The sequence below is a fragment of the Amycolatopsis ultiminotia genome, assembly GCF_039536925.1.
GTDB classification, from domain to species: Bacteria; Actinomycetota; Actinomycetes; order Mycobacteriales; family Pseudonocardiaceae; genus Amycolatopsis; species Amycolatopsis ultiminotia.
This window is the reverse complement of sequence record NZ_BAAAZN010000006.1, coordinates 115,344-172,821: the sequence shown is the minus strand read 5'-3', so window position 1 is coordinate 172,821 and position 57,478 is coordinate 115,344. Positions and strand designations below refer to the sequence as shown.

Below are 57,478 nucleotides of genomic sequence, written 5' to 3'. Positions count from 1 at the left end.
GCTGGCGGCGAGGCGATCGCGTACGCGACTTCGAAGGCCGCCGTGCACTCGATGACCCGCTCGCTGGCCCTCGAGTACGCGCCGCACGGCGTGCGGGTCAACTGCGTGGCGCCCGGCATGGTGGACACCCCCATGGGCGTGGACACCGTCGCCCGCGCGACCGGCACCGGCCGGGACGAGGTGGCCGCGCAACGGGCCGCGATGATCCCGATGGGACGGCAGGGCACCGCCTGGGACGTCGCGAACGCCGCACTGTTCCTGGCCTCCGACGACGCCGCGTTCGTCACCGGCGTCGTACTGCCCGTCGACGGTGGCAGCACCCTCCGGAATGGACTGTCGTGAAAGGATCAGCCGATGACCGATGATCGGGAAAACGGCCTCCGCCTGGTCCGGGAAATGATCCCGGCAGCCGCGGCCGACGTGGAGAACGGCCTGCCGGACACTGCGTTCGGCGCAGCACTGGGCGAGCTCAGCCTGACGAACGTCTTCGGCAGACTGTGGACGCGAGAAGGCCTGGACCGACGATCCCGCAGCCTGGTCACGCTCGGCATCCTGATCGCACTGGGTGCCACCGAGGAGCTGAAGATCCACTTCGCCATCGCACGGCAGAACGGCCTCTCCCGAGAAGAACTGGAAGAAGTGATCTACCACGCGAGCGGCTACGCCGGCTTTCCCGCAGCCAACAAGGCCCGAATGACCGGCAGCGAAGTACTGGACAGCTGACCGGCTTCCCCTCGGCAGGAAAGCACCAGGCAGCAACAGCTTTACCTCCGGCGCGGGTGCGCGCGGCCATGCGAACCGGCCGCCCGGCCTGGTGTTCTGAGGCATGGCTGGGCAGAATCACCGCGCCTTGACGGAACGGGACGGGTGCGTCACTTTCGGGTGAATCCTGTCCGGTTCGGACTCGACTGAAGCGGTCGTCGCTACCACCTCTACTCGTTTCTCGGCGTACCAGAGGCACTGCCGAGGGTGACGATGGAGCGATGGGGTGGTCGGGTGTGGGTAGTCTTCGCACATGAGCCGCGCCCGGCAGACCGTCACGCTCACCGCCGATCTGGTCATCCTGACCATTCGGGACGGTGTGCTGAGCGTGCTGCTCGTGGAACGGGAGAACGAGCCGTTTCGAGGCCGGATGGCATTGCCCGGCGGATTCCTGCGCGGGGACGAGTCGCTGGAGCAGGCCGCGGCGCGGGAGCTGGCCGAGGAGACCGGTCTCGACGCCGGGGCGCTGCGGCTGCGGCAGGTGGGTGTCTACTCCGCACCGAACAGGGATCCCCGGCGTCCTCGAGTCGTGACGTGCGCCTACCTCGCGATCGCACCCGACCTGCCGGTGCCGGTCGCCGGGTCCGACGCGCGTGCCGCCAGGTGGGTGCCGGTCGCCGAGGTCGCCGATCCGGGGCTGGCCTTCGACCACGACTGCATCCTCGCCGATGCCGTCGACCTGGCGCGCACGCTGCTGCAGTTCAGCACGATCGCCACCGCCTTCTGCGGCCCCGAGTTCACCATCGGCGACCTGCGTGCGGTCTACGAGGCGGTGTGGGGGGTCGGTCTGGACAAGCCGAACTTCCACCGCAAGGTCACCGACGCCGACGGTTTCGTCGTGTCCACCGGTGGCAAGCGACCTTCGGCGACCGGCAGGCCCGCCGCTCTCTACCGTGCCGGATCCGCGACGGAGCTGGTCCCGCCGATGATGCGGTCACGCTTCGGCGCCTGAGATAGTTCTTGTCAAACTGACCATTGGCTTTGTGTTGCCACTTGTCTTGATTCACCGTTCATGTCATCATGACAATAAGCGTGGTCCTGCCAAGTTCACCGGCACGCCATGCCTGCTCTCGTCGCACGCCTCGTGGGCGTCCGTTCCCGAGGTCCCACAACCAAGGTGGAGTGAGAACCGGTGAATGTGATCATGACTGCGATTGATCTGGAGTACAACGCGGTGCTGGAGCATCTGGTCGATGTGCGAGCGCATCGGCATCCGTCCGGCACCGTGTTCGAAGTCGGCACGGTGGCGGGCCACCCAGGCCACCGTGTCGCGCTGGTGTCGACCGGCACGGGCACCACCGCGGCCGCGACGCTCACCGAGCGTGCGAACACCGAGTTCAACCCTGCTGCCATGGTGTTCGTCGGAATCGCGGGCGGGCTGCGGGAGTGGCTGAGGATCGGCGACGTCGTGGTGGCCACCAAGATCTATTCGTACCAGGGTGGCAAAAGCGAGGATGACGAGTTCCTGGTCCGCCCGTCCGCCTGGTCCGTCTCGCATCGTCTCGACCAGGAAGCCAGGAGGTTGCCGCGGGGCGACGCTTGGCGCTCGTTCCTGCCTGAACTGGCCGACGGCGACGCACCGGTCGTCCACTTCGAGGCTGTCGCGGTGGGCGACGTCGTGATCGACTCCCGCAGTTCCGAGCTGGTACGCAGACTGCGTGCCAACTACAACGATGCGGTGGCCGTCGAGATGGAGGGCTCCGGGTTTGCGCACGCCGCCCATCTTGGAGATCAGGTTCGCGCGGTGTCGGTGCGCGGCATCAGCGACAAGTCGGACGGCACCAAAGCCGCTTCGGACAGCGAAGGTGGGCAGCGGCTTGCGGCCCGCAATGCCGCGGCATTCGCCGTCGCCCTGATCACCGCGCTCGAACCCGACGACGGGCCCCCTGGTGACGAACAGCCGCAGGCGCCTTCGGCCGCGGTCGTCCAGAACAAGAACACTGCAAAGGACAACGCCCGCGTCGGTCAGCAGATCGGGGTCAATTTCGGCTCTGGGCGGCGGTTTCGGTGACCGAGGATGCGGCTGGCACGCACGTCGGCAACCAGAACGTCGCCTCCGACAACGCCCACGTCGACCAGCAGATCGGTGTGCAGTACGGGGACACCGTCTTCCATGAAGCGACCGTCTACACCGTGAGCGAGGACGACACTGCCGAACGCAAGCACGATGTCGCACTCTCCTATCTCACCGGTGGTGTCCCGCGGCGTGCCGAAAACCTGTTCGGCGCGCTTGTCTTCAACGGCAACCCGTCGACGGAACGTGCCTACTACTACGTGCTCTCGGTGCTCAGCGAGCGTGGCTTCGGAGACCTCGCTGCGGCACAGGCAACCGGCATCCGCGATGCCGGCAAGGTTTCCGAGTCGTTGCCGGAAGACGAGTGGACGCGGGCGCACGACGTCGTCCGGAGACTTCTCGACCAGGTCCGGTCGAACAGTGGTGACGTCTCGTTCACGGCGGTGGCCGCCTTCGGCGATCTGCCCGCAGAACGGCAGGACGAGATCAGCAGGCATCTTTCGCTGCTCGTGAGTGGGGTGGTCGAGCAGCAGTTGGATGCGGAGCGCAAGAACAAGGTTGGAGCGGAGCGCTTCTCCGCGGACCGCGTGGGACGAGCATGGAAGTTCTTCGAGCCCGAACCGGCAGCGCCTGCCAGGTACCGGCCGCAGACCTTCCTTCCCGACCTCGCCGAACGCAGGCCAGCGGTCGTCGGCGGGATTGTCGCTGTGCTGGCGTTCGCGGGGTTGTTCTTCGGTTCGCTGACATTCTCCTTCTGGGGCGGGCTGTTGCTGCTGGTGGCGGGTTGCTCCGTGCTGGTCCGGCACGGCGTCGAGCATGCCGCGCAGCTGCTGCACGCGGCGCTCCGAAGCAACGCCCCGGTACCGGAAGACGGGCAGCGCAGGCCGACGGCGATCGACAATCTCGTCGAGCGCTGTTTCCGCGAGGCTCGTCCCGAGGAGGCCGAGAACTGGCCGCAGTTCACCGCGGGGTACTGCGCGGGTCTCAAGCGGCGGTTCAACGCCCAGTTCGGGTACAGCACGCAGCCTGTCCGGCAGATCAAGTGGCTGGTCGATTGGCATGCACGCCGGGTCGCCCGGCAATGGCAGAGCGCCTACTTCCAGGGTCAATCGGCGCTTGCCGCCCCACGGGGCACCCGTCGCTGGCAGGCCCTCGGTTTTCTGGTGACCGTGGCCGGTCTGGCGCTCCTGCTCGTTGCGCTGCGCTGGCAGGTCGTGCCGCTCGTGGTGGGCGGCTGGTTCGCGTTGCCCACGGTGGTGGAGGTCTTCGGGATTCGCCGCGCCGCCCGATTCCAGCTGGCCGAGGCGGAAGCACTGTTGATCGAGGAGACGGCGGAGTACCACCGGTGGCGGGCGGAACTCGCCGACCGTCCGATGGACGGCGAGATGGCCCGCTGGCTGGCCCTGGACAAGGCACACCTCAAGGCCGAAGCGCTGCGCGCAGGCAATATCGCCGAACAAGACCTCGTGTCCCATGTGGTCATCAACCAGCTGGCGCCGTTCTCCCGGCGCGGGGTGGTTCTGCACGGGCCCCCGCGCTACACGGCGTACCTGGTCACGGTCATCCTGCTCACCCGGCACGGCGTCCGGTCCTCGAGGGTGTACCTGGACTTCACCACCGGCGAGGTGAAGAACGAGAACTGGCAGGTCTTCGGATACGACCGGATCGCGTCGGCGTCGTTCAGCGTGGCCGAGAAGACGTCCAAGAAGCGGGCTGACCGGCCGGTGCGCAACCGCCATTTCCGGCTCCGGCTGCTGGACGGCGCGGAGATCCTCAGCATCAGCGAACGCCTGGACTCGGTGAACGACGCGGAAGTCGACGATGCTGAACTGGAAGGTCTCGTCGCGGAGACCTCCGGGATGGACGCAGCTCTTCCCGTACTGGAAGCGGTGGCGCACCAGGGTCGAGACTGGATCGAGTTCGAAACCGGACGCCGGAAGCTGTGGTCAAGTGTCTGGTCGGACTGACCTGTGCTCCGTCCGGGTGCCGGCCGGACGCGGTAACCCCGCCGGCACCCGGCAGGCGTTCCCCTCGGCCACCCGGCATCGATCCGGGAGAAACGACGACCGGCCGCCGAGGGAGGCGCACGCCGGCGGGACTGCGCCGGGAGAACCGGCCAGGGATATCCGATTGGCGGAACACGATGCCCTCAAGAACGAGCAGACGTCGCGGATCACGCGGCGGGGCCGGCGGATGTACGCGGTACTCGCGGCACTCGCCACGACGGTGGCGCTGGTGCTCCGGCCCGGCGGGGGAACCGACTTGCTCTTGCTGTTGCCGTCGGCTTGCTGTTCGGCCCGTTCCTCGTCCTGCTCGTGGTGGTCTTCGTCGTCCCCACCGCGTACTCCCTCTACCTGAGCTTCTTTTCCCAGTCGCATTCCGTGCTGGGGTTCGGCAACGGTGTGACGTCGTTCGCCGGACTGCGCAACTACGCGGTGGTGCTGTCCGATCCCAGCTTCCTCAGCGGCACCGGGATCACCCTGCTGTACGCGGTCCTGTTCATCGCGGCGGTGATCGTGGGAGCGCTGGTCCTGGCGCTGCTGTTCGATTCCGGAGCCGTCCGGATGCGCCGGTTCATGCAGACGGTGCTGTTCGTGCCGCACGCCGTTCCCGGCATCATCGGCGGCGTCATCTGGCTCTACCTTTACACACCCGGCATTTCGCCGGTGGTCAAGGCGCTGGACAAGGCGTCGATCACGGTGAACTTCCGCGGACTCGACCTGGTGATGCCGTCGCTGGTCAACATCGCGCTGTGGTAGGGACTCGGTTACACCACGGTCATCTTCTTCGCCGCACTGCGGGCGGTGCCAAGGGAAACGATCGAGGCCGCGGCCGTCGACAGTGCCGGACCGATGCGCACGGCAGTCACGATCAAGGTCCCGCTGATCCGCCGGACGGTCGTCACGGTGGTCCTGTTCACCATGATCGGCGCGTTGCAGCTGTTTACCGAACCCATGCTGCTGAGTCAGGTCACGCCGCTGATCCGGCCCCGTTTCACACCCAACATGTACATCTTCGATGCCGCGTTCGTCCGCAACAACCACAGCCTGGCCTCGGCCGCCTCGGTGCTGCTGCTGATCGTGTGCTGTGCCTTGTCGTTCCTCGTGACCCGAGGTGCCGCACGTGGCTCCCGACCGGAAGGGGACGCAGCATGACACAGATCGTCACCCGCGGTCCGCGGCACTCCCGCTCGTCCGCTGCACCGTCGCAGGCGCCCCGTGCCCGGATCCGCCGTCGCTGGGCGGCGCCGGTGTTCGCGAATGTTGTGACCGGGATCAGTGTGCTTTATGCGCTGCTGCCGCTGTTGTGGCTGCTGCTGGCGTCCGGAGTGGACGCCGAAGCCCTGTTCTCCTCGGACTTCTTCAGCCTCAAGCACTTCGCGTTCTTCGACAACATCGGTGCCCTGCTCAGCGCGGACGACGGTGGCTGCCTGAAGCGGTACGGCAACAGCCCGCTGTACGCGGTCGCCGGTGCGACAGTGGGCGCGCTGCTGAGCACTGCGGCGGGCTACGTCTTCGAGAAGTACGAGTTCACCGGCAAGGGCGCACTGTTCACGCTGGTGCTGGTCTCGGTGATGGTGCCGGCGACCGTGCTGGCCCTGCCGTTGTACCTGCTGGCCGCCGGGCTCGGCGTGGCCAACACGGTGTGGTCGGTGCTCGTGCCGTCGCTGTTCAACCCGTTCGGCGTGTACCTCGCCCGGGTGTTCGCGGCGGGCTACGTCCCGGACGAGGTCCTGGAGGCGGCGCGGGTGGACGGTGCCACCGAACTGCGCGGGTTCTTCGCGGTCGGATTGCGGATGCTGACCCCGGCGTACGTCACCATTTTCCTGTTCCAGCTCACGACGATCTGGAACAACTTCTTCCTGCCGCTGGTGATGCTGTCCGACGATTCGCTGTATCCGCTGAGTCTCGGCCTCTACAGCTGGAACGCGCTCGCGCCCATCGATCCGGACTACTACCCGTTGGTGGTGCTCGGGTCGCTGCTCGCCCTGCTGCCGCTGGTGCTCGCGTTCCTGCTGCTGCAGCGGTACTGGCGATCCGGCCTGACCGCGGGGAGCGTCACATAGCCTGCCGGACACCGGGCCGGGGCGGAACTCCGGAACTCCGGCACAACGGCAGCCCGTGCGCGCGAAAATGCGCGATCCCGGCGTTGCGCTCGCCCGGATCGCGGGGGTTGGTTATCGTGTCGGGCACGCCGGGTGGGACCGACGCAGACCTGGGCCAGGAGGCCGGTCCCACCCGTGCCGACGGCGCGCGGCGCCGGAGTACGCCCGGGGCGCGGATCAGGAGTGTGCAGCTCTATCCGCGCTCCGGGTCGAGGTCATGACGCTGACGCGTACCGTCGGACTCCGTGCCTCGGCCGGCGTTCCGCACACACAGCGGGCGGCCTCGGCAGGAGAATCAGTTGCCCTGGGCGCTACCGCCGTCCACCACGCCACCAGAGGCGCAGTTGTACGGAGACTCGCCGGACGCCTCGTTCTCACCCGGGGACAGGATCGGCACGCCGATGCCGTTCAGCGCGTTGCGGACCGGGACCTGCACACCGAGCACGTTGATGTCGTTGCCGCACGCGCCGACCGTGGCGTTGACGTTGTGCAGCACGTCGATGTTGTTCAGGTTCACCAGTCCGACCTGGCCCTTGCCCCCGTCACCGTGGTGGCCGTGGTGGCCGTCCTGCGTGTCGGCTGCGGCAATGCCGCCGAACAGGAACGCGCCTGCCGCCATGGTGGCGGTGACGATACCGATCTTCTTCAACATGCTGACTCCTCTGGGACTTCGGCGATCGCCCTTGACGATCATCGACTCTGACGATTGCGTACGCGGTTTCGGCAATGCAGGTGTGTACTCCGAACCGTGTGAGGAAAAACGTACCGACGCTCCGGTGTTATTTCCACCTGATGCCACTATTGTGTCCGCATGTGATCCGCTGACCGGCCGGATGGGCCACTTTCGGGGTAACCGATGAGGTCGTGCGCTTGTTTTCTCCACGGTGGCCGGGAATGTGTTTTCCGGCGTTGCGGGAAAGGGGAAGTTTCCGGGCGCGCGAAATAACCCTGCGTCGCCAATGTGGCGATGCAGAGTTTTTCCGGGGATCCGACGGTCAGTCCGGCCAGGCCTCCGCTTCCGCTGCGAGAGCCGTGGCTACGTCCAGCGTGCTCGAGCGCACCTGCGAGGCCAGCGATCCCAGCTGTGGCCGGAGCAGCAGCCAGCCGGTGACGTCCCGATCGGTGTACCGCGGTTCCTCGTCATCGCCGATGCCCAGTGCGGCAAAGTATTGGCGCGCGGCCCAGGTTTCGGGCGCCCACGCCCGCGCCCACCGCACCACGATCCGCGCGAGGTCGTTCTGCGCGTCGGACGGATGGATGAGCCGGTCGCCGGTGATGGCCACCAGGCTCGCGGTGTAGGTGACGCCAGGGGCGCCGATCATGAGATGACTGTCCATTCCTCCCCCGAGCCCACCGAGTCCACCGGGGTGGACGAGAAGTGTCTACGCCAACGCGAAGAAGCGGAGGCCTGATGAGGAAGGACAGCCGACGGCGGGCGCACCGCGAGGGCACGTCCTTCCACGGCTGCTGGCTGAACCGGCACCCATGATACGGATTCCCCGGAAGCAGCGGTATCCGGTCTGGTGCACCGGGAATCTGCGGGCGAAGCGGGCGGGTGGCGCGGCCGGGCCGTTTCCGGCCCGGAGGACCGGGCGATACCCCCGGTATCGATTGAAGGCGCAACCGCGAAATGCGAAAACAGCTGACGCGGGCAGCGAACGGTGGTGAATCCGGTGAAGAGCACCGGATGCGGACAGTAAACCGAAACCACACAGTCTCCCTCATGGAGAACGCCCCGGCGACGTTTCTCACCGCCTGGGCGCCCTCCACCACTGCGAATGCGATCTTCCCGGCACCTTCGTTGTCAGGTCCCCGGCACCGGGAGCGATCCGGCGGCGAACCCGGATCCGAGGTCACTTCCCAGTGCCCGCAACAATAGCGACCGACCGGATACGCAGGCAGCAGCTACCCGGAAAAACCTTCCGACGAGTGTCTTTTTCACCGGAGGAAAACTGCGCTGATTACCCAGCATCACGAAGCAGAAACCCCACGATCGAGTGGTTTCTTGTCACCCGACGTACCCGCCGAAGCTCCACGGTGAGTGCGATGTGTCGGGAGTGGCACCGCCTTGGACCAGGCTTGACCTGCACCGATGGACGACTCCGGATGCGCAGAGTGACCAATGGGTGGATCCGGCTGGATCCCCGTTCACGCGAATGCCAGATTGCCGGGAATAATGGAGTAATACCGTATGCAGCGGGATACCCGTGTCCGGCCCAGGTCGGCCGGCGGTTTTTGCCCGAGCCGTCGCAGGGTGATTCAACCGGACTTCGTGAAAGGGAAATTCGCAATTACCAACCGGCCCACAGCTGCGCGACGACGACCACAACAGCGACGGTGACCGCGACCGCGACAGTCACGGCCGCCGCGACACGCTCCGCGCAGAAGAGGATCAGTCACAGCACCGGCTGAACTCGCCGCCCGGCACCAAACACCGCCCACGCCGGAGTCCGAGGTCGCTGGGGCGCCGGTCGTGGCTGGCTGCGGGGGCCGTGCCGGGATGGCCAGCTCGTCTGCCGCTCGCCGTGCAGCATGCGCGCGCCGCCGATTCCGGCGAATGCGGCCGAGTCCTCCTGGCCGGTGCGGATTGCCGCCGGAGGAAACCGATCGGCCGCCGTCCAGCGGTACGCGGGAAAGGTAATGCCATCTGGAAGATCCGTTGGTGTGGTTGGCAAAACCGTTGCCACGCCAGGGTGACGGCGAGGTGCCTGCAGTTCGCCGGATCGGGCCGGGCAAGGGGTGCGCGGCGCCACGTCGCCGGACGGGGCCTACCTCCGGTACTTCGCCGCGCACAGGCGGACGCTGCCCGCCGAACTGTCCGGCGGCAAGGTCGACGGCCGACGTGGTCGACGGGTACGGCTACCTCCACGGGGGCAACACCAGGTCCCGGCTGCCGATCAGCTGCCCCGGCTCGGCTGATCCTCACTGCCGGGCGCGGGATTCGGTGACCCGGCTGATCAGCTGCAGGGCGAGATCGTAGACCTTGACGTTGGTGTGCTGCGAGAGCCGCTTCAGCAGCTCGAACGCATCGTCGGGTGACACCTTGTGCTGAGCCATCACGATGCCCTTCGCCTGCTCCAGCACCGTCCGCCGGTCGAGGGCTTCGCGTAGCTGCTCGTTCTCGGCGCGCAGGTACCGGACGAGTTCCGCCGGATTCGCGTCCTTGCCCGGCTGCGCTGCCGCGGACGGCTTCCAGTGCGCGACGTGCGGGGGCCGTTCCTCGGCGCGGGCGGTGCCGGTGTGCGTTCGTGCCTCGTCGAGGGTGTCGTAAAGCGTTACCAGCGAGTCGATTCCGGCGATCTGCAGGGAGCGCCGAGCCGGACCGGACGCGGCGATCACCAGCGTGAGCCTGCGCTCGCGTACCTCCCGCAACACGTCCAGCAGCACGGTGATCCCCGCCGAGCCGAAGAAGGTGACGCCGGTGAAATCCGCGAGCACCACCGGCGCGGTGACCTCCGCGTGCCACAGCCGTTGCCACCCCGCACGCCACACCAGGGTCGTCGCCTGATCCACTTCACCCACCGCGGCCACCGTGGTGACCGACGCCCCCAGCTCGACACGAACCGACAGCGCGCCGCCTGCTCCAGGTCTTGACACTTTCAACGGAACCCTCCCAGCGCGTACGACGACATGGCTGCGGCGCGCTGCTTGGCCGTTAGGAAGACCAACTTACCGTGTCCTGATCACAAAATGCACACCGCACGTGCACCCGCAAAAGCAAACGCACGAGCTGTTCCCGGTCCCTGTGCCGGGGAAGCCGGCCAGCTGCGAAAACGATCAACGCCGCGGCCGGTCCGGGTGCGCAGCGAGGAGAGCGCCGATTACCCGCCGTCTCGTGGTGGAAAAGTGCGATCGTCGCCCCGGCCGATCACCGCACACACCAAAGCGGCCGCCGCGTGCAGTGTGCACTCGTCGGCCGTAATTGCGCGATTCCCCGAACCGTGGCGGCGGGCAGCTCCGTCCCGGCCGAAGCGCAACGCTGTTCGACGGGGGAAGCGAATTCCGTAGCAGCGAAAAGGAAATTGTCCTGTCCTGCAGGACTTCGGTCGCGGTGCCGGGCACCCCGGATGGGGCCGGCGGCGGCTTCAGGCAGCCGCCACCGGCCCCATCCGTGCCGACGTCGCCCGCCGTCGGCGCAGGCTCGGCCCGGAACCGGTATGTCGGGGCCCGGTTCCGGTACCGACACCTGCACGACACGGGTGCGAACCGTCGGGCTTCGCGCCTCGGCCGGCGTCCGCCCCACCGCGGGCGGCCGGACGCGAAGACTCAGTTGTGCTGGATGCTGCCGCCGTCGACGACGGTGCCGGAGGCGCAGTTCTCCGGGGAATTGCCTGCCGCCGTGTGGTCACCCGGCGAGAGCACCGGCACGCCGATTCCGTCCAGCGAGTGGCGGATCGGTACCTGTACGCCGAGCACATTCACGTCGTTGCCGCAGAATCCGAGCGTGCCGTTGACGTTGTGCAGTGCGTCGACGTTGTTCAGGTTGACGAGACCGACCTGCCCGGCCGAGCCGCCGTGCTCGCCATGGGTGTCGGCGAAGGCAGCCCCACCGGACAGCAGCGCGCCTGCCACCACCGCGGCAGCCGTGAGACCGATCTTCTTGAGCATACGGGTTCTCCTTGGGGGATTGACGATTGCGCGGCCGCGGGGACGTTCCGCCAGGCCGGGTACGCCCGAGAAACGTACTGGCGGATGCCGGCGTTTTTCCAGATCGTTCCACCATCGTGTGCTGGCGCGAATCTCTGACCGGATTTTCGTAGCTCGATCGGTTCGATACGCATTCGGTCCGGCTGCCGCGACGGCAAGCGCGACGGCAATTCGGCTGCCGCGGACTCCGGTACGTTGTGCGCATGGACTCCGATCCGCCTTCGGAGCAGACACGGTGGACGATCCACGGCGAGCGCTCAGTCGACGACACGCGCCGGCTTCGCCTCAGCATTGCTTCAGTCGAGCTGCCGGACGGCGTGAAGTTCGAGCAGTACGTCATGCGGTCGCCGAAGGCCGCGATGATGGTCGTACTCGACGACGCTCTGGAGAACGTCCTGATGATGTGGCGGCACCGATGGATCTTCGATCGGTGGGTCTGGGAGCTGCCCGGTGGCTACGTCGATCCCGGCGAGGACCCGGTCCACACGGCGGCGCGCGAGGTCGAGGAGGAGACGGGTTGGCGGCCGCGCAGCGCCGAGCCGTTGGTCTCCCTGCAGCCGAACGTGGGCGTGGCGGACGCAGAGAACCTGCTGTTCCTCTCCCGCGCCGCGGAATACATCGGCGACGAAGTGGACGTCAACGAGGCGGAGCGGATCGCCTGGATTTCGCTGGGCTCGGTGCGTGCGCGCATCGCGAAGGGTGCGATCCTGGGTGCATCGTCGCAGGTTGGCCTGCTGCATGTGCTTGCGTTTCCGCCCGCGTAAGTCGGATTCCCGGCGTGGCGGGCCCGATCTGGTCGAGCTGGTGGTGCAGGGTGCGAACCCCGGCCGTGGGAACGGAGTCCGCCGCCGGGCAGCATCGGTCACGGCGGCGGTGGCGCGGACCGAGCGCGCTTGTGGTCATCCGCACGGCCGCTTTGGCGGTCGTGCCCGTCCCACGGAACGGGGTGGGCGAACTCGGCGGCCGGGCAGGGAGCGTCCACGCAGCTCAGCAGATTCGGCGCGTCCGGCCAGCTGTGTTTCGCAGATCGCGAGGAACAGCTCTTCCTTCCGGCGAAGCTGGAGTAGAAGGCGCCACGGGTGAAGCCGGCGCGGTCGCAGAGCACCTCGACCGGGGTGTCGCGGATGCGCGGCCAACGGCGGCTCACCCTCCTGCGGTGGCGACCTCCGCAAGGCCACCGTCCGAGCCAACGCGTCAAGAGCGGTGTGCACCAGGCCGGTACCGGCACCGAGAAGATCGACGACGGTCGCTGACGGTGTTCGGCGCACTGGCCCTGCGGGCACTGGCGCCGGCCACCTCCCTCGTCACCCGCGCGGTGCCGGACGCCGTGCGCAGGATGGTGGTACCGGTCCTGGTGCAGCGGGTCAGCCGGCGCTGTGCGCTCCGGTCATCAGTGCGGCGAGGTCGTCGGGTTCGAGGAACGACGGGGGCGGGGGCGGTCCCCACGAGTAGAGCCCGGCGAGGCCGTGCAGCACTTCCGGGCTCCACAGCTCGTCCTCGGGGATGGTGTCCATATCGGCGTAGTACTCGGAGAAATTGCCCGCGGGATCCTTGAGGTACCAGAAGAAGTTGGATCCTGCGTGGTGGCGGCCCAGTCCCCACATGTGCCGTTCCGGGTTGCCTTCGAGCATGTCGCGTGCGCCGCGGCCGACGTCGTCGACGTCGTCGACCTGCCAGCTGGTGTGGTGCAGGAAGCTCACCGGCGCGGCCATGACCAGTACGTTGTGGTGCTCGACCGAACAGCGCAGGAACGCGGCCCGGTCGCCCATGTAATCGCTGACCTTGAAACCCAGTCCCTCGGTGAAGAAACCCATCGTGGCCTGGAGGTTGGTGGTGCCGAGCACGGCGTGGCCGAGTTTGCGCGGCTGCACCGCTTCGCGGGCGAGGAACGGTGCCCGGCCGCTGCGTTCGATGCGGCCGGGTCCGTTGTAGCGCGTCGCGGGTGGCGCCGGGTCGACCGTGATCCGCGGCCGGACCACGGCTTTCACGGTCGTTCCGGTGATCGGTTCGACCGCGCGCAGCACGGACGCCTCGTGCTCGACCGGCACGCCGAGCTTGCCGAGCCTGCTCGCGATCGCGGCGATGTCGTCGGCGTCGTCGGCGGCCACGGCCAGCTCGACCAGCCGCCGCCGAGGCGCGTGCACGATCTCCAGCTGCTCGCCGCCGTCCCGGGTGGCGAACACCCCGCTGCCGCGAGGCTGCAGGCCGAAATCGGTGTAGTAGGCGATGGTTTCCTCGACGTTGGGCACGCCGATGGTGACCTTGCCCAGCCCGTGCAGTGCCATGACAGGCTCCTTTCCTGGATCACGTCGTTGTGACAAAGGTTTGGTGCAGCTCGCCGATCCCCTCGATCCAGCTGTCGAGCCGCTCGCCGGCGCGCAGGAAGCGCTGGGGGTCACGGCCGGCGCCGACCCCGGCCGGTGTGCCGGTGAAGATCACGTCGCCCGGATAAAGCGTCACGTTCCGCGACAGCGCGGCGACCAGCTTGCCGACCGGGAAGATCAGATCGCTCGTCCGTCCCTTTTGCACCTCCTCGCCGTCGATCGTGCAGCCCAGCTCGAGGTTGTCCGGGTCCGCCAGCTCGTCCGGGGTGACCAGCCACGGACCTTGCGGGGAGAAGCCGGCGAAGGACTTTCCCAGCCCGAACTGCGGTGCCGGCCCGGCGAGCTGGGAGACGCGTTCCGAGATGTCCTGGCCCGCGGTGAGGCCCGCGATGTGGTCCCACGCGTCCGCCGCGTCGACTGCGCTCGCCTCGCGGCCGATGACGGCGACCAGCTCGACCTCCCAGTCCACGTTGCCGCCGGGAGGCAGCACGACCTCGCTGTCCGGCCCGGAGAAACTGGAGACGTACTTGGTGAACACCGGAGGCAGCCGGGTGGGGGCTTCGAAGCCGGACTCGGCCGCGTGGGCGTGGTAGTTCAGCCCGATTGCGAAGACCTGCCGCGGGGCGGGCGAAGGCGGTCCGAGCCGGGCGCGCTCGAGCGTGGCCGCATCCGCCGCCGGCCCGCCGAGGTCGAGCGTCGCCGCCCACGCGGTGAACTCGTCCCAAGATCGGTACAGCGCCGGGAAATCGGGACCAAAACGGCCACCGGACGCGGTGGCGAGGTCGACCGTGCGCTCGGCGCCCTGCTCGCCGTGCACCAGTACGGCCCGGTTGTCCAGATTCGCGATGCGCATGAGTATCGGTTCTCCTTGTCGATGGTGTGCTCAGGACGAGGTCGGCACCGCGGCGCCTCCGGCGGCCGTCGATGCGGCCGGCGGTGGCACCGGCATCGGCTGTTCGGCGAGCGGCAGGACCGGGCCGGGTCCGTCCGCGCCCGCGATCATCCACTTGTCCCGTTGCCTCGATTGCGCTTCGTCGTGGACGCAGATGACCCGGCCGAGGGGGATCGGGCGCGCCGGACCGCGGAGCTGCCGGTTCATCGGCGACCACTCCCGGTCGTCGAGCGGGAGCACGTCCACGATCACCACGTCCACCGCGCTGTGAACCCCGTCCCGCATGTCCGCCTCTTCCGCCTCCGGCGTGGTCTCTTCTGGTGTACGCGGCCGTATGCGACATGTCAACCAGCTTTCGAAAGTTAGTGTCAGCATCGACTGGTGTTAGGGTGTTCCTATGGTGAAGTCGGAGGAACGCACGCGTCCCGGTGGCGTTTACGAACGGCTGCGTGCCGACATCCTCGGCGGGCGCCTCGTGCCGGGGCAGCGGCTGAAGTTCCCCGAGCTGTCCCGGTTTTACCGCACCAGCGTCGGCGCGGCACGGGAGGCGCTGACCCGGCTGGTGGGCGAAGGGCTGGTGCAATCCCAGCCGCATCAGGGATACCGCGTGGTGCCGCTGTCGCACGAAGACCTTGCCGACCTCACCTACGCGCGCGTGGAGGTCGAGTCGCGGGTGCTGTACCTGTCGGTGCTGAACGGGGACATGCACTGGGAGTCGCAGGCGGTCGCCGCACACCACCTGCTCGACCGCACGCCGTACTTCAGCGAAGACGACACCGCCCACCCCACGGACGCATGGGCGGCCGCGCACACCGCGTTCCACCGGGCCCTGCTGGCCGGCTGCCCGAACCGCCGGTTGCTCGCCACCGCGCTCGGGCTGCGCGAGGAAGCCGCGCTGTACCTGCAGTGGTCGGTGTCCTTCGGACAGGAACCCGATCGCGACGTCGCCGCCGAGCACCGGGCGCTGCTCGACGCCGCGACTGCGCGAGAAGCCGAGCGGGCGGCCGAACTGCTGCGCGACCACATCGCGCACACCGCCCAGCTGGTGATCAGGGGCGCCTCCGACGAACCCAACACCGTCGAAGCAGGCCGCCGGTCGTGACGACCGGCGGCGGCCGGAATTCTGCCCGGGATACTTCGGCGCCGGCCATGCTCCGGTGCCGGATCCCCGTGTTCGTTCGACAGATCGGGAGTGCACATCCATGCCAGTACTGCACGCGGAGGACCGGGAAGGTTCGTTCGTGCCGCATGCCTTCGCCGAGCACAGCGTCGATCTCGGCGAGATCCGGATGAACTACGTCGTGACCGGTGAACCGGACCGGCCCGCGCTGCTGCTGATCCCGGCGCAGACCGAATCGTGGTGGGGCTACGAACAAGCGTTGCCGCTGCTGGCCGAGCACTTCCAGGTGCATGCGGTCGATCTTCGCGGGCAGGGCCGCTCCACGTGGACCCCCGGTCGCTACACCCTCGATGTGTTCGGTAACGACCTGGTGCGGTTCATCGACCTGGTGATCGGGCGGCCGACGCTGGTCAGCGGGCTCTCCTCGGGCGGGGTGCTGGCTGCCTGGCTTTCCGCGTACGCCAAGCCGGGACAGGTGCGGGCGGCCGTCTACGAGGACCCGCCGCTGTTCGCCTCGGAGGTGAACCCGGCGTGCGGTCCGTCGATCCGCCAGGGCGCCGGGCCGCTCTTCGCGGCCTGGAGCAAATGGCTGGGCGACCAGTGGTCGATCGGCGACTGGCGCGGGCTGCAGCAGGCGCTGCCGGACGAACTCCCGGCCGCGCTGCGGCCGCGCTCGGCGAGCTTCGATGCCGACGCCGTCCGCGAGCCGCCGCAGCACCTGCGGGAGTACGACCCCGAATGGGCGCGGTCGTTCGTGTCCGGCCGGGCCACTGTGGGCTGCGACCACGAGACGATGCTCAGCGGAGTCCGGGTGCCGGTCCTGCTGACACACCACTCCCGGCAGATCGATCCGGGCACCGGCCATCTGCTGGGCGCGATTGCCGACGTACAGGTACAGCGTGTGCGCGAACTCGTCGAAGCGGCCGGTCAGCCGTTCACCTACCGCTCGTTCCCCGACCAGCCGCATTCCCTGCACGAAGCCGATCCCGAACTGTATGCCCGCACGGTCATCGAATGGGCCGAGGGACTCCCGGCGGCGTGACTGTCCACTGTGGCCGACTCACGCAGCGGGTGGGACGAACTCCCCGGTCGGCTCGTTGCAGGGCAGGAACGACCGGCACCCCGGACTGGCCGACACCTGGCCGGTCGAGGTGCACCGTCGCGAAGCCGCACTCGCGTAGCGGTGCCCCGCCGGGCGGCCGCAAGCTGCACGGTGCGGGGTGCACCCGCCTGCCGCTGGGGAATCGTCCGCCTCGGACGGTTCTCGCTGGCCTTCGCATCTACCATGGCGAGCATGACTGGAAGTGCACCCAAAGGTGCGGCACGCAAGAAGGCGGCATCGTCGGCGTCTCGTGACGACGGTGCCGGCAAGCCGTCGCCGATCAGCACTTCCCGTCGGGAGCTGGTGGAGAACGAGTTGTACGAGCATGCCACTCGATTGTTTGCCGAGCGGGGGTTTGCCGGGACGAGTTTGCAGGATATTGCTGATGCTCTGGGGATTACGCGTCCGGCGTTGTACTACTACGTGAAGAGCAAGGACGAGTTGCTGGCCAAGCTGGTCACCGAGGTCACCGACGGCCCGCTCGACGAGCTCGGCGGGCTGGTGGCCCGCACCGATCTGGACCCGGTGCAGAAGCTGCGCGGAATAGTCGAAATCGTCGTCGGCCGCCGCGTGACGCAGCCCGAGCGGTTCCGGTTGCTGATCCGGTCGGAGGCCGAACTGCCCGCGGAACTCACCGCCGCCTACGACGAAAGCCGCAAGGCGGTGCTGAAGACAATCGCCGGTGTGCTCGACGAGGGTATCCACGCGGGCAGGTTCCGCCCGGTCGAATCCCGCGTCGCGGCACTCGGTGTGCTCGGCATGTGCAACTGGGTGGCGTGGTGGTTCCACCCCGGCGGACGGGACAGCCCGGAAGCGGTCATCGACCAGCTGGCCGAGATGGCCGTCGGCGCACTGCAGCGCGCGGACGGCCACGTGCCGGAGGGGGAAGGCCCCGCTGCCGCGGTGAAAATGCTTCGCCAGGACATCGACCACCTGGAGCGGATCCTCGACCTGTGATCCCGGCCGGCTGATCCCGCTCGCCGATGCCGGTCAGCGTCCCCCGGCGAGCGGTGTCCTCACCGGAAAACGCGAACTGACCTGGAACTCCGCGGACAGGCCTCGACGGCGTGCGGTCTGTTACATATCATGGTGTGTAACAGACGGCGGAAGGAGCCACCCGTGGCCACCACCAGCAACGGGATGCACTACCAGGAACTCGGCACCGGAGAACGGGCTCTGGTGCTGCTGCCCGGTTTCGGCTGTTCGACCGAGGCGTGGGCCGAGGTCGCCCCGCTGCTCGAGGGCTACCGGACGATCCTGATGGACCTGCCCGGACACGCAGGCTCGGCCGGTGCTGCCGCGGACGGCAACCTGCACCATCTCGGTGAGACCGTGGTCGAGGCGTGCCGGGAGATCGGCCTGACGAAGTTCGCGCTCGCCGGAACGTCGCTCGGGGGAGCGATCTGCGTCCGGATAGCGCTCGACCATCCGGCCGAGACGACCGCGGTCGTCGGTGTCATGCCGTGGAACGCCGGTGGTACGCACGCCGGCGACCAGGTGATCGAAGGCTTCCTTTCCGCATACGGCGACCGCGAAACCATCGCTGCCGGGGTCCTCGGCATCTCCCGGAAATCGGAGAAGACCACCGACCTGCCGCGCACCATGGCCACCGTCACCGAACAGATGTGGAAAGGCTGGCTGGGCGAAGGCGCCTACACCAGCATGGCCGAACAGCTGCCCGAACTGCAGGTGCCGGTCTGCTACCTCATCGGCGGGAAAGACGTCGTGGTCGACCAGGAAGCGCAAATCGCCGACATACGCCGGATTCCCGGCGGCCGGCTGGTCCTGCTCGCCGACGCCGGCCACCTCGCGTGCTACGAAATACCCGAAACCATCGCCAAGGAGATCAACGACTTCCTCGGCGCACGCCCGGCGGCGTTGAGCTGACCACTCGGCCGGCCCTCCGTGCCGGGGCCGGCGCCACGCGATGGTCCGGCGCCGACCACAACCGTCACGACAGCAGTGCGCGGATCGCGGGCCCCACTTTGGCCGGATCCGGCTCGTCTCCGGTGATCAGGTCCACGTAGCAGAAGGATTCCGCGATGCGGACCACCAGATAGGCCATGTCGTCGACCGGCAACCGCAAGTCGTGTTCCGGCAGCTCCTCGAGCAGCAAAGCCCGCACGTAGCCGATGAAATTCCGCTGGGTGTCGCCACTGCTCGTGGTCAAAACGCGCAGTGCGATTTCACCTTCCTGCTTCAGGAAGGCCCGCATGAAGGGTGCCGCGCGCACTGCGACGATGAAACGTTGCAGTGTCTCGGCGACCGCGTCCACCCCGGTGCCTGCCGCCGCTGTGCGGGACTGGTCCAGGGTCGGCCGGGCCAGTGCCCAGTTCACCTCGCCCAGTAGCTTGTCCCTGCTTCCGACCCAGCGGTGCAGAGTCATCCGGCTGACCCCGAGCTCCTCGGCGATCGTCCGCATCTCGAGCCGTCGCCCATCCAGGAACTGTTTGCGTGCCAGCCGCACGGCCGCCTCCCGGCCCCGTTCTCCCGGCGATGGATCGGCAGGCTGGCTGCGCAGCTCGGAACTCGGCACGAGCCGCAGTTTACCCACCGGACCCGGGCCGCGATGCGTACTGCGCTCGTGGCGGCCGGGCAGCTCGGCGATCCGCCGGAACAGCGGTGCCCATCCTGGCGAGGTTCCGGCCGAGGCACTGGTGCCGACCGTGGCGATTTCCCGGGTTTGCTGCCGTTCGGGCCGGAACCCGCCGTGCCGACGGGCCCCGGCGATCCGCGTTCGCCGGAAGTCAGAACCTCGTTTTCGGTGCCGCGGCCTGGGCGCCGTGGATCAGTTTGTCGAGCAGTCCGACCAGAGTGGTTTGCTCGGTCTTCGACAGCGCGTTGGTCCAGGCCTGCTCACGCTCGTTGTGCACCTGGAACGCAGTGGTGATGGCGTGGTGCCCGGCGTCGGTGAGGGTGAGCGTCACCGCGCGACGGTCGTGCTCGGCCCGGGTTCTGGTCGCCAATCCGTCTCGCTCCAGGGTGTTGATCAGCGCGGAAACCGCCGCCCTGCTCATTCCGGCGAGTTCGGCGACGCGCTTGGCCGCCAGCGGTCCGGCCAGCCAGAGCACGAACAGCACGCGGAAGCCGGGCCAGCTCCAGCCGCTGGGCCGGTGCACCGCGGACTCGAGGTCGTAGACCAGCGAACTGGTCACCCGGTGCAGCGTGAGCACCAGCCGCATCGCCATCAGATCGGCGGCGGGCAGCTCGCGCCCGACCTTCGCGATCGCGTAGTCGACGAAGGAGAGGTAGTCGAGGTTTTCACTGGCGGCAGGGCGCGCGGTCATGCCGCCAGCGTAAACGCTGAAAAGCCGCCGGCGTGGCACGAGGCGAGCGGCCGCAGGGGCTTCCCCGGTGGGTGTCCACGGGGTTACCCTGATCCGGCAGGGTGATCAAAGCTTTGACTAAATGAGGTGGCGCTGGTGGCTCGCAAGTCGTTCGCATCGTCGGCTGACCTGGGGGAGAAAGTGCGGACCCTGGAGGTCCTCGCCGACGGCGTCTACGCGCTCACCGCGGAGGGCGATCCCAACATCGGGGCGGTCGAAGGGGAGGATTTCCTGGTCTGCTTCGAGGCGCTCGCCACCCCGGTCGCGGCCCGGGAGTGGCTCGCCGAACTGCGCAAGTACACCGACAAGCCGGTGCGCTACCTCGTGCTCTCGCATTACCACGCGGTGCGCGTGCTCGGGGCGTCCGCGTTCGACGCCGAGGTGATCGTGGCGCACGAGAACACCCGCGCACTGGTGGCCGAACGCGGTAAGCAGGACTGGGAAAGCGAATTCGGCCGAATGCCGCGCCTGGCCAAGGGCGCCGATTCGGTGCCCGGCCTGACCTGGCCCACGCTCACGTTCTCCGACCGGCTGACGATCGACCTCGGTGGCGACCGCGGCGATCTGGTGCTGGAGTACTGCGGGCGCGGGCACACCGAAGGCGACCTGGTCGCCTGGCTGCCGCGGCAGAAGATCCTGTTCGCGGGTGACCTCGTGGAAGCGGAGGCGGCGCTGTACACCGGCGACGCGTTCCACCGCGAATGGGCCACGTCCACATTGGACCGGGTGCAGGCGTTCGGTGCGGAGCAGCTGATCGGCGGGCGCGGCGCGGTCAGCAGCGGCCAGGATGCGGTCAACGCGGCGATCGAGCAGACCCGGCACTTCCTGGACGTGATGATCCGCGAGGTCGGTGCGGCGCAGCAGGCGGGCGGAACGCTCAAGGACGCCTTCACCCGCACGCACGCGGCGCTGGTCGACCGATACGGCCACTGGCCGATCTTCGAACACTGCCTCCCGTTCGACGTTTCCCGGTTGTGGGACGAGCTTTCCGGTATCGAGCGCCCGGTCATCTGGACCGCCGCCCGTGACCGTGCGGTCTGGGACCAGTTGCAGGACTGAGAGGCCGCGGTCGATGAAGCCACGACACGAGCCGGACCGCGTGGCGGTGCTCGGCAACGGTCCGGTCGGCCAGAGCACGGCCCTGCTGCTCGCTCGCTGGGGCGTGCCGGTCGTCCTGCTGGATGCACGGCCGGAGCGGGATCCGATCGGGTCCAAGGCGATCTGCCAGCAGCGGGACGTCCTCGACGTGTGGGAGTCGGTCGGGGCCGGCCGCCGTATCGCGGCCGAGGGCGTCACCTGGCGCACGGCGCGCACATTCCACCGGGACGCCGAACTGTTCGCCGACGATCTGCCGGACCCGGGGCGTTCGCCGTTCCCGCCGTTCGTCAACATTTCCCAGGCGCGGACCGAACAGATCCTGGACGAGCGGATCGCGGCCGAACCGTTGATCGAGGTGCGCTGGAACCACCGGGTGAGCGCACTGACCCAGGACGGGCGCGGCGTGGCGATCACCTGCGAGACGCAGGCGGGCCGGACCCACGTCGAAGCCGGGTATGCGGTGGCGTGCGTGGGTGCGCGAGGTGACGACGTCCGGCGCATGCTGGGCGTCCGGTTCGACGGGCATTCGTTCGAGGACCGGTTCCTCATCTGTGACATCCGCGCGGATCTGCCGGGGTGGGCCACCGAGCGGCGGTTCTACTTCGATCCGCCGTGGAACCCCGGCAGGCAGGTGCTGATCCATCCGTGCCCCGATTCCACCTTCCGCATCGACTGGCAGGTCGCCGGCGGCTACGACCTCGACGCCGAGGAAGCCGGCGGCGGACTCGACGCGCGGATCCAGGCCGTCATCGGCGAGCGGAACTACGAGATCGTGTGGAAGTCGGTGTACCGGTTCCACGCCCGGGTGGTGGATCGGATGCGGGTCGGCCGGGTGCTGCTCGCCGGGGACTGCGCCCACCTCGTCTCGCCGTTCGGTGCGCGCGGGCTCAACTCCGGCGTGGCCGACGCCGAGAACGCGGCCTGGAAACTGGCGTTCGTGCTGCACGGCTGGGCAGGCGAGGAGCTGCTGGAGAGCTACCACGCCGAACGGCACGCCGCCGCGGAGGAAAACCTCGAGGTCACCACGGCCACCATGGATTTCATGGTGCCGCGCGACGACGAACAGCACCGCCGTCGGCTCGAGGTGCTTGCCACCGCCGCGAAGGACCCGACGACGGTGTCCCAAGTGGACTCCGGACGACTCGCCGAACCGTTCTGGTACGCGGAGTCGCCATTGACCACCCGGTCCGCGCACCATCCATGCGCTGGCAGGCCGCCGCGTGGTTCGGTGCCGCCGGCCGGGCCAGGGGTGCTGGTGCCGGACGTGCCGATCTCGGTGCCCGGCAGCGAGCGCGGGCGGCTGCGGGAAATCGCTCGCGACGGGTTCCTGCTGCTGACCACCGAAGGTGTGGATCATGTTGCGGTGCACGAAATCGCGCGGCAGTCCAGCTCCGCGCCGGTGCGCGTGCTGCCGCTGGCCGAAGCCGACGTCACGCTGGCGCTGGGGGAGGCGCTGGCGACCAGACCCGGTGAAGTCTGGATCGTCCGGCCCGACGCCCACGTTGCCGCCGTGCTCAACGCCCCGGCCCCGGAAGAAGTGGCCGACGCGCTCAGGCGCGCACACGGCGCGGCGCAGCATGCGGAATCACCGCGTGCCATCAGCGATTCGGCGAGCGTCCGGCGAGGCAGCACACCCGACATGGCGATCCCGGCCACGGGTACCACGGAAGGGAACTGACCGGCTCTGCCCGCGCCGTCCCGGCGACCGTTCCCACGCACCGAATTCGGCCGGTCCGGAGCCGTCCGCCGGCAGCAGGGTGCGCGAGGAGATGCGCCAGCCGTCGTCGCTACGTTCGAGTGTCCAGCGGTTGGCCAGCACGCGGTGGATCCGGTAACCCGGCGAAGTGCTGTGATTGGCCAGTTCCCGGGATTCACCGTGCGGATCAGCGCGAGGTAGGAGACGGCCACCGCGCGGTCCTCGTCCGGGTCGACCAGCGGCAGCCTGCCGAAGTGCGCGAGCTCGCCCGCGTCGGAAGCAAACAGCAGCTGTTCGCCGCGGTGCTCGAGCAAGAGATGACCACGCTGTCCGCCGCGGTGCCGTTGACCGGTGAGCAGGCTGAGGATCTCGGCGAGTTCGCCGGCCGGGTCTGCGACTACCACCGCAGCCATCCGCACTACCTGCGGTTGCTGCTGCGGGAAGGCCTGCAAACCGGTGCTGGGCAAGCGATGCCGGGCCCGGTCGCCGCCGCGGCCGAACGGACGGCGACATTGCCGCCGTGGCCCGCGCGCAGCGGGCCGGAGCACTGCGCGACGACGTGCGCCCCGGGTACCTGCTCTACCTTGCACGTGCCTTGACCGCCTGGTTGCTGGCGGTCCCTTCGACGGCCACGCTCATGCTCGGCGACGCGTCCGCGGACGGGACCGCCGACCACCGCCGGGTACTGGCCCGCCTCGTACGAGACGCCACGAGGCCACCGTCCTGATCCCGGCGGCCGGCCCGATCCGAGCGTTCCATAGGAGAACTGGCCGTCGTCCCGTGTTCGGCTGTCGAGGCAGTAACCGCTGCCCGGAAGCACGCGTTGTGCGCGGGCTCCGGCCGTCGCGGAAACCCGCTACAATCGCCCGAAAACACGGTGATCGGGGGAAGCGTGGAATTTCAGGAAGTCGTGCGGCGCAGGCGGATGGTGCGCAAGTTCAGCGACGAGCCCGTGTCCGAGGAAAGCGTGCGGCGGATCATGCGCAACGCGCTGCGCGGTCCGTCGGCCGGATTCTCGCAGGGTCAGGCGTTCCTGGTACTGCAGGGCGACGATGTGCGGCGGTTCGCCGACGTGGTCGAGCCCTGGGTGGCGGAAACTGCCACGGCGGCACCGGTGCTCGTGATCCCGTTCGCGGTCAAGGACGTCTACCTCGACCGGTATGCCGAGCAGGACAAGGGCTGGACCGACCGAAGCGAGGACCACTGGCCGGTGCCGTTCTGGTACATCGACACCGGTATGGCCGTGCTGCTGATCCTGCAGACGGTGGTCGACGAAGGGCTCGGCGCGGTGTACTTCGGCATCGGCGAGGAGGATTTCGACAAGGTGCGCGCCGAATTCGGCGTACCGGCAAACCACGTGCCGATCGGCGCGATCGCAATCGGCCACGGCGACGACGCCAAGATCTCCGCAGGCGCCTCCCCGGCCACGCGCAAGCGCAAACCGGAAACCGAGACAGTCCACTTCGGACAGTGGTAGCGAAGCGGACGACCGCGAACGCCGCAACAGGACTGCCGCGGTCGGTCCGCGGTGGCGGACAGGAATTCCGGGGCCACCCGTTCCGCCGGATCGGCCGCGACCTGTGCGATGTTCCCGGTCGAACGAATGGGTACCCGTAGTATCTCCGGCAGCGCAGCCGCCCGAGGCTGCGGCGTTCAAGATCCGAACGCAGTGCGGCAACGGCATATCCTGCAGTGGCAGTACAGGAAACGGATCGACGGTGGCTGTTTTGTTCCGGTTTCCAGTACTGTCCGTTCGCGGCCGGGAAAAGCGGCCGGTGGTTCAGTCGGTGCGTTGTCCGGCTCGGAGGACGCTCAGGTAGCGGCGTGCTGCGCGGTTGTCCATTCGGGTGCGGATGTGCTCGGCTATCGCGTCCAGCAAGGGCTCACGGACCTCGCGGGCGAGGCGCCGGTACAGCGACGTCGAGCGGAGGAGATCGGCGAAGCCGTCGCCGGTGAGCCACTGGACGGTCGGGTACCAGTGCACTGTCGCGGGACCGAACACGCCAGCGGGATCCTCGGCTGGACCCCAGCCCGTGTCGTGGGCGCGCACGACGTCCTCCAGTGGCGGATGGCCCCAGCCGGGGTTCCCCGGGCAGAACCGTTCGTGGAGATCGGCCGTCTCGGCGTAGACCTCCGGCTCTCCGGGCCTTCGGATGACGACGTTGCCGAGCAGCGCCAGCCAGCCCCCGGGGCGCAACAAGCGGTGTGCCCGCCGCCAGCCGATCGACGGGTCGACCCAGTGCCACGACGACGCGGCCACCACGGTGTCGAAGCGCCTGCCGCGGTCGTCCCACTCCTCGAACGTCGACGTCTCGACTTCGACGTTGCGAAAGGCGGCGATCCGCCGCCGGGCGAGTGCGGCCATGTCCGCTCCCGGTTCGACGGCGGTCACCGAGCATCCGAGTGCGGCCAAGGACCGCGTCGCCTGGCCGGTACCGCAGCCCACCTCCAGTACCGACGCCCTTTCGTGCAAGCCGGTGATGGTACGAAGGTCTGCGAACAGCTCGGCCGGGTATCCCGGCCGGATCCGGTCGTAGAGCGCCGGTACCTCGTTGAACACCTGGCCGAGTTCAGGTCGGTTCGGAAACATCTTCGGATTGTCGGTCACGGGCGAGCGGTGGCTGTAGTCACAAGCTTCACCACTCTGTGCGACGCGGTGTCCCCTGTTAAGGTGAGGCATGCCTTACTTCGCGACGCGGCGGGGCCTGCGCCCGGCTCGGCGCCGGCGCACCGCGGCCGTCTTCACCGCGGTGCTGGCAATGCTGGCGGCGGGGGCGTGCTCGGCCCCGCAACAAGATGAACAGTCAAGCGCCGCAAAGCGAACGGTCACCGATGTGCTCGGGCGCAAAGTGGACATTCCGGTACCGGCGAAGCGCATCCTGCTCGACGGGGCGCGTGTGCTCTACACGACCGCGTTGCTGAACAAGCAGGATCCACTGCAGGGAATTGTCGGGCTGCCCAACGACCTCGAGCAGAACGATCCCGATTCGCTGCAGCAGTACCGGAAGAAGTTCCCCGGGATCGACCGGATCCAGCGCACCGGGCAGGTGTACGACGGGTCGTTCTCGATCGAAGCGGCGATCCGGCTGCACCCGGACGTGTTCGTCCTCAGTGCCGCGAACTACCAGGCCGCCCAGGATGCCGGGATCGTGGACCGGCTGGCCCGGGTCGGTGTGCCGACGGTGGTCCTCGACTACTTCCAGGACCCGATCAAGAACACCGCTGCGTCGGTGCGGCTCATGGGCACGATCCTGGGCCGGACGGCCGAGGCGGACGCTTTTGCTTCCTACTACCAGGCCGCGATCGACCGGGTCCGCTCCACGCTGGCCGCGGCGCACGAACCGCCGACTCCCACGTTCCTGTGGCGTGCGCCGGGCTATTTCGAATGTTGTTCGAGTTTTGCGAAGTCCAACCTCGCCAAGGTGGTGCAGTTCGCGGGCGGGGCGAACCTGGCCGACGACGTGCTCAAGACCCCGCAGGGCGCGATCTCCCCGGAGACGATCCTGAGCCGGAACCCGGACGTGATCATCGCGACCGGTGCGGACTGGGCGCCGGGCACGCCGGCGAGCCCGGGTACGTTCGTTCCGCTCGGATACCGCGAGAACGCCGCGGCCGCGGCGGCCCAGCTGAAGTCGATCGTGCAGAAGCAGGCCGGCTTCCCGCAGCTCAAGGCGGTGCGCGAGCACCGGACCTACGCGGCGTGGCACCACTTCTACGACTCGCCGTACAACTTCCTCGCGGTGGAATGGTTCGCGAAGTGGCTGCATCCCGAGCTGTTCCGGGACGTCGATCCCGACGCGACGATCCGCGAGCTGCACACGAAATTCCTGCCGATCCCGTACCAGGGCACGTTCTGGACGGAGCTGCGGTGACGGCCGCACCCGACCTGTCCGTCCCGGCGGTGAGTGCCCGCGCCCAGGAGGTCGTCGGTGCGCATCACAGCCGGCTCCGGCGAAAGCGGCTGATTCTCGCCGCGCTCGTACTGCTGACGCTGGTCGTGGTCGTCGCGGACATCGCGATCGGCGGCGAGTCGTTGCGGATCGGGGACACCGTGCGGGCGATCTTCGTGCCGTGGGACGCGCCGGTGGTGGACACCGAGATCGTCTGGCACATCCGGATGCCGATGACGGTGACCGGCATCCTCGTCGGGGCCGCACTCTCGCTGGCCGGCGCGGAAATGCAGACCATCCTGAACAACCCGCTCGCCGAGCCTTACACGCTCGGGGTGTCGGCGGCCGCCAGTTTCGGCGCGGCGCTGAGCCTGGTGATCGGCGTCTCGGCGATCCCGGTCCTCGGTTTGATCGGTACTGCCGGGACAGCGTGGGTCTTCGCGATGCTGACCAGTGCGGTGATCATCGGCTTCAGCGTGCTGCGCGGGCCGCACACCGAAACGATGGTGCTGCTCGGGATCGCGATGGTGTTCCTGTTCACCGCGTTGTTGTCGCTGATGCAGTACGTCGCCTCCGAGGCGCAGCTGCAGCAGGTGGTGTTCTGGACACTGGGCAGCCTGAGCCGGGCGAGCTGGCCGCAGGTCGGGATGCTCGCCGCGGTACTGGTCGTCGCGGTCCCGCTGGTGCTGCGGGCCTCCTGGAAGCTGACGGCGATGCGCTTGGGCGACGATCGTGCGCGGGCGCTGGGCGTGCGCGTCGAACGGCTGCGGATCGTTGTGCTGGCCGGGATTTCCCTCGTTGCGGCGACGGCGGTGTCGATCGCCGGCAGCATCGGTTTCGTCGGGCTGGTCGGTCCGCATGTCGCGCGGATGCTCGTGGGCGAGGACCACCGCTACTTCGTCACCGCGTCGCTGTTCAGCGGGGCGTTCCTGCTCTGCGCGTCTTCGCTGGTGGCCAAGATGATCGTGCCGGGCGTGCTCATCCCGGTCGGGATCATCACCTCGATCGTCGGGGTACCGGTCTTCCTCGGGCTCATCCTGTCGCGCCGGAGGAAACTGTGGACCTGACCCTGCACGTCGAACGGCTCGGGTTCCGCTACGGGCGCACGCCCGTGCTGCACGAGGTGACGCTGCCCGAGGTGCGGGCCACGGAAGTGACCGCGGTGATCGGCCCGAACGGTTCGGGCAAGTCGACCCTGTTGCGCTGCGTCGCCGGTTTCCACCGGGCGCGCGGACAGGTCCGGCTGACCGGAAGCGATGTGGGCAGACGTCCGGACGGCGGTGGAATCCTTTACCTGCCACAGGATCCCCCGCCGCCGAGTTCGATCACGGTCTTCGAGGCGGTACTGGTCGCCCGGCGGATCGGCGGTGCAGGCGGGCGCAGGCAGGACCACGAAGCACACGTGGCGGCCACCCTGACGAAGCTGGGCCTGGACGAGTTCGCCACCCGGCGGTTGTCCGACCTCTCCGGCGGACAGCGCCAGATGGTCGGTCTGGCGCAGGCGATGACCCGAAGACCCGATGTGCTGCTGCTGGACGAGCCCACCAGCAATCTCGATCTGCGCAACCAGCTGCAGGTGCTGCGGCTCGTGCGCGACCTCGCGCGAGATCAGCCCGCCGCGGTGCTCGCGGTGGTGCACGACCTCTCGCTCGCCGCCCGGATCGCCGACCGGATCGTGGTACTCCACGACGGTGTGGTGCATTCGTCCGGACCGCCCGCCGAGGTGCTCACCGCGGAAATGCTCGGTGCGGTCTACCAGGTCGAGGGAACCGTCCAGGAGACGCGGGACGGGGTACTGACCATCGCGGTCACCGACAGCCTCTGACCGTTTCCGGGGGCGGGTGTGTCCATTGTGGCCACACCCGCCCTTTTCCGGTGCGGAATGCCGTGGTGTGCGGGCAAGAGTGTTGCTGTGACTGGTCTCACCGGCGGGTCCGGGCAGGCGGGAGTGCCGGTATTTCCGCAGGAGACAGGTGCTCTATCGGTCAGGTGCCGCGGTCAGCTTAATTAGGGAAGCCTTGCCTTACTTGGCGAGTGCGGTTACGGTCGCTGCGACGCGGTCGGTGCGGATGCGCCAGCGGCCGAGAATGAGCGAGCGCCGCACACCGGCCGGTTATCCGAATTGCATGCTCACGATTCCCCCTTGTCTATGGTGAGGATTTCTTCAGATGACGGAGCCCGAATTTCACGTGTTCACCCGAAGCGATCTGGTGGATGTCGAGCTGAGCCCGGCGGAAGTGATTTCCGCGGTTCGGGGCGGGTATCTCGCACTGGCCGGCGGAGATTCCCGCTGCCCGACGAAGCTGATGATGCCGCTGCCGGACGCCGCGCGGGACGCGGTCGCGTACTCGATGCTCGGCTTCGACGCGACCTCGCAGCAGGTCGGGTTCAAGACGTCCTACCGGCAGGGCAGTGACAACCGGGACAAGTACTACACGGTGATCAGCCTGTACGACGACACCACCGGAATGCCGTTCGCGCTCATGGACTGCGACCGGATCGGCGCGTCCCGTACCCCGGCGACCACCGCGCTGATCGCGCAGGAATGCGCCAAACCGGACGCCCGATCGGCGTTGATGATCGGTACCGGCGTGCAGGGCCACCTCACGCTTCCGTACCTGCTGACCGCATTGCCGGACCTCGAGCGGCTGATGCTGTTCGGTACCTCTGCCGAGGGGCGGCAGGCCTGTGTGGACACCTTCCACCGGTATTTCCCGGACCGTGCGGTCGAAATCGTCGACGACGTCCCCGCAGCCGTCGCGGAGGCCGACATCGCGGTGGCCGCGTCCGGCCGGGCCGCGCATCCGAAGGTCAAGACCAGCTGGCTGAAGCCGGGCGGGCTGCTGATTTCGGTGTCCAGCAAGGGAGTCGACTCCTCGTCGCTGCGGGACGCGGACTACGCGCTGGCCACCAGCGAGGGACAGCTCGGGGTGACCGGTTCGCGCTTCGCCGACGAAGAGGGGAATGCGACGATCCACGCGGAGTTCCCGGATGTGCTGGCCGGGCGCCGTCCCGCCCGTACCGGTCCGGCGGATCGGGTGTTCGCCTTCAGCAGCGGGATGGTGATCACCGACATCCCGGTGGCGCACGCACTGGCGAGCAGGGCGATCGCGGACGGCCGCGGGAAGCGGGTGCGGCTGTGGAGCTGACTGCCTCGACGATTTCCCTGCCGGCGCGCCAGCCGGACTGGGCCCGGCGCGTGCAGTCCGATCCCGTGCTGCTCGGCGACATCGCCCGCGCTGTCGGCGGTCCGTTCCACGTGCTGCATCCGGGCCGGTTCACCGACAACCTCGTGGCGTTCACGGACACACTCGTCACCGGCGGCGTCTCCGGACAGGTGTACTTCGGCAAGAAGGCAAACCGTTCGGCCTGCTGGGTTCCCGAATGCGCCCGCGCGGGTGCCGGTGTCGACGTCGCCAGCGTGCCCGAGCTGGTGGACGCACTCGCCGGCGGTGTCCGTGGTGCGGACCTGATGGTCACCGGAGCGGCGAAGAGCGCCGAGCTGGTGTGGCTCGCCGCACGGCAGCAGTGCGTGGTGGCCGTCGATGCGCTCGACGAGCTCGACCGGGTGATCGCGATCGGCCGGTCCGCCGCGCCGGTACGGGTATTGCTGCGGCTGCTGCCGGAAAACGATCAGGGCAGCCGGTTCGGGCTCACCGCCGACGAGGTGGCCGAGGCGCTGCGGCGGTGCGTGGCCGCCGGTTCGGCGGTGCGGGTGGAGGGATTTTCCTTCCACCTGGGCGGGTACGAGGTCCGGCCACGGGCCGGGATGGCCGCGACCGCGCTCGGGTACTGCCACCGGGCACGCGAGCTCGGGCTGCCTGCGGCATCGGTCTCCATCGGCGGCGGATTCGCGGCCGCCTACCTGGACGAGCCGGACTGGACACGGTTCACCGAGGAGTACCGGTCCTCGTGGTTCCACCGGGGAAAGACGTTCACCCATTTCTATCCCTACCACCAGTCGCCGACCGGTGCGGACATGCTCCGGGAGGTGCTGACGAGCCCGCTGCCCGGAGGAGGCACGGTGGCCACCGAGTTCGCGCGCACCGGGACCCGGCTGCTGCTGGAACCCGGCCGGGCCCTGCTGGACCAGGCAGGCTTCACCGTCTTTCCGGTGCAGGGCTTCAAAAAACGCGGCGACTACGGGATCGTGACCGTGGCCGGGCTCAGCATGAGCATCTCCGAACAGTGGAAGGGCAGTGAGTTCCTGCCCGACCCGGTGCTGTGGCCCGCCGACGGTCCCGGTGCTCCGGTGTCGGCCTGCGTCGGCGGTTCCAGCTGTCTCGAATACGACATGCTCAGCTGGCGCAAGATCCCGTTTTCCCGTCCGCCGCGCCACGGTGATCTGCTCGCGTATCCGAACACCGCCGGATACCAGATGGACAAGAACGAGACCCGCTTTCACGAACTTCCGTTGCCCGCCCGCGTGGTGCTGGATGCCTCCGGGCCGGGCTGGCGGATCGAGGGTGAGGTGCAGCGCCGGTGAACGAGTTCATCCCACGCCGCGGACGAGGCATCGTTTCGCACGTATCGGAGCTGATCGGCCGCACACCGCTGTTCGAACTGTGCACGACTGCTTCCGGGACCCGCCTGCTGCTCAAACTCGAGCAGTTCAACCCGACCGGATCGGCGAAGGTCCGCATGGCCGAGCAGATGATCGCCGACGCCGAACGCGAGGGCAGGCTGCGACCCGGCGGCCGGATCGTCGAGCCGACCTCCGGCAACACCGGGCTGGGGCTGGCGCTGGTCGCGGTCGAACGGGGCTACCGGTTCACCGCGGTGGTCGATCACCACGCCAGCAAGGACAAACTGCGCGCGATGGCGGCACTCGGGGTCGAGCTCGTCTACGTGGACGAAGACGGCGCCGGAGGCCTTCGTTCGGTCGAACGCCGGAGGGTCGCGGCCGAACTGGTCGCGGCCGACCGTGCCGCCTACTGGCCGGATCAGCACAACCATCCTGGCAACGGGGGCGGCTACCGGGAACTGGCCAAGGAACTGCTCGCCGATGCCGGGCAGGTCGACTGGCTGATCGGTGCGATCGGCACCGGCGGGTCGCTCTGCGGCACGGCCGGTGAGCTGCGCAGGCTGCGCTGTCCGGCGCGGACGATCGCGGTGGAACCGGAGGGATCGATCATCTTCGGCGCGCCGGCCGGACCGTACCGGCAGACCGGGAGCGGCAGCCCGGAAGGCTTCCCGGTGGGGACGAACGTGTGCCGGGAGCTGATCGACGAGGGCGTGCAGGCGAACGACACGGACGCCTTCGCGACTGCGCGGGCGCTGGCGCGGCACACCGGGCTGCTGGTGGGCGGGTCGGCGGGCGGCGCGATCCACGTGGCGCTGGACCGGATCGATACGATGCCGCCGGGCAGCACCGCGGTGGTTCTGGTCTGCGACGCGGGCGAAAAGTACCTCGACAGCGTGTTCGACGACGAGTGGATGCGCGGGCACGGGCTGCTGGCTCCGGACGTCGAGGCCAGGGCCGCGCAGCGGCTGGGCCGGGATCCGGCCGCCGACCGCGTGCTGAGGTGGGTGTCGTGACCGATCGCGCCGCCGGAACGGGAGAACGAAAGGACCGGGGAGGACCTGCGCGATGATCCGGATGCGATGGCCGGGCGGCTACCGCCCGCTGCTCGCGGTTTCACTGCCGATCGTGGGGATCCAGCTTGCGCAGGTGGCGCTCACCACGACCGATCTGGCAATGCTCGGCGGGATGAGCGTGCGCGCGATCGCCGCGGGCGGACTGGCGCTCACGCTGTACAACCAGGTTCGCACGATGTGTGTGGGAACGGTTACCGCAGTGGGCAATCTCGTGGCCGGTGCCGCCGGCCGCGGCGAAACCCGTGCCGGTGCCGATCGGCTGGACGAGCAGGCCCGCGCCGAGGTGCGGGCCACGGTGCGCGCCTCCTTCCTGGTGGCGACGGTGGTCGGCCTGATCGCCGCGCTGGTCCTGATCGGACTGGGTTACGTGCTGGCCTGGTTCGGTCAGGACGCCGACGTGCTCGGGCTGGCCCGGCCGACGATGCTCGCGCTCGCGCCGGGGCTGATCCCGATGCTGTGGCTCAACGTGCTGCGGCAGTTCGCGGTGGGCATGCGCCGTCCCGGATCGCTGCTGTGGGTCACGATTGCTTCGGTGGCGGTCAACGTCGTGCTGAACGGCGGGTTCGGCTACGGCTGGTTCGGCTTCCCCGAACTCGGCGCTCCCGGCGTCGGATTGGCCACCACGATCGTGCAGTTCCTGAACTGCGGTGCGTTCCTGCTGATCCTGCGCCGCGACGACCACCTCGCGCCGCTGCTGTCCGTGCGCGTTCGCCGCACCGACCTGCCGATGGCGAGGCAGACCCTCCGGCTGGGGATCCCGATCAGCCTGACCTACGGTTCCGAAGCAGGCATCACGTCCGTCGCCACGGTGCTGATGGGCAGCTTCGGCCCGGCGACGCTGGCCGCGCAGAGCGTGGTGAACCAGCTCGTCTACATCGTGTACCAGCTGAACATCGGCCTGTCCCAAGGCTCGTCCATCCTGATCAGCCGTGCGGTGAGCCGCCACGATCGGCCGACGGTGACGCGGACCGCGCGCCAGGCGCTGACGCTGTCGGCGGCCGCGATGACCGTGGCCGGTCTGGTCTACCTCGCTGTGCCGGGCCGGGTACTCGGCCTGTTCCTCGAAAAGAACCCATCACCGGAAGTGCTGTCGCTGGCGTACACCCTGCTGTTCTTCGGGATCGCGCAGCAATACCTCAAGGGCGCGCAGAACGTCTGCGTCGGCCTGTTGCGCGGTCTCGGCAACACGAAGAGCGGTTTCCGGGCCACCCTGCTCGGCTACTGGGTGATCGGCATTCCGGTGATGGTGCTGTGCGGATTCGCGCTGGGCCTGCACGGGCCCGGTATCTGGCTCGGCTTGTGTTTCGGTTTCGGGGCGACGGCGGTGCTGCTGCTCCGGCGGTTCTCGCAGGAGCTGGGGAAGCTTCCCGCACTGGCCGCTGTGCCGTCCGCGGCCTGACCGGACGCACTGGATCAGGGTGCACGCCTCCGCGGTCCGGCGGGCCGCGGAGGCTCCCGGCCGGACCTGGACGGGTAATAGTTGTTGTGCAACAATCACTAAATGGATGTTCCCGCCACGAGCCACCTCGCCTGGGCCGTGCTCGCCTGCCGCGGCGCCGCGACCGTGCTGCTCGGCCTGACCTCGACCGGGCGTTGGGCGAAGGCCCGTGCCGAATGCGGTGGCAGGCGGCGGAGTATGCCGGTCCTGGATGTAGCTCGATGAACCCCGGCCCTAGCGGCAGCCCGGCGGCCCGAGCCTGGGCGGAGATGCTGGCTTTCGTCACGGGCCAGGACCGGCTTCGTGCCCTGCGCCTCGAACTGGACCTCGGGGCCGGGAAAGCCGAACTGCTGATCAAACTCGTGCAGGAGCCGATGACGCTTCGTGAGATCGCGCAGGCCGCCGAAGTCGATCCCTCCGCCGCCACCGTCGCGGTCGACCGGCTCGAGCGACGCGGTCTCGTCGAGCGACGAGCGCACCCCGACGACAAGCGCCGCAGGCTCGTCCACCTCACCGATGCCGGACGGCAGGCAGCCGCGACCGCCCAGCGCATCCTCACCGACCCGCCTCCCGCGCTGGCCGCGCTCAACGCCGAGGACGTCACCGCTCTCGCACGCATCTTCGCCACGTTGAACGCGGCGCCCGCCGACCACTGAATGCCCGAGAAAGGCGATCCCGTGACTCTGCTCGGCACGCTCCTGCGCAACCGGCGACCGGACGAGCGCAACTACGCGTGGAACCAACCGAACCTGACCGCCCCGGACACCATCGAGATCACCAGCAGCGACTTCACCGACGGGAGCCCGCTGCCGTCCCGGCACGCCGGCACCCGCGTCGGAGGCGGGAACCTTTCCCCGCAGCTGGCCTGGCGTGAACTGCCTGCCGATGCCGCGGAACTCCTGCTCCTGATCGAGGACATCGACAGCCCGCTCGGCGCCAGACCGGCCGTTCACTGCCTCGCCCTGATCGATGCAGCCGGCCTCCCGGCACCCCGCGAACTGCCGGCCGGCGCACTCGCCGGCCAAGACCCCGGCCAGGGCGTCACGCTGCTCCGCTCGACCATCGGCCGCGGATACCACGGACCGGAACCGGTGAAAGGCCACGGACCACACCGGTACGTCTTCCAGCTCTACGCACTCGACCGGCGCCTCCGGAACCGCGACGCACTGGTCAAGTCCCGGCCGCGCCCCCTCCTCGCCGCCATCGCCCCGCCGGTACTGGCCCGCGGCCGCATCACCGGCGTGTACGAACGCTAGGGAGCGTCGGACAACGCGATCGGCGCGTCGATACCGGCAGCTGATCCCCTCGACCATCGACCTGGCGTGCGCACCGGGACCGGAGCGTTGCCGGGGCGTGCTAGGTGCGCAGGCTCAGCCGTTCGCGCTGGGGGACGGTGAGCAGCTTGAACGCCGGTCGTTCCACCCAGCGGGTCAGGGCCCAGCCCAGCAGCACGGCGGACGCGAAGAATGCGGGCACCCACACCCACCAGGCCAGTCCGAGGTCGGCGAGGCGGCGCGCGACGATTGTGCCGATCGTGTAGTGCATCAGGTAGACGCCGTAGGAGATTCCGGCGAGCCATTGGATCGGCTTCGCCAGCCGGTTCAGGATGCGCACGTTCCACGCCGGCCGGTACGCCGCGACGCACACCAGGACCAGTGCGAGCGTGAACATCTGGACCGAATCGCCGCCGGGCGGATGCACCGTGTGTGCCCACAGCACCACGCACAGCATCAGGAACAGCTGGGGGAAGCCGATCCGGCCCCGGCTCCAGCGGAAGATCGACACCCCGGCGATCACCAGGTGTGCCCGGTTCAGGCCGGTACCGTCCATGATCGCGGACAGCCAGGCCGGCGCGGGCACGTCGGGGTTCATGAACAGCACCCGCACCGCCAGCGGCGCCAGCAGGACGAACCACAGCACCGCGGACGCGAGGTGGCCGCGGATCCTGCCCCGCCGGGCCAGCAGCGCGATCATGGTGAACGCCGCGACCTGCACCGGCACCGTCCAGTGTGCGAGGTCGATGTAGTCGACGCCGGGCAGCAGCAGATGCGCCAGCAGCAGGTTGCCGATGAGGTCGCCGAAGTCCGGCCGGACGAAGTCGTCGGGTGCGAACAGGCGGCTGACCGTGAAGATCACCAGCACGGCGACCCAGAACGCGGGCAGCATCCGGGCGAGCCGCCGCAGCCACCAGCGCAGCGGGGTGCTGCGGCCGACGGTGGTCGCGGCGAAGAACCCGGAGACCACGATCAGCGTGGCCGAGCCGAACGGGAAGTCCATCTGCAGCCACGGCTGCAGCGGTGGCAGTCCGGGCAGTGTCAGCGGGGCGAGGCAGGTGATGTGGTAGGCGAGTACCGCGAAGATCGCGAGCACCCGGATCGCGTCCCAGCTGACCTGGCGGGACGAGGTGGGTGCGGGTGCCTCGACCGGTCCGGCGGTGGTGGCCTGCTCGGCCGTTACCTGCCCTGCGGGCACGTCATCAGCCTCCCCGGTGAAGGAAAAGGGCAACCCGCCTGCCGCGTGGACGGCGGTGGACCGGGACAGGTTAACTTCCGCGTTCCCGGCCGGGCCTGCCGGGCTGCGGGAGCGGTCTGGTCCCGCTGGTACCGGCAGATCCGGCCGGGCGGGCACCGGTCGCCTTGGGTCCACTGTGGACTGAGCTCGTCGTCGGCGGGAGGTGCGGCGGGTCCGGGACCCGGCGTCGGTCTCGGGCGGTGCGCGTGCGCACCGGGCGGTGGTCGTGAGTAGCGGACGGTCGCGGCCGGTGCTGCGCACCACCGGACGCCGCGACCCGCGCGAGCCCGGTGTCGGTGATCTCGCCGCTGCTCCCGATTCGTGGGCTCACGAGCAGGCGAGACCGGGGCCGCAGTCAGTGGCGGTACCTGCCGAACGTTGTGACGTCACCCGGCGCGAAGCAGTTGTGCGGTGCCGGGGTTGAGCTCGATCGGCCCCGCTTCGCCGACGATCACGGTTCCGCCGACAGTGACGACGCGGCGACCGAATCCGCAGTTGGGTTCGAACGCGAAGGTCATCCCCGGCTCGAGGACCAGGTCGCCGCCCAGCGTGGGAGCGGCGGGGACCTCGTGATAGCGCTCGGAGCCGGGAACCTGGCTGAAGTCCGCGGGGAAGCCGCACAGCGCACCGAACGGGTTGATCGCGTGGATCTGCGGCCCCCGCACCCAGCCGCCCGCGGATTCCACCGGCGCATACATCGCATCGGCCACCTCGCCGAACCGATGCCGCGGGAGCAGCGTCCGCATTCCCGCGGCATAACACTCGCGGGCGACCTCGGCGCCGCGTTCGAAGTCCTCGTGCACCTCCCCGATCGCGATGGTCAGCTGATGCTGCGACGTGCGCATGCCGAAATTGCAGAAGGTTTCGGTGACGATCACGTCGCCTTCCCGCAGAACCCGCGGCGCCTGCGGCCGATAGGCCCACGGCGGCGGCCCCCAGCCCGCAGGCTCGGGTCCCGACCGGAAGTGCATGGCCGGCGCAACGGCGCCGCGCCGGTGGGCCACGGCCATACCCGCGGCGTAGACCTCGTTTTCGGCCACGCCGGGAGCCGCGGCGGCGACCATGGCCTGTGCCATCGCTTCGCCGATGGCCGCCGAATGGCGCACGACCGCAAGTTCCTCATCGCTGAGCTGCGCTGTCAGCTTCGTGAAACCTGCATCTGCCGCGACGAACTCGGCGCCGGGAAACCGTGCCAGCACATCGGTCCACAGCCCGTAGGGAATCAGGCCCTCCGGCTGGGCCGGCGGGTACGGGTCCAATCCCAGTACGCCGATGGTGGCTTTCGCCAGCCCGTGTTCGACGAGCACGTCGGCGATCCCGTCGCTGCGACGACCACCCGCACGGAAGTTCTCCGGCCGGATCCACCAGGCATCGCCCCGGTGCAGGGCGTCCATGTGGTCGTTGAGGAAGGTGGACACCAGCCCCAGCGCGACCGGCTCGCCGTTGCGGGGGAAGACGACGACAGTGCCGGGCCGGTCGTTGGTGAACCAGGTGTCGAGGTAATAAGGCGCCGGACCGGCGTCCTCGTGCTCCCCGACGACGATCAGCGCGTCGAAGCCTTCCCGGTCCATGAACGAACGCGCGAGGTCCCAGCGGCGGTCGCGCTCCGCCAGAGTGTAGGTCGGTACTGCGGTTTCGGTCATTCCCTTGCCCTTTCGGTGCACCGCAGGTCGGTTCGATCAGACGACGGCGGGACTGTCACCAGGGCACCGGCCCCGCGTCGTTGAAGAATTCACCGGTGGGGCCGTCGTCGGGCAGGGTCGCGAGCCGGATCGCGATTGCCGCGCCTTCTTTCGGGGTGCCGGCGCCGCGGAAACCGTTGAGGTCGGTCGCGACGAAGCCGGGGCAGGCGGCGTTGATCAGAACGTTCGTGCCCTGCAGTTCCTTGGCGTACTGGACGGTGACGGCGTTGAGGAACGTCTTCGACGACGTGTAGGCGACCGCGATCGGACCGGTTTCGGCGCCCGGCGTGGTCTGCAGCGTGAGCGAGCCGACGCTGCTGGAAATGTTGACGATCCGCGGCGCGGCGGAGCGGCGCAGCAACGGCAGCAACGCGTTCGTGACCCGGATAACGCCGATCACGTTGGTCTCCACGACCGTCCGCACCGTCTGCGGGTCGACCGTGGTCGGCATCTGTGACCCGCCGCCGGTGATCCCGGCATTGTTGACGAGCACGTCGAGGCGCCCGCCGTTCTCCTCGATCAGTGCCGCGGCGGCGTCCACGCTCGTCTGGTCGGTCACGTCGAGCGGCACACCGAACGCATCCGCACCGCCCGCGCGCAATTTCGCCACCGCGTCCTCGCGGCGCTGATCGTCCCTGGCGCCGACGCCGACCTTCCAGCCGAGCGCACCGAGCCCGGCCGCGATCTCGTACCCGATTCCCTTGTTCGCGCCGGTCACCAGCGCGGTTGTCTGTTCACTCATGACATCGATCGTGGCCCTCGCCCCGCCGCGGCGGCCAACACCGATCGGGTGGTTCGCGATACCCCAGCGGTATTGATCGCGAGTACGGTGGCGGGGGTGGAGACACGGGAGCTGCGCTACTTCGTCGCCGTAGCTGTGGATGTTCTAGTGCACACTGGATGCCATGGGAGTTTCACAGCCGCGTCGTGAGCAGGGTCGGACGCTCATCGATATTGACCCTGACCAGCTAGTCTGGGTGCTACTGGCCCGCGAGTCGCGGGATGCCAGCGAAGACGGCGACGAGCAGGTCAACTACCAGCTTAGCGACCTGCGGGAGTTCGTCGGAGGGATAGGCGGGCGGGTCGAGCGCGAGGTCCCGGAGTCAAATATCTCGTCGTTCAAGCGACGGCGGGTCATGCTGCCGGACGGCACGTATGGGTATCGGGTGGTGCGTCCGGACTGGGAAACCACCATGACGGCGCTGCGACGGGGCGAGGCGAATGCGCTCGCCGGGGCGGACATCGACCGGTTGACGCGTGATCCGCGCATTCTGGAAGACCTGATCGACGCGGTCGAGTTGTACGGTATTTACGTCGTCAGCATGACCGGGAATATCGATCTTTCCACGGATGCGGGTATTTCTGCGGCGCGGGCTCTGGTGAACCAGCGCAACAACGAGTCCCGGAACACGTCACGGCGCGTGACGAGCGGCAAGCGGCGCGCGGCGGCAGAAGGCCAGCACAACGGCGGGCGAATGCGGCCGTTCGGGTGGCGCAAGGACCGGCTGCGGAAGAACAAGCGCGAAGCTGCACACATCCTGCGCGAACTTCCGCGTATCAAGGCGGGCGTGTCTCCGTTGACGTTGGCGCACGAGTGGAACAAACGCCGGATTCCCACGGTGACCGGCGTGGAATGGCGTGCGGCCACGATCAGGAACATGTATCTGCGGCCACGCATGTGCGGGAAGGTCGTGTATCGCGGCGAGGTCATGAAAAACAAGCAGGGCGAGCCGGTCCGCGGCCGGTGGGACGCTATTCTCACCGACGAGCAGCACGCGGACGTGGTGCGGGTGTGGGGTCCGGCCGAGCCGGAGGAGCATTCCCGGGTCGGCGGCAAGGGGCGCGGGTACCGTACGAATCACCTGCTGTCGCCGTTTGTGCGGTGCGGCAAGTGCAACGCGCGCATGATCGGTTCCTCGCGCCGGGACCAGCGCACCAGGGAACTGGTCGAGATCTACCGGTGCCCGTCGAAAGGGCAGGGCGGGTGCGGGGGCATCTCCCGCAACGCCGTACCGGTGGACGTGTACGTGACGGCGCTGGTGCTGGCCGAGCACGAGAAGATCCAGTCGCAGAAGTTCGAGGATCTGCCGCCGTGGCCGAAACAGAAGGAACTGGACGACGCGGAGAAACGGATTGCGGAGTCCACGCGCGAGTATGAGGCGGGCCGGTATTCGGCGGAGCGGTATTTCCCGAGTCTGGCGCGAATGGAGGCGCAGGTAGCGGAGCTGCGGCGCGAGGCGCGCAGGTACGAGCGGCGGCGCGATTCGCGCCGCGCGGTGGCCGCGAACCTGCGGAACGAGTGGGACAAGCCGGATTTCGCGATCGAGCAGAAACAGGCCGCGATCGCGAAAAGCCTCATCGCCGTGGTCATCGGACCTGCGCACAAGGGCGGCCGGTTCCACCCGGACCAGATCACGCCGGTCTGGCGGGATGACACGTGACGTGCTAAGCAGAAGCAGGCGGCTCCGGGCTCCCCTCCCCCTCAGCGCGGGGCCGCCCCTGTTGAACAGCGTCACGGTCACGCCGGTCAGAACAGCCGGTCAGAACAGATAGCGCGCAGGGGAACTGTCAGAACATCTGTTTGAGCGCGTCGTATAGCCCGTTGCCCGCCGCACCGATAATCAGCTCACCGGCCAACCCGAGCAGCAGCTTTACGGACGTGCACACCTTGTCTGTCATCGGCGCGTTCTGTTCAACGACCTTGGCGATCACCTCGACCTCACCGTCAACAGCGCTGCGCTGGTCGTCATTCAGTTCCCGCCGTACCTCTGGTTTGCGGAGAACTTCGAGCAATTGCCGCAAGGCGTCGAGTTCCTGTTCCGAAGTTCCCGCGTTCGAGTTGTGGATGTTGCTTGCGGTGCCCCCGTAGCCCGTGCAGGAAATTTGCGGGTTGTTGCCGAATTGCATGTTACCGCCGTAATTGGTGAAGCTGTTCACTGACTGTCGCTCCTGTGCCTCGGGTATCAGTTCGATTCCGCGCTCGCGCTCGCGCTGGAGTAGCCACACTGCACCGGCGTCGGTCAGTATCCGCTGCCGTCCCCGGCGGCCGGTCATTCCCAGACGCTGGGCGGCGTCCATTGCGCGCTGGACTAGCTCGTCCGGCCACCCGGCGCTTCCTCCCAGACCGGCTGCGCATTCGTCCTCGGAGAGCCCGGCTAGGTCGTTGCGCAGCATGTGAAGCAGAGCTCTGACGACCGGCTCCAGCTCCTGGAACAGAGGCGGTGCGGGTTTCGGGGCGCGGAACCGCGCCAGGGGATCTGTCAGTGCGAACACCGCCAGACGCTTTCCCGGCCGGAACTCGCGGCACTCGCCCGAAGCGCAGCCGACCCAGACAAAGCGTTCTTCGCCGCGAAAACGGAAAACAGCAGTGATCTGCGTGACTTGAATGGAGCCGGTGAAGCGGATTTCACCGGACTTTTCGGCATTCTTGAGCGTCGCCGGAGACGGCACCCACATGCCCGGCTGAAGGAACCAGGCTGTGTGCCGTCCCCACCGCAGGCCGGGCAGAAACCACAGTGCGGCCAGTATGTAGAGACCGCCCGCTCCGACGATTCCCCCTGCAAGGCCCATGCCTGCCACTGTTCCGGCGATGCCGAGCGCGATGAACACGATCGCAATGCCCGCGACGAGGCCGCGCCGCACGGCAGTCCGGCAGCGTCCCAGCGGAGGACGGCGACCACCCGGCAGATAGTGGTCAAACGTCGGCTCGACCGCCACATCGAAACCCGTTATCCAATTCACCGCACGACCACACCGCCCCATGGCAACCCTCCCCGGTTACGCGCTACGGTTGACACTTTACGTGCCCGCACCTGTACCCCGGCGCATTTTAGCTGCCGGAGCGCGGCGGCACAGGAATCGGAATGCGCGTGGCCCGCACTCCGGACAGAGCGCGGGCCACGGCTGCGGGGACGTGGGTGCCCCCGGTTCTGGTCAGTCGGCGAGGTCGAGTCCGTAGATTCCGGCTACCTCCTTGGCCCATTGGCGGGATCGTTCGGGGGCGTTGACCAGTTGCTGCTGTGCCCACTGTTCGGGCGTAGGCGGCCCGGGCACTGCGTGGCGGGTGCTGTGTCGGGAACGCCGCACGGGGGCGGTCTGCCGGTTCCCGCGCTGTGCTGTCGACGGGCACTCGCGGCGGGTGCTGTGCGCGGCCTGCCCCGGGAAACCGGTGTCGCTGGTGCCGACGGGCGGCGCGTCGTGGGGGCGGTCATGGTTGCTGCCTTTCGTCGGGTTTCGTAGCGTGGCGGTCGGGCATGTGCGTGGGGTCGCGCGGCGCGGTTCAGCTGTCATTCGCGCCCCCGGGGAGGGAGTCCGGCTGTGTGGTCTCCTGACCGTGTTTTCCGGGGTTTTCGAGGGTGTTGCGCTGGCTGTGGTGCTGCCTCCCTGGACGGTGTTTCCGCTGGTCAGCGGAGGGAGTCCGGGGCCGGGGGGAGTCAGGGAGATCTCCCTGACTCCCCGCTGGGTCCCTGCCCGGCTCCCTGTCTTTCCTGTCGGCGAGCGCGGCGGCGAGGTCGTCGGCGCGGACGACCATCACTCCGTCGGACTTGACGGGGACGATGCCGTCGGCGGCGAGCGCGGCGGTCAGGTCGCGCAGGGTCCAGCCGTCGTACTCGCCCGCGTTGCGGGCGATGAGCCGGGCGAGCACCACTTGAGTGCGGACCCGCTTCTCTCCTGCGCAGACGTCGGCGATGTCGGCGAGGTGGTCGGCGGGCGCGGGTTGCTTGTTCTCCTGTGCTGTGGTGAGGGCGACGGGCCGTCCGTGTTCGGCGAGGATTGCCATGGCGCGGGCGATGACCGGAGTGACCAGGTCGGTTCCGTCCTCGAAGGTCACATAGAAGGTGCGGACGAGTTCCCACGGTTCGTCGGTGATGCCGACCGCGACGCAGGTTCCCCGGTCGGTTTTCATCCGCAGTTCCGTGGCACGGATGCCTGCCCGGTACCGGCCCGCGCCGAGCAGTCCGTCGTTGGCGATGTGATCGGCGACGGCGAACGCGACTCCGCATGAGACGTTGCGGGTGATCTCCTTGGGGATGCTGTCCTTGGTGGGCGATTGGGTGGCCAGCAGCAGGATGATGCCGTATTTGCGGCCGCGCTTGATCAACCGCACGGCCAGCTCTTCGGCCTGGCGCCCGTGTTTCTTGTGCTGGAACAGTTCGTGACACTCGTCGATGGCGAGGACCAGCGGGTGCAATCCGAGTCCGGCGCGGTCGCCGGACACCCCGCCGGCGGAAGAATGTGCTGCTGACCTGCGCGGGAGGCTGGGAGAAGCAGCCGCAAAACTGCAGGAGGCCACGGGCGCGGGCGCGGTTCCGCCCCGGGGCGCAGCGTCGCTCGCAAGGTGCTTGGACGCGCTCACCGAGCAGCTGCCCGACTCCGGGGGTTCCGGTGGCGCGGACCGAGGTAAGGAGTAGGACTACTCACTCGACGCTGAGTAGTTGTGCGCGGCTCTGCGGACCGGATGCCCCGGGCGGGTCACAGTGACGTGAAATACCTGGTCCGGGTCCCGTACCCTGTGACGGACTGATCACGGGGAGGGATCGAGTATGGGTTTCACAACGGTGCCCGAAGCGCTGCGCGCGGCGGGCAGATCCGCTGGCGAGAAGGTGGGCGGCCTGCGCGGAGCGGATTGCGCGGAGCCGGTGGGCCGGGTCTCCGGCGCGGTGTCGGGAGGGAATGCCGCAGCTGCTGCGGGGCACTGCCGGGAGGCGTTGGCTGCCACGTTCACCGAGTGGTGCGTCGAGGCGCAGCGTTTAGCCGATCACCTCGGCGTGGCCGCTGACCGGTATCAGCGGGGCGACCACGCCGCCGCCGGAGTGTTCCCGCCCGCCGCGCCGACGATGCGGGGGCCGCGCTGATGGTGTCGCTGGCCGACGTCCGCGCGTGGAACCCCGGCGCGCTGGACGAGATTTGCACGCTCTTGCAAGCTCGCACGCAGATCCTGGTGCACGAGGGGGACGACTACGGCAAGGTGCTCCCGGTTGAAGGCTGGAGCGGCCCGGCCGCGGACAACGCGGCCGAACAGCACCGCGCGTTGATGCGCCAACTGGACACCGTCGCCGCCGGGGCCGCCGCCGCGGGCAAGGCGATCGGACAGGCTGCCGATGCGATCACCGGCGTCCAGCACGCCCTGACCAACGCTGAGGAGCTGGCCCGCAAGTACGGCTTCCACATCGCCGACGCGGGCGGCATTTCCGACACCTTCGCGGGTAAGCAACCACCGGCGGACATGCACCCCGAAGACCGGGAGCGCACGCACACTCAATTGGTGGACGAGGTTGCGCAGATCCTGCGCACCGCAAACGACATCGACACCGATCTCGCGTCGGTGCTCGACCGCGCAGCGTCCGGTCAGTTCGGCACCGGGAACGAATCCACCGTCGCCGCTGCCGCCGCCGATGGAGTGAAAGACCCAGGTCTCACCCTGCCGGAACCACCGCCGAACGCGACGCCATCCCAGAACGCAGCATGGTGGGCCACCCTGTCGGCGGCCGGACGCAATATCCTCCTGCGCGATCATCCCGATTGGCTGGGCAATAGGGACGGCCTACCCGGCGATGTCCGCTCGAAAGCGAACATCGCACGCATACCCGGCGAGCGAGCCGACCTTCAACGCCAGCTCGAAGAGGCAAAAAAGAGGGTAGATCTGGTTAAAGACCAGCCCTATCCGCCGCCGAACATGCTGCCCGATGCGTTAGCGGACGTCCGCAAAATCGAAGCCAAGCTCGCGTCTCTGAACGCGATCGACACGACTCTCGCGCAAGGCAATCGCCAACTGCTTACCCTCGACACGACGGGCGAACGGTTGAAAGCAGCGGTCGCGGTGGGCAATGTCGATACCGCCAAACACGTCAGTGTCTTTACTCCGGGGTTCACCTCCACCGTTGACCGCAGCATGCCAGGCTACGACCGGGACATGTACAACCTGCAACAACGCACACAGGTGCTCTCCGACCAGTACGGCGACGGCGGAAAGGTGGCCACGGTCACGTGGCTGGGCTACGAGGCACCGCAGAACGACGATGTGATCAACGGCAACCAATCAGTGGCGTCCGACCACCTCGCGCAGACTGGCGCCAAGAAGCTCGACGGCTTCCTCAACGGGATCGGCGCTTCCCACGAAGTGCAGAACCAACCGCTGCACCTGACCGCGCTGGGCCACTCGTACGGCAGCCTCACCACCGGCATTGCCCTGCAACAATCCACCCCCGTGAACGACGCAGTGGTTTTCGGATCGCCGGGCCTCGACGCCCAGCAACGCAGCGACCTCCAGGTGCCGCAAGGACATCTGTTCTCCGCCGGGGCCGACCAGGACTCGGTGCCGAAACTTGACGTCGCCAACCACTTCGGCGTCTCCCCCTACGACATGTCCGGCATCGACCGCGTGAGCACCGGAGACGCAATCGCTGCAGACGGCACGCCGCTGCACGCGACCCACACCCACGGCCAGTACCTCGATGACGGCTCGACGTCGCAGTACAACATGGCGGCGGTCGCTGCCGGGCGACCAGACATGCGCGTCAACTACGTCGCGCCCCCACCTCCGCCCCCGCCACAACAGCCCACCCACCGATGACAGAGGCCCAGCCGACCACATGAAATACAACCTCGTCCGAACTCTGTCCGGAGCCGCCCTCGTTCTCATCCTCGCCGGTTGCAACGGCCAGGATGCGCAGGAGAATCCCATGAACAACAACGACAAAGCTGCAGCCGATCAGTTCAAACAGCTCATGCAGCGCCCGGACATCGACGAAGCCGCCGCTCGCTACGACGAGATGTACCGCAAGATCCGCGAACAGCTGACTAATGCCGTTCCATCACTTCATTGGGAACAGACGAATCCTCCTGGCCGGGCGGCGTGCAGCACCGAATTCGGCGCAATCGACACTGCGGGCCGAGCTGACGCCCAGGAGCGAGGGCTCGGCAACTGGGCAGCCCACGGAAATCTGCCAGACGCTCGATGGGACGAAGCGGTGTCTATCGTGGGCGGCGTAGCCCGCAGTTATGGTTTCAACTCCGGACCAACAGTGGTGAAGAACAACCCGTCCGACCATTATGTGACGTTCCATGATTCATATGGTGGAGAACTCGTCTTCGGCACGGCCGTAAACACCACACTTCTGGTTCGTACCGGGTGCCATCTGACCGCCGAAGCCAAAAAGCGAGGAAGCCTCGCGCCCCTTCCTTCGTATTGAGCTGTTCGCTCGTCCGGGCCGCCTGCGTGTAGTCCGGACGAGCGAACATGCGCTCACGACGGGACGCGCGCTGCGCCGAACAGCCCACCAAGCTATGCCGAATAGTGTGGCTGGCTAACCCGTTAGGCGGCTGTTGATTTTCAATCCAACTCAATACACTGGTTTATTGGCAACTGGGATCAGGGGGCTGCCTGGGGCCGAGGGGGTCCGCACTTAAGGAAAACCAGCTCTTCACCTGGATGTCGTTTTCACCACTTTCCGGTCTCAAGGGGAAGTGTCCGCGTGTATTCGTGATCCAGGAGGATGATTGTGCGTTTTCGAAGAAGGATATTTACAGCGCTTGCACTGTGCTCAGCGTTCATGTTGGGCGGCGGTGTCGCCACCGCCCAAACGACTGATCGGCCACCCGCTCCACCGCAAGTCTGGGCAGGCCAGCAGAGCAGTGATTCACCAGTCGTATTGACCGCCACGCGAACTACGTCAAGTGGCACTGCATCGGCAGACGACGTCATTACATGCTCGGTTGACAAGCAATATCCGCACAAGTCAAGCCACGATCCGACGACGGTAAATGTGGTAACGGTGGTGACATGCACTGCACCTGTAACGACCATCGGACTCCAGATCGTTCTCTATAAGAATGGTCCAGCGGTCGCCGATTCCGGCTGGAATGACTTCCTTAGCACGGCATTCGCGCAAGTGAACGCAGCGGCTCCCTGCGTCAATGACCTCTACGGTTCCTGGCGTCAGTTCGGGATCACCTTTCCGCCGGGCTACGAGCCGCCAACAGCATTTTGGCCATCGGATGTTAACGACGGATTCGGCCCGGAAAATCAAGTGAGCAACTGCTAGCTGTCCGGTCCCGGCCGACAGTGAAACAAGCTAAGCCGGATTTCAGATAAAATTCTTAGAAAGCATGTTTTCCTGCACCTGCCCTGGAGTCAGAGACCAGTCTAATTGACGGTGTCTGACTCCAGGGTGACCAGGTCGGTAGGACGCACCTCGAAAGCCTCAATACCGTCGTCGATCAGCAGATCGTGAACACATTCTGAACTTGCAGCTATATACGTGCTTCGCAAGTCCACCTCTGTAGCGATCACCCAACTACGATCATCCGGCCACGCGATGTTAGGCAGGCTTGACAGCGGAGCGGGGGCGAGATTTTGACTCAGGCCAGTCAGGTTTCCGTTCAAGAGGTACATATCGCGTAGGGGCAACCGGAAGACGGGTGCCTCCTCCGGTATCAGTAAGGGTTGGCGGCCCATCCATTCTCCAAACCAGCATGTGGCGGACGTCTTGGTGTGCCTCGCCAGAATCGATACGAGTGATTGCGCTAGATCATGAGGCAGGGTGCCAATGCTCGGTTCCTGGAAATCGTTTCTATTTGGTCGCAGTTTCTCCCATTGCATTAATGGATGCGTTGTTCGCCCTGTCTCGCCGGCAATGTCCGCCCAAGACAACCGATTGATTATTGTTCCTGCTTTAACGTCGTATTGATAAACAGGGTGAAAGACCCTTGCGTAACTCTCGAATCCGACTGGGACGATAGATCCTACATCTGCCGGTTCTGAATGCATTCGGGTTCTAATCCATTGGGAGGGCGTGATGTCATCGACTACCGCAAGCTGGCCCACGTACGCAACTGACTCCATTTCTCTATAATGCAGGAGCGCTGGCGCAGAACGCAAGCAAAAAGAGTCCAAAGTGGGTCCCCGTCGCTGGAAAGTAGTTGTTGAGCTTCGTTGCGTGCACTGTGTGGGCGGACTGGAGCTGTCACCCGAGACCTGCCGGGTACGCCGAGAAGACAGCGAAGCCGTCTCCCACACGAGGGCTACTGCCGACGCACCGTTAAGCAACGGGGCGCGTTCCGTCCCTTCGGCATGCACGCCGAGACCGATGGAATCAGGAAGCATCGCCGCAGGTGGGACGGGTGTTTACAAGTGCACTAAAAAATCCACAGTTGTTGCGGAGGAGCTGCATTTCGGACGTGCTGCGGAGCGGCTCGGAATTGCGCAGCCGCCGTTGTCCCGGGCGATCAGGTTGCTTGAACGGCGTCTTGGCGCGGTGTTGCTGGAACGCACCAGCCGCGCGGTTGCGCTGACCGCGGCCGGGGTGGTGCTGCTGGGGGAGGCGCGGGCGGCGCTGGATGCGGTCGAGGCGGCCGAGCGCCGCACCCGTCGCGCTGCGACCGGCCAGGTGGGCGTCGTGCTCGCCACGAAGGCCGGTGCGTCCGCCGAACTGCTGACGAAACTGCTGGACGCCTACGCCGCCGAACCCGATGCGGTCCCCGTCGAGGTGTTGTTGTGCGGTCCGGGCGAGCAGGAAAGACTGCTCCGCGACGGGCGGGCCGACGTGGCGCTGCTGCACCGGCCTTTCGACACGACGGCCGGGTTCGACACCGAGGAACTCCACATCGAGGGTCAGGTCGCGGTGCTGCCCGCAGGCCATCCGCTCACCACCCGGACCCACCTGCGCCTCGCCGAGGTCACCGACCTGCCCGGACTGCCGACCCCGCGCTGGCCCCGTCCCGACGGCACTTACCCGGACGGCCGAGGGCCCAAGATCAGGGACCACACGCAGTTGCTGCAGCTGATCGCGCTCGGCCGCGCTTGTGCGGTCGCACCGGAATCGGCGCGAGCCCAGGCACGCGACGACCTTGCCACGGTCCCGGTGCCCGACGCACCTGCCGTCACCACAGTCATCGCCTGGCCACCGCACAGCCGATCCAGAGCCGTCGCCGACCTCGTCCGGACCGCGACCCGCCTTTGAGCGGCGCCTCGTACCCGGAGCCGGCGGCGGTGCGGGTTCGCGGGTGGCGTCGTGCTTGCCCGCCGGCCATGAAAGCCCGGCCGGATTCGACGGCCGCCGTGACCTATGTGGACAGTCCGGCCCCACGGCGGAGCCGGAAACCCGGGTGGGCGAGCGGGATTGCCGTTCGCCCACCCGGAAGGCGTTACGCGGTGACGGTCCGCTTGCCGAGGGTTGCTGCGTGGTCGGGGTGGTCGGCGGGGACCACGGCCGAGGACAGGGCGGTCCAGCACGAGGGGCAGCTGTACTGCCGGAACACCACCGGGGCGTCGACGTAATCCTCGGCCGTCGCGATGATCTGTGGTCCCGCGTCGGTCGGAGCTCCGTTGTAGACGGCCAGTGCCAGTGGGCCGGCGTTGGTGTCGCCGAGGATTTCGGCGCAGTGCGCGCAGGCGATCGCGGTGGCACCGTCCACAGTGACCTCGACGAGGTTGTCGTCGACCCGCTTGACCGAGGACAGCTCGGCCTTGCCACGGGTTTCCCCGCTCACTCGTGAACGGTCCCGCCGGAGGGCGCGTTGCCGGGTCCGTTCGGCCTCGGTGGCCGCAGGATCGACCTCCCCGCCGGTGAGGACCACGCCGTAGACCGAGGTCGCGGCGGCCTCGGTGATCTTGTGCTCGGCGAGGTCGCGGGCGACGGCCGTGGCGTCGCGGGTCAGCGGGTCGCCGTAACCGCCGCCGCCCTGCCAGCTCATCGCGAAGACCTCGCCGGGCGCCAGGTAGCTCGACGCGTAATTCTGCCCCGGTTCGAGGTTGTCGCTGATCTCCTCGAGCGTCGAGGGCAGTGTGCCCGACGCGAGCAGCTCGGTGATCCGGCTCTGCCGCGCGATCACGTCGAGACCGCTGTTGCCGGGGTGCCCGCCGGACAGCCCGTTGTTCTGCGTCACGGCCTTGCCTGCCGAGGCGAGCACCAGGCCCATCGGGATGCTGGTGCCGTGCGGGGTGAACGCGAGTGCGGCGCCGAGCCCGCCGCGGTGCCTGCCGGGGCCGCCGGAGTCCGGCAGTTCGCGCCGCCACAGGGTGAGCAGCGGGTAGAGGAATTCGGTCATCTCGACGTCGGGCACGCGGCCCATCGGGATGCAGAACAGGCCACCGGTGTCGATGCCGTCGGCGTGCGGGCGGGCGCCGTAACCGCCGGCCATCGGTTCCATCATGATCGACAGGAACGGCGCGGGCTGCTCGCCACGTTCGTCGAGCCCGGCGATCACCGCGGTGTCCCAGGTGCCGCAGCAGGTGGCCTGGACGTTCCGGCCCAGTTCGAGGTCGCGGTCGAGCAGCTGTGCCAGGCATTCGGCGATCAGGCTGCCGGTGAGCCAGGCGGGGCCGATCGGGCCGCGGCCGACGGCGGCGGGGTAGGTCGCGTTGTTGAGGGTGCCTTCTTCGGTGACGAGGTCGAAGCAGCGCATCAGTCCGCCTGCAGACCATGGGATGTCGTTGGCCAGGATGGGCAGCAGCGCGAGCATCACCCCGCCGCGCATGCCGGCGTAGGTGCAGTTGACGACACCGGCCTGCGGGTCGGTTCCGGTGAAGTCGAAGCTCAGGTGGTCGCCGGTTTTCGTGGTGGTGACGGTGATCTTGTGCAGTCCGCGGTCGCCTTCGTGGGACTGGTCCTGGTAGCCGGTGGCGGTCCAGCTGCCGTCGGGCAGGGTGGTGAGCTTGTCGCGCAGCCGGGCTTCGGCGTCGGACATCATCCGCTTCATCACGGCTTTGACCGTGTCCGGGCCATACTGGTCGATCAGCGCGTGCAGCCGTTCGGCACCGACGTTGTTGGCGCCGATCTTGGCGCGCAGGTCCAGTCCGATCAGCATCGGCACCCGGGAGCGGCGCACCCAGGCGTCGGCGACGTCGCGTTGCACCTGGCCGCCGCGCACGACCTTGATCGGCGGGGTGGGCAGTGATTCGGAGAACACGTCCTCCGCCGCGGGGGAGAAGGAACCGATGCCGACGCCGCCGAGGTCGGGCTGGTGGGCGATCGCGCTGGTCCAGGCGAACAGTTTCCCGTCGTGGAAAACCGGCTGGTAGACCATGACGTCGTTCTGGTGCAGCCCGCCGCCGACCCACGGATCGTTGGTGAGGAACATGTCGCCGGATTCGATGCCGGGGTTGTCGGCGCGGTGGCGCAGGGTCCAGTAGATGGCGAGGTCGACGGCGCCGACCAGCATCGTGTTGTAGAGCCCGACCTGCACTTCCTGGCCGAGTTCGTCGGAGATGGCGAAGTCGAAGTCGTTGGCGTCGGTGACGATCGGCGAGCCGGACATGCGCTTGAGAGATTCGCCCATCTCGTCGGTGACCGACCAGAGCCGGTGCCGGATCACCTCGTAGGTGAGCGGATCGAGGTCGTCGATCTGCTCCTGGCCGACGGTGTGCACGGCGAGGCTCGACGGCAGCGAACGGGCCAGCTCGTCGGGGTCGACGGGACGGCTGGAGAACCGCTCCGAGCCGGGGACCTGCATGGTCATGACGCGCTCCCTGCGGTGACGGCAGTACGGACGGTGGCGGCGGTGTCCGCGGTGGTGCGGATGGTCAGGTTGCCGAGGTAGTCGACGGTGCCGGTGCTGCCGCCGGGGACGACCACGGTGGTGGTCGGTACCTCGACGATCGCCGGACCGGTCAGCACATGGCCTGCCCGCAGTTCGCGGTAGTCGTAGACCGGTGTGTCGAGGAAACCGGCGACGGTGTCCAAGCAGACCGGACGGCTGCCGTGGCACGCGTCGACGGGATCGGCGGAGCCGGCCGCGGGTACCACGGGCAGCTCGGGACTGAACGGCAGTACGCCGATGCCGCGCACACGGAAGGTGATCGCCTGGATCCCGGCTTCGCGGAACCCGGCGTCCCGCCCGTAAAGCGCGGCGTAGCGCTCCTCGAAGCCCGCGGCCGCCTCCTCGATCGCGGCCATGTCGATCCTGCCACCGACCACCGCAGTGGTGACCTCGGCCAGCTGCATGCTGTAGCGCATGTCGATTTCCCGGTGCAGCTCAACGGTTTCGAACCGCACGCCCTGCCGGTCGAGGCCGGCGCGGACCTGGTTTTCCAGGTCGGCGAAATTCCGCTCGGCGCGTGCCGGGTCGAACGGGACGACGGTCGGATCCGACAGCTCGGCTGCCAGCGCGATGTCCGACGAGGCCAGTCCGAACGCGGAGAACGCCGAAGCCACCGGTCCCAGCGGCACCACGACCTCGCCGACCCCGACCTCGGCTGCGTAACGGGCGCAATGCGCCGGGCCCGCACCACCGAACGCGTAGACCACGAAATCACGCGGATCGTGTCCGGCCTCCACCACGGTCTTGCGCAACAGGTCACCCGTCTGCGCGTTCTGCACCGTGTAGATCATCGCCGCGGCCTCGTCCACGGTCAGCCCCAGCGGCTTCGCGATCCGGACGTCGATCGCCTGCCGGGCCAGCTCCAGCGACAACGGCTTGCGCCCGCCGAGCAAACCCCGCTCCGGCAGGATGCCCAGCACCAGGTTGGCGTCGGTGTTGGTCGGCTCGGTGCCGCCGTTGCCGTAGCAGGCCGGACCGGGCACCGCCTGCGCACTGTGCGGTCCGATACGCAGGTTGCCGCCTGCGTCGAGCCACGCGATCGCACCACCACCGGAACCGATCGCGTCGACCCGCAGCGTGGGCACGTTGATCGGATGGTGGTTGATCACCGTGGTGGTATCCCGCACCGGCTCGCCCTCGACCACGAGACCCGCCAGGAAAGTGGTTCCGCCGACGTCGGTGGAAATGATGTTGCGGTGGCCCAGCTGACGACCCAGTGCGACCGAACCGATCACCCCGCCGGTCAGCACCGAGCCGACCGTGCTGATCGCGGTCGCGGGCGCCTCGGCAGCGGCGACCGCGCCACCGTTGCTCTGTATCACCAGCAACGGGCCGGTGAGCTTGTTGTCCCGCAAGGTGTTTTCCAGCGTGGTCAGGTAAGCACGCAAACCCGGCCCGATCTGGGTGCTCATGATCGTGGTCGCGTTACGGGCGAACTCCCGGATACGCGGACTCACCTCGCTCGACAACGCCACGAAAACGTCCGGATCCTCCTCGGCGATCAGTTCCCGCAACCGCCGCTCGTGCACCGGATTGCGGAAAGACCACAACAACGACACCGCGATGGCCTGCACACCGTCCGCGAGCAGGGAACGGATCGCGGCGCGGGCACCATCCTCGTCCAGCCCGACCACAACGGTGCCGTCCCGGTCGATCCGCTCGGTGACCTCCAGCGCGTGCTTCTTGGGCAGCAGCGAGTGGTCCTTGCTCTGCCCCAGCACATGCTGCAACTCCTGCGGCGAACGCCCGAGATACCGGCCCTCGACGTTCATGATGAAGATCGAGTCCCCGTGCCCCTTGGTGGTGAGAAAGCCGACCGGCGGCACGTTGCCCATCACCAGCGCATTCAACGAAGACGTGGTGCCGTGCGCGATGTGGTGGGTGTCGGCGAGCATCTCCGGCAGGGTCTTCCCGAGCTGCTCGGCCAGCCGGCCGAGGACATCGAGCACACCGTGTGAGTAGTCCGGCGGAGTGGACGGAGACTTTGCCGCCACCACGGTCCCGGCCTCATCGTCCAGCACAGCGTCGGTGAACGTGCCGCCCACGTCCACACCGATGACATAAGCCATCTTTGAGCGCTCCTTTGCGCGAGAAGACGTCCTGACTAATGTGTAGAGTATTCTACGTCACTGACAAGAGTCAATCTTGACTCGATGAGCTCGTAGGCGTCAAATAGTCGACAGTGACGTCAAAGACAGTGCTACGGAGGTAGTGATGCAGCTACGACGGGCCGCGGTGCTCGGCGGTGGCCCGGGTGGGCTCTATGCCGCCCGCCTGCTGAAGCTCGCGAATCCCGCCTGTGAGGTCCGGGTGTACGAACAGGGCGATCCGGGCAGCACCTTCGGGTTCGGGGTCGGTCTGGCCGCCGGTACCCAGCGCAAGCTGGCGGCGGCCGACCCGGACACCTTGCGCGAGCTCGTCGGCGCGGGGCTGCGCCACGACATGACCCTGCAGGTCGGCACGGACATCGTCCGCGTGCACAACGACCGGCTGATCGGCGTCGCCCGCACCGAACTGCTGGCGGTGTTGCAGCGGCATGCGGAGAAGGCGGGCGTCGAGCTGGAGTACGGCGCGCGGCGCAAGGCCGCCGGGCTGGACGCCGATCTGGTGGTCGCTGCCGACGGAATCGGCAGCGACACCAGGGAGAACGGTCCGTTCGGCGGCCGGACCGACGTCGGCAAGGGCCGGTATCTGTGGTGTGGCACGGATTTTCCGCTCGAGGACGCGGTGTTCGCCCCGGTCGGGACGGAGTACGGGACGTTCGTGACGCATGCCTACCCCTACTCGGGTGGCCGTTCGACGTTCCTCATCGAGACCGACGAGGAAACCTGGCGGCGGGCCGGTTTCGACGTCACCACGGCGGAGTCGGAAGCGCCGGGCACCCCGTTCGCCGCTTCCGACGAGACTTCGCTGCGGTTCCTGGAGAAGGCGTTCGCCGGGCAGTTGCGCGGGCACTCGCTGATTGGCAATCGCACTCGCTGGCAGCGCTTCCGCACCGTCCGCTGCGACCGCTGGTCGAGCGGGAACACGGTACTGCTGGGGGATTCCGCGCACACCGCGCACTTCTCCATCGGCTCCGGCACGAAACTGGCCATGGAAGACGCGATCGCCTTGGTCGAGGCGCTCGGCGAGGCCGGCGACCTCGGCGCGGCCTTTGCGCAGTACGAGCAGGTCCGGCGGCCGGCGGTCGAGCGGTTGCAGGGGCTGGCCCGGCGCAGTCAGCTGTGGTGGGAGTCGTTCCCCTCGCGGCTCGGACTGCCGGTCGAACGCCTGATGGTCGCGTACATGTCGCGAGCCGGAAACGTGCCGCTGCACCGGTTCGTGCACACGGCGCCGGATGTGGTCGAGACCGCGCTGCAGCAGTACGGCGGGGAGCCGCCGTCGGGGGAACTGACCGGCTGGGTGCTCGGCCGCCCGCTCGTGCACGGCGGACGGCGGTTCCCGGACCGGACCTCGGTTCCCGCGCTGGAGAAGCTCTTCTGCGCACTCGAAGACCCGTGGTCGGCCGAAGGTGACACACTCGTCGCCCGTGCGAAGACGACCGACGGGGTGCTGATCAGCGGTCCGCCCGACCGTGGCGCTGTGCTCACCCGGCTGGATCTCGCCGAACGGATCCGGCTGGAGACCGGTGTGCTCACTGCGGTGGAGGCTGCCGCCGAACTGCGCGACGATCTGGCTGACGCGCTGGTCAGCGGACGTACCGATCTGGTGGTGCGCACCGAGGAGGCGGCATGAGACTCGTTCCCTACCCCGAGGACGCCGTCCGCCGCTATCGCCAGGCGGGGTTGTGGGGGACGGCCACGATCGCCACCGAGTTCCACCGGGTGGCGCAGGCCCATCCGGACCGGGACGCCGTCGTCGCGCTGGAGGGCAGGCTCACCTACCGCGAGCTGGACCGGTGGACCGACCGGGTGGCCGCCGGGCTCGCCGCACTGGGGCTGCGGCCCGGGGATCCGGTGCTGTTCCAGGTGAGCAACCGGTTGGAGAGCGTCGTTGCCTGGTACGGCGTGCTCAAGGCGGGTCTGGTCCCGGTCGCGACGCTCGCCGCGCACCGCGGGCACGAAATCGGGGAGATCAGCAGGCGGATCGGCGCGGTCGCGCACCTGGTCCAGGCGGGACAGCGCAACTTCGACCTGGTCGGGTTCGCGCAGGCGCACCGCCGCAACCACCCGACCCTGCGGCACGTGCTCGTACTGGGGGACGATCCGCGCGGGGAACCGCTCGGGGCGCTCGGCCGTGACGCGGACCCGGCCGCGGCCCGTGCACTCGTCGAAGAAATCCAAACCGGGATCGGGCCCGACGACGTGGCCGTGCACCAGCTCTCGGGCGGCACCACGGGCGTGCCGAAGGTGATTCCCCGCCGGCACGCCGAATATTGGTACAACGCCCTCGAGTACGCGCGTTCGTTCGGCTGGACGCCGCAGACACGGGTCGCGCACCTGATCCCGATCATCCACAACGCCGGGATCGTGTGCGCGGTACACGCTCCGCACAGCCTCGGCGCGTGCCTCGTCCTCGGCAGCCCCGATCTCGACGAGTCCCTTCCGCTGATGGCCCGCGAGGGTGCCACCCACGTGCTGCTCGGGCACGGGCACTACCGCGCGGCCGAGCATCCCGGCTTCGCCGCCGCCACCAAGGCCGTCACGCAGGTGGTCCTCTCCGGCGCCAAAGTCCCGGCGGCGCTCTTCGACGGACTGGAAGCCCGCGGCCTCTGGTCCGGGCAGCTGTTCGGCATGGGCGAGGGGCTGTTCCTGACCACCCGGCCCGGGGCGCCGCGGTCGGCAAGGGCCACGACCGTCGGCACGCCGTTGTCGGCGCTCGACGAGGTGCGGATCCTGGAACCGGGGACCGAGACCGAGCTTGCCGACGGTACGGTCGGCGAGCTGTCCTGCCGCGGACCGTACACCTTGTGCGGCTACTACGACGCCGACGAGCACAACGCCCGCGCGTTCACCTCGGACGGTTTCTACCGCACCGGTGATCTCGCGGTGGTCCGACAGCTCGACGGCGGGCGCTACATCTCGATCGAGGGCCGGATCAAGGACCTCATCAACCGCGGTGGCGAGAAGATCAACGCCGAAGAGGTCGAGCTGCTTCTGTTGCGCCATCCCAGGATCACCGCGGCTGCCGTCGTTGCGATGCCCGATCCGCGCCTCGGTGAGCGCACCTGTGCCTATCTGGTGGTCGACGGCGCAGCAGTGGGCCTGCCCGAGGTGCAGGAGCACTTCGCCGCGCTCGACGTCGCCAAGTTCAAGTGGCCCGAACGGATCGAACAGGTGCCGGAGATCCCGCGCACCCTCGTCGGCAAGATCGACAAAAAGCGCCTTGCCGCCGAAATCTCCCGCAAGATCGCCGCAGAGAAGGCAGGAACGTGCTGACCCATCGGATCGGGCTGGTCGTGCCCAGCTCCAACGTGACCGTCGAGACCGAGGTGCCTGCCCTGCTGTCCCGGCACGCCGGGCAGTTTTCCTTCCACGCCAGCCGGATGCGCATGCACCGGGTCACCCCGGAAGAACTGGCGGCGATGAACGCCCAGCGCGAGCGGTGCGTGGACGAATTGGCGGACGCCGGGGTCGACGCGGTGCTCTACGCCTGCCTCGTCGCGGTGATGGCGCAAGGCGCGGGCGAACACCGGCGGGTGGAGAAGGCGATCCGGGAACAGTTGCCGGACACCGGGATCCTCTCCAGCGCCGGCGCGTTGGTCGAGGCGCTCCACGCGCTCGGCGCGCAACGG

Annotated in this window: 53 protein-coding genes (2 of these 53 only partly in view); 36 read left to right on the top strand and 17 right to left on the bottom strand. The window is 68.2% G+C overall.

The annotated features are described in order from the left end of the window. The 8 genes from ABD793_RS15990 to ABD793_RS15955 form a co-directional block, all read left to right on the top strand. Nucleotides 1-342, top strand: the final stretch of a protein-coding gene (locus ABD793_RS15990) for an SDR family NAD(P)-dependent oxidoreductase (RefSeq protein ID WP_344860536.1). Its footprint begins 462 nt before the window's first position; 342 of the gene's 804 nt are visible here — the last part of the coding sequence; its start codon lies off the left edge, out of view; it ends in the stop codon at nt 340-342. A gap of 12 nt (nt 343-354) precedes the next feature. Beyond that, nucleotides 355-723, top strand: coding sequence for a carboxymuconolactone decarboxylase family protein (locus ABD793_RS15985; protein ID WP_344860534.1), 369 nt, complete (start codon nt 355-357; stop codon nt 721-723). Between the two features lie 292 nt (nt 724-1,015). Further along, nucleotides 1,016-1,714: an NUDIX hydrolase gene (locus tag ABD793_RS15980; RefSeq protein WP_344860532.1), complete on the top strand. Its 699-nt coding sequence runs from the start codon at nt 1,016-1,018 to the stop codon at nt 1,712-1,714. A 180-nt stretch (nt 1,715-1,894) separates the two neighbouring features. Next, nucleotides 1,895-2,773: a 5'-methylthioadenosine/S-adenosylhomocysteine nucleosidase gene (locus ABD793_RS15975; RefSeq protein ID WP_344860530.1), complete on the top strand. Its 879-nt coding sequence runs from the start codon at nt 1,895-1,897 to the stop codon at nt 2,771-2,773. Further along, complete coding sequence (locus ABD793_RS15970) at nt 2,770-4,743, top strand: hypothetical protein (RefSeq protein WP_344860528.1); 1,974 nt, start codon at nt 2,770-2,772, stop codon at nt 4,741-4,743. Before ABD793_RS15975 ends, ABD793_RS15970 begins: the two co-directional genes overlap by 4 nt. A gap of 318 nt (nt 4,744-5,061) precedes the next feature. Next, nucleotides 5,062-5,535: a carbohydrate ABC transporter permease gene (locus tag ABD793_RS15965; RefSeq protein ID WP_344860526.1), complete on the top strand. Its 474-nt coding sequence runs from the start codon at nt 5,062-5,064 to the stop codon at nt 5,533-5,535. A gap of 60 nt (nt 5,536-5,595) precedes the next feature. After that, a complete protein-coding gene (locus ABD793_RS15960) occupies nt 5,596-5,931 on the top strand; it encodes a carbohydrate ABC transporter permease (protein WP_344861045.1) in 336 nt (111 codons plus the stop codon). Continuing rightward, a complete protein-coding gene (locus ABD793_RS15955) occupies nt 5,928-6,842 on the top strand; it encodes a carbohydrate ABC transporter permease (protein ID WP_344860524.1) in 915 nt (304 codons plus the stop codon). Before ABD793_RS15960 ends, ABD793_RS15955 begins: the two co-directional genes overlap by 4 nt. A gap of 334 nt (nt 6,843-7,176) precedes the next feature. Here the strand turns inward: ABD793_RS15955 and ABD793_RS15950 are convergent, their stop codons facing one another. The 4 genes from ABD793_RS15950 to ABD793_RS15935 form a co-directional block, all read right to left on the bottom strand. After that, a complete protein-coding gene (locus ABD793_RS15950) occupies nt 7,177-7,533 on the bottom strand; it encodes a hypothetical protein (protein WP_344860522.1) in 357 nt (118 codons plus the stop codon). Nucleotides 7,534-7,876: 343 nt separating this feature from the next. Continuing rightward, a complete protein-coding gene (locus tag ABD793_RS15945; protein WP_344860519.1) occupies nt 7,877-8,203 on the bottom strand; it encodes a hypothetical protein in 327 nt (108 codons plus the stop codon). Between the two features lie 1,600 nt (nt 8,204-9,803). Further along, nucleotides 9,804-10,403 (bottom strand): ANTAR domain-containing protein, encoded by a 600-nt coding sequence (locus ABD793_RS15940; RefSeq protein ID WP_344860517.1) that lies wholly within the window; start codon nt 10,401-10,403, stop codon nt 9,804-9,806. Nucleotides 10,404-11,147: 744 nt separating this feature from the next. Continuing rightward, nucleotides 11,148-11,489, bottom strand: coding sequence for a hypothetical protein (locus tag ABD793_RS15935; RefSeq protein ID WP_344860514.1), 342 nt, complete (start codon nt 11,487-11,489; stop codon nt 11,148-11,150). Nucleotides 11,490-11,731: 242 nt separating this feature from the next. Between ABD793_RS15935 and ABD793_RS15930 the strand changes: the two genes are divergently transcribed. Further along, nucleotides 11,732-12,292, top strand: a complete 561-nt coding sequence (locus ABD793_RS15930) for an NUDIX domain-containing protein (protein WP_344860511.1) — start codon at nt 11,732-11,734, stop codon at nt 12,290-12,292. A 600-nt stretch (nt 12,293-12,892) separates the two neighbouring features. On the opposite strand, the gene ABD793_RS15925 is transcribed toward ABD793_RS15930, so the two are convergent. The 3 genes from ABD793_RS15925 to ABD793_RS15915 are packed head-to-tail and all read right to left on the bottom strand — an operon-like array spanning nt 12,893 to nt 15,029. Further along, nucleotides 12,893-13,813, bottom strand: coding sequence for a VOC family protein (locus tag ABD793_RS15925; protein WP_344860508.1), 921 nt, complete (start codon nt 13,811-13,813; stop codon nt 12,893-12,895). A 19-nt stretch (nt 13,814-13,832) separates the two neighbouring features. Continuing rightward, nucleotides 13,833-14,705: a fumarylacetoacetate hydrolase family protein gene (locus ABD793_RS15920; RefSeq protein WP_344860506.1), complete on the bottom strand. Its 873-nt coding sequence runs from the start codon at nt 14,703-14,705 to the stop codon at nt 13,833-13,835. A gap of 30 nt (nt 14,706-14,735) precedes the next feature. Continuing rightward, the gene (locus ABD793_RS15915) at nt 14,736-15,029 is read right to left on the bottom strand and encodes a hypothetical protein (RefSeq protein ID WP_344860504.1); all 294 of its coding nucleotides are present in this window, start codon (nt 15,027-15,029) and stop codon (nt 14,736-14,738) included. 112 nt (nt 15,030-15,141) lie between these two features. Here ABD793_RS15915 and ABD793_RS15910 point away from each other — a divergent pair, with 112 nt between their 5' ends. From ABD793_RS15910 to ABD793_RS15895, 4 genes are all read left to right on the top strand, one after another. Continuing rightward, nucleotides 15,142-15,846: a GntR family transcriptional regulator gene (locus ABD793_RS15910; protein ID WP_344860501.1), complete on the top strand. Its 705-nt coding sequence runs from the start codon at nt 15,142-15,144 to the stop codon at nt 15,844-15,846. A 100-nt stretch (nt 15,847-15,946) separates the two neighbouring features. Continuing rightward, the gene (locus ABD793_RS15905) at nt 15,947-16,906 is read left to right on the top strand and encodes an alpha/beta fold hydrolase (protein ID WP_344860498.1); all 960 of its coding nucleotides are present in this window, start codon (nt 15,947-15,949) and stop codon (nt 16,904-16,906) included. A 252-nt stretch (nt 16,907-17,158) separates the two neighbouring features. Continuing rightward, entirely contained in the window at nt 17,159-17,923 is a 765-nt protein-coding gene (locus ABD793_RS15900) for a TetR/AcrR family transcriptional regulator (RefSeq protein WP_344860495.1), read from the top strand. A 162-nt stretch (nt 17,924-18,085) separates the two neighbouring features. Next, nucleotides 18,086-18,853, top strand: a complete 768-nt coding sequence (locus ABD793_RS15895) for an alpha/beta fold hydrolase (protein ID WP_344860493.1) — start codon at nt 18,086-18,088, stop codon at nt 18,851-18,853. Nucleotides 18,854-18,917: 64 nt separating this feature from the next. Here ABD793_RS15895 and ABD793_RS15890 read toward each other — a convergent pair whose 3' ends face one another. Together ABD793_RS15890 and ABD793_RS15885 are read right to left on the bottom strand one after the other, a co-directional pair. Next, on the bottom strand, nt 18,918-19,502 hold the full coding sequence (locus ABD793_RS15890) for a QsdR family transcriptional regulator (protein WP_344860491.1): 585 nt from the start codon (nt 19,500-19,502) through the stop codon (nt 18,918-18,920). A 211-nt stretch (nt 19,503-19,713) separates the two neighbouring features. After that, nucleotides 19,714-20,253 (bottom strand): MarR family winged helix-turn-helix transcriptional regulator, encoded by a 540-nt coding sequence (locus ABD793_RS15885; protein WP_344860488.1) that lies wholly within the window; start codon nt 20,251-20,253, stop codon nt 19,714-19,716. A 135-nt stretch (nt 20,254-20,388) separates the two neighbouring features. Between ABD793_RS15885 and ABD793_RS15880 the strand changes: the two genes are divergently transcribed. The 5 genes from ABD793_RS15880 to ABD793_RS15860 all read left to right on the top strand — a co-directional run bounded on the left by ABD793_RS15880 (nt 20,389) and on the right by ABD793_RS15860 (nt 24,563). After that, entirely contained in the window at nt 20,389-21,351 is a 963-nt protein-coding gene (locus ABD793_RS15880) for an MBL fold metallo-hydrolase (RefSeq protein ID WP_344860485.1), read from the top strand. 13 nt (nt 21,352-21,364) lie between these two features. Then, nucleotides 21,365-23,068: an FAD-dependent monooxygenase gene (locus ABD793_RS15875; protein ID WP_344860483.1), complete on the top strand. Its 1,704-nt coding sequence runs from the start codon at nt 21,365-21,367 to the stop codon at nt 23,066-23,068. Nucleotides 23,069-23,340: 272 nt separating this feature from the next. Then, a complete protein-coding gene (locus tag ABD793_RS15870) occupies nt 23,341-23,685 on the top strand; it encodes a hypothetical protein (protein WP_344861061.1) in 345 nt (114 codons plus the stop codon). Beyond that, a complete protein-coding gene (locus ABD793_RS15865; RefSeq protein WP_344860481.1) occupies nt 23,607-23,813 on the top strand; it encodes a hypothetical protein in 207 nt (68 codons plus the stop codon). The genes ABD793_RS15870 and ABD793_RS15865 overlap by 79 nt, the downstream gene beginning before the upstream one ends. 165 nt (nt 23,814-23,978) lie before the next feature. Then, complete coding sequence (locus tag ABD793_RS15860) at nt 23,979-24,563, top strand: nitroreductase family protein (RefSeq protein ID WP_344860479.1); 585 nt, start codon at nt 23,979-23,981, stop codon at nt 24,561-24,563. 303 nt (nt 24,564-24,866) lie between these two features. Here the strand turns inward: ABD793_RS15860 and ABD793_RS15855 are convergent, their stop codons facing one another. After that, nucleotides 24,867-25,676, bottom strand: a complete 810-nt coding sequence (locus tag ABD793_RS15855) for a class I SAM-dependent methyltransferase (RefSeq protein WP_344860477.1) — start codon at nt 25,674-25,676, stop codon at nt 24,867-24,869. An 88-nt stretch (nt 25,677-25,764) separates the two neighbouring features. On the opposite strand from ABD793_RS15855, the gene ABD793_RS15850 reads away from it, so the two are divergent. From ABD793_RS15850 to ABD793_RS15805, 10 genes are all read left to right on the top strand, one after another. Then, entirely contained in the window at nt 25,765-26,958 is a 1,194-nt protein-coding gene (locus ABD793_RS15850) for an ABC transporter substrate-binding protein (protein WP_344860475.1), read from the top strand. Then, complete coding sequence (locus tag ABD793_RS15845; RefSeq protein WP_344860473.1) at nt 26,955-28,043, top strand: FecCD family ABC transporter permease; 1,089 nt, start codon at nt 26,955-26,957, stop codon at nt 28,041-28,043. The genes ABD793_RS15850 and ABD793_RS15845 overlap by 4 nt, the downstream gene beginning before the upstream one ends. Next, nucleotides 28,034-28,801, top strand: coding sequence for an ABC transporter ATP-binding protein (locus ABD793_RS15840; RefSeq protein ID WP_344860471.1), 768 nt, complete (start codon nt 28,034-28,036; stop codon nt 28,799-28,801). The genes ABD793_RS15845 and ABD793_RS15840 overlap by 10 nt, the downstream gene beginning before the upstream one ends. A gap of 343 nt (nt 28,802-29,144) precedes the next feature. Beyond that, nucleotides 29,145-30,125: an ornithine cyclodeaminase gene (locus ABD793_RS15835; RefSeq protein ID WP_344860469.1), complete on the top strand. Its 981-nt coding sequence runs from the start codon at nt 29,145-29,147 to the stop codon at nt 30,123-30,125. After that, on the top strand, nt 30,116-31,462 hold the full coding sequence (locus ABD793_RS15830; protein ID WP_344860467.1) for a type III PLP-dependent enzyme domain-containing protein: 1,347 nt from the start codon (nt 30,116-30,118) through the stop codon (nt 31,460-31,462). The genes ABD793_RS15835 and ABD793_RS15830 overlap by 10 nt, the downstream gene beginning before the upstream one ends. After that, on the top strand, nt 31,459-32,514 hold the full coding sequence (locus tag ABD793_RS15825; protein WP_344860466.1) for a PLP-dependent cysteine synthase family protein: 1,056 nt from the start codon (nt 31,459-31,461) through the stop codon (nt 32,512-32,514). The genes ABD793_RS15830 and ABD793_RS15825 overlap by 4 nt, the downstream gene beginning before the upstream one ends. 52 nt (nt 32,515-32,566) lie before the next feature. Further along, the gene (locus tag ABD793_RS15820) at nt 32,567-33,973 is read left to right on the top strand and encodes an MATE family efflux transporter (protein WP_344860464.1); all 1,407 of its coding nucleotides are present in this window, start codon (nt 32,567-32,569) and stop codon (nt 33,971-33,973) included. A 102-nt stretch (nt 33,974-34,075) separates the two neighbouring features. Beyond that, nucleotides 34,076-34,237 carry a hypothetical protein gene (locus tag ABD793_RS15815; RefSeq protein ID WP_344860462.1) on the top strand — a complete coding sequence of 54 codons (162 nt, stop codon included), beginning with the start codon at nt 34,076-34,078 and terminating at the stop codon, nt 34,235-34,237. Beyond that, a complete protein-coding gene (locus ABD793_RS15810) occupies nt 34,234-34,668 on the top strand; it encodes a MarR family transcriptional regulator (protein ID WP_344860460.1) in 435 nt (144 codons plus the stop codon). The genes ABD793_RS15815 and ABD793_RS15810 overlap by 4 nt, the downstream gene beginning before the upstream one ends. Nucleotides 34,669-34,689: 21 nt before the next feature. Continuing rightward, nucleotides 34,690-35,268: a YbhB/YbcL family Raf kinase inhibitor-like protein gene (locus ABD793_RS15805; protein ID WP_344860459.1), complete on the top strand. Its 579-nt coding sequence runs from the start codon at nt 34,690-34,692 to the stop codon at nt 35,266-35,268. Nucleotides 35,269-35,368: 100 nt separating this feature from the next. Here ABD793_RS15805 and ABD793_RS15800 read toward each other — a convergent pair whose 3' ends face one another. From ABD793_RS15800 to ABD793_RS15790, 3 genes are all read right to left on the bottom strand, one after another. After that, the gene (locus ABD793_RS15800; protein WP_344860457.1) at nt 35,369-36,484 is read right to left on the bottom strand and encodes an acyltransferase family protein; all 1,116 of its coding nucleotides are present in this window, start codon (nt 36,482-36,484) and stop codon (nt 35,369-35,371) included. A 425-nt stretch (nt 36,485-36,909) separates the two neighbouring features. Further along, nucleotides 36,910-38,166, bottom strand: coding sequence for a M24 family metallopeptidase (locus tag ABD793_RS15795; protein ID WP_344860455.1), 1,257 nt, complete (start codon nt 38,164-38,166; stop codon nt 36,910-36,912). Nucleotides 38,167-38,221: 55 nt separating this feature from the next. Then, nucleotides 38,222-38,947: an SDR family oxidoreductase gene (locus tag ABD793_RS15790; protein WP_344860453.1), complete on the bottom strand. Its 726-nt coding sequence runs from the start codon at nt 38,945-38,947 to the stop codon at nt 38,222-38,224. A gap of 163 nt (nt 38,948-39,110) precedes the next feature. Here ABD793_RS15790 and ABD793_RS15785 point away from each other — a divergent pair, with 163 nt between their 5' ends. Next, nucleotides 39,111-40,646 (top strand): recombinase family protein, encoded by a 1,536-nt coding sequence (locus ABD793_RS15785; protein ID WP_344860451.1) that lies wholly within the window; start codon nt 39,111-39,113, stop codon nt 40,644-40,646. 127 nt (nt 40,647-40,773) lie between these two features. Here the strand turns inward: ABD793_RS15785 and ABD793_RS15780 are convergent, their stop codons facing one another. Then, complete coding sequence (locus ABD793_RS15780) at nt 40,774-41,946, bottom strand: hypothetical protein (RefSeq protein WP_344860449.1); 1,173 nt, start codon at nt 41,944-41,946, stop codon at nt 40,774-40,776. Between the two features lie 538 nt (nt 41,947-42,484). Further along, nucleotides 42,485-43,423: a hypothetical protein gene (locus tag ABD793_RS15775; protein WP_344860447.1), complete on the bottom strand. Its 939-nt coding sequence runs from the start codon at nt 43,421-43,423 to the stop codon at nt 42,485-42,487. Between the two features lie 325 nt (nt 43,424-43,748). On the opposite strand from ABD793_RS15775, the gene ABD793_RS15770 reads away from it, so the two are divergent. From ABD793_RS15770 to ABD793_RS15755, 4 genes are all read left to right on the top strand, one after another. Then, nucleotides 43,749-44,060 carry a type VII secretion target gene (locus tag ABD793_RS15770; RefSeq protein WP_344860445.1) on the top strand — a complete coding sequence of 104 codons (312 nt, stop codon included), beginning with the start codon at nt 43,749-43,751 and terminating at the stop codon, nt 44,058-44,060. Next, nucleotides 44,060-45,778, top strand: a complete 1,719-nt coding sequence (locus ABD793_RS15765) for an alpha/beta hydrolase (protein ID WP_344860443.1) — start codon at nt 44,060-44,062, stop codon at nt 45,776-45,778. The genes ABD793_RS15770 and ABD793_RS15765 overlap by 1 nt, the downstream gene beginning before the upstream one ends. A gap of 109 nt (nt 45,779-45,887) precedes the next feature. Further along, nucleotides 45,888-46,397, top strand: coding sequence for an LppA family lipoprotein (locus tag ABD793_RS15760; protein ID WP_344860441.1), 510 nt, complete (start codon nt 45,888-45,890; stop codon nt 46,395-46,397). A gap of 1,911 nt (nt 46,398-48,308) precedes the next feature. Further along, the gene (locus tag ABD793_RS15755; protein WP_344861043.1) at nt 48,309-49,166 is read left to right on the top strand and encodes a LysR family transcriptional regulator; all 858 of its coding nucleotides are present in this window, start codon (nt 48,309-48,311) and stop codon (nt 49,164-49,166) included. 184 nt (nt 49,167-49,350) lie between these two features. Here the strand turns inward: ABD793_RS15755 and ABD793_RS15750 are convergent, their stop codons facing one another. Continuing rightward, entirely contained in the window at nt 49,351-51,663 is a 2,313-nt protein-coding gene (locus ABD793_RS15750; protein WP_344860439.1) for a hydantoinase B/oxoprolinase family protein, read from the bottom strand. Beyond that, nucleotides 51,660-53,813, bottom strand: a complete 2,154-nt coding sequence (locus ABD793_RS15745; protein WP_344860437.1) for a hydantoinase/oxoprolinase family protein — start codon at nt 53,811-53,813, stop codon at nt 51,660-51,662. The genes ABD793_RS15750 and ABD793_RS15745 overlap by 4 nt, the downstream gene beginning before the upstream one ends. Before the next feature lie 145 nt (nt 53,814-53,958). On the opposite strand from ABD793_RS15745, the gene ABD793_RS15740 reads away from it, so the two are divergent. The 3 genes in view from ABD793_RS15740 to ABD793_RS15730 are tightly spaced (each overlapping or abutting the next) and all read left to right on the top strand, a layout consistent with a single transcriptional unit that may run on beyond the window. Further along, complete coding sequence (locus ABD793_RS15740) at nt 53,959-55,479, top strand: FAD-dependent monooxygenase (protein ID WP_344860434.1); 1,521 nt, start codon at nt 53,959-53,961, stop codon at nt 55,477-55,479. Beyond that, the gene (locus tag ABD793_RS15735; protein WP_344860431.1) at nt 55,476-57,122 is read left to right on the top strand and encodes a (2,3-dihydroxybenzoyl)adenylate synthase; all 1,647 of its coding nucleotides are present in this window, start codon (nt 55,476-55,478) and stop codon (nt 57,120-57,122) included. Before ABD793_RS15740 ends, ABD793_RS15735 begins: the two co-directional genes overlap by 4 nt. After that, nucleotides 57,116-57,478, top strand: the 5' portion of a protein-coding gene (locus ABD793_RS15730) for a maleate cis-trans isomerase family protein (RefSeq protein ID WP_344860429.1). Its footprint extends 363 nt past the window's final position; only the first 363 of its 726 coding nucleotides appear in the window; it begins with the start codon at nt 57,116-57,118; the stop codon falls past the right edge of the window. The genes ABD793_RS15735 and ABD793_RS15730 overlap by 7 nt, the downstream gene beginning before the upstream one ends.

What these genes read in the sequence shown, in the direction of transcription:
- ABD793_RS15985 (WP_344860534.1), top strand. Translation starts at nt 355, where the DNA reads ATGACCGATGATCGGGAAAACGGCCTCCGCCTGGTCCGGGAAATGATC.
- ABD793_RS15980 (WP_344860532.1), top strand. Translation starts at nt 1,016, where the DNA reads ATGAGCCGCGCCCGGCAGACCGTCACGCTCACCGCCGATCTGGTCATC.
- ABD793_RS15955 (WP_344860524.1), top strand. Translation starts at nt 5,928, where the DNA reads ATGACACAGATCGTCACCCGCGGTCCGCGGCACTCCCGCTCGTCCGCT.
- ABD793_RS15950 (WP_344860522.1), bottom strand. Translation starts at nt 7,533, where the DNA reads ATGTTGAAGAAGATCGGTATCGTCACCGCCACCATGGCGGCAGGCGCG.
- ABD793_RS15945 (WP_344860519.1), bottom strand. Translation starts at nt 8,203, where the DNA reads ATGATCGGCGCCCCTGGCGTCACCTACACCGCGAGCCTGGTGGCCATC.
- ABD793_RS15935 (WP_344860514.1), bottom strand. Translation starts at nt 11,489, where the DNA reads ATGCTCAAGAAGATCGGTCTCACGGCTGCCGCGGTGGTGGCAGGCGCG.
- ABD793_RS15930 (WP_344860511.1), top strand. Translation starts at nt 11,732, where the DNA reads ATGGACTCCGATCCGCCTTCGGAGCAGACACGGTGGACGATCCACGGC.
- ABD793_RS15925 (WP_344860508.1), bottom strand. Translation starts at nt 13,813, where the DNA reads ATGGCACTGCACGGGCTGGGCAAGGTCACCATCGGCGTGCCCAACGTC.
- ABD793_RS15920 (WP_344860506.1), bottom strand. Translation starts at nt 14,705, where the DNA reads ATGCGCATCGCGAATCTGGACAACCGGGCCGTACTGGTGCACGGCGAG.
- ABD793_RS15915 (WP_344860504.1), bottom strand. Translation starts at nt 15,029, where the DNA reads ATGCGGGACGGGGTTCACAGCGCGGTGGACGTGGTGATCGTGGACGTG.
- ABD793_RS15910 (WP_344860501.1), top strand. Translation starts at nt 15,142, where the DNA reads ATGGTGAAGTCGGAGGAACGCACGCGTCCCGGTGGCGTTTACGAACGG.
- ABD793_RS15905 (WP_344860498.1), top strand. Translation starts at nt 15,947, where the DNA reads ATGCCAGTACTGCACGCGGAGGACCGGGAAGGTTCGTTCGTGCCGCAT.
- ABD793_RS15900 (WP_344860495.1), top strand. Translation starts at nt 17,159, where the DNA reads ATGACTGGAAGTGCACCCAAAGGTGCGGCACGCAAGAAGGCGGCATCG.
- ABD793_RS15885 (WP_344860488.1), bottom strand. Translation starts at nt 20,253, where the DNA reads ATGACCGCGCGCCCTGCCGCCAGTGAAAACCTCGACTACCTCTCCTTC.
- ABD793_RS15875 (WP_344860483.1), top strand. Translation starts at nt 21,365, where the DNA reads ATGAAGCCACGACACGAGCCGGACCGCGTGGCGGTGCTCGGCAACGGT.
- ABD793_RS15855 (WP_344860477.1), bottom strand. Translation starts at nt 25,676, where the DNA reads ATGTTTCCGAACCGACCTGAACTCGGCCAGGTGTTCAACGAGGTACCG.
- ABD793_RS15850 (WP_344860475.1), top strand. Translation starts at nt 25,765, where the DNA reads ATGCCTTACTTCGCGACGCGGCGGGGCCTGCGCCCGGCTCGGCGCCGG.
- ABD793_RS15835 (WP_344860469.1), top strand. Translation starts at nt 29,145, where the DNA reads ATGACGGAGCCCGAATTTCACGTGTTCACCCGAAGCGATCTGGTGGAT.
- ABD793_RS15820 (WP_344860464.1), top strand. Translation starts at nt 32,567, where the DNA reads ATGATCCGGATGCGATGGCCGGGCGGCTACCGCCCGCTGCTCGCGGTT.
- ABD793_RS15815 (WP_344860462.1), top strand. Translation starts at nt 34,076, where the DNA reads ATGGATGTTCCCGCCACGAGCCACCTCGCCTGGGCCGTGCTCGCCTGC.
- ABD793_RS15810 (WP_344860460.1), top strand. Translation starts at nt 34,234, where the DNA reads ATGAACCCCGGCCCTAGCGGCAGCCCGGCGGCCCGAGCCTGGGCGGAG.
- ABD793_RS15795 (WP_344860455.1), bottom strand. Translation starts at nt 38,166, where the DNA reads ATGACCGAAACCGCAGTACCGACCTACACTCTGGCGGAGCGCGACCGC.
- ABD793_RS15790 (WP_344860453.1), bottom strand. Translation starts at nt 38,947, where the DNA reads ATGAGTGAACAGACAACCGCGCTGGTGACCGGCGCGAACAAGGGAATC.
- ABD793_RS15785 (WP_344860451.1), top strand. Translation starts at nt 39,111, where the DNA reads ATGGGAGTTTCACAGCCGCGTCGTGAGCAGGGTCGGACGCTCATCGAT.
- ABD793_RS15770 (WP_344860445.1), top strand. Translation starts at nt 43,749, where the DNA reads ATGGGTTTCACAACGGTGCCCGAAGCGCTGCGCGCGGCGGGCAGATCC.
- ABD793_RS15765 (WP_344860443.1), top strand. Translation starts at nt 44,060, where the DNA reads ATGGTGTCGCTGGCCGACGTCCGCGCGTGGAACCCCGGCGCGCTGGAC.
- ABD793_RS15760 (WP_344860441.1), top strand. Translation starts at nt 45,888, where the DNA reads ATGAACAACAACGACAAAGCTGCAGCCGATCAGTTCAAACAGCTCATG.
- ABD793_RS15750 (WP_344860439.1), bottom strand. Translation starts at nt 51,663, where the DNA reads ATGACCATGCAGGTCCCCGGCTCGGAGCGGTTCTCCAGCCGTCCCGTC.
- ABD793_RS15745 (WP_344860437.1), bottom strand. Translation starts at nt 53,813, where the DNA reads ATGGCTTATGTCATCGGTGTGGACGTGGGCGGCACGTTCACCGACGCT.
- ABD793_RS15740 (WP_344860434.1), top strand. Translation starts at nt 53,959, where the DNA reads ATGCAGCTACGACGGGCCGCGGTGCTCGGCGGTGGCCCGGGTGGGCTC.
- ABD793_RS15735 (WP_344860431.1), top strand. Translation starts at nt 55,476, where the DNA reads ATGAGACTCGTTCCCTACCCCGAGGACGCCGTCCGCCGCTATCGCCAG.